Source organism: Rhodovulum sulfidophilum DSM 1374, assembly GCF_001633165.1.
Classification (GTDB): domain Bacteria; phylum Pseudomonadota; class Alphaproteobacteria; order Rhodobacterales; family Rhodobacteraceae; genus Rhodovulum; species Rhodovulum sulfidophilum.
The window spans coordinates 166067-216762 of the sequence record NZ_CP015418.1 but is presented as its reverse complement, the minus strand read 5'-3'; the positions used below and the strand labels follow the sequence as shown (position 1 = coordinate 216762).

Below are 50696 nucleotides of genomic sequence, written 5' to 3'. Positions count from 1 at the left end.
GACAAGGTCATGGAACAGCGTGCCGAAGTGGCCGAACTGATTGCCGCCTATGGCGAAAGCGACCTGCTTTGCCATCGCGCCGAGAGCCCTGCGGAACTGGTCCGCCGCCAGGCCGAGAGCTGGGACCCGCTGCTGGCCTGGGCCGCCTCGACGCTGGGAGCGCCGTTGGAGCCCACCCCGGGTGTGATCCCGAGGCCGCAGCCCCCCGAGAGCCTGTCGCGGTTGCGGAGCCGGGTTGCCGGGCTCGATGCGTTCGAACTGACCGCTCTGCACGATCTGGTCGGGCTGTCCGGCTCGCTGGTGATCGGGCTTGCCGCGGCCGAGGGGCTCGAGCCGCCCGAACGGCTCTGGGAGCTGTCGCGGATCGACGAGACCTGGCAGCAGGAGCAATGGGGCCTCGATGACGAGGCCGCCGAGGTCGCCGCGGCCCGGCAGCGCGACTTCCTGCAGGCACGCCATTTCCTCGATCTTGCGCGGGCAGCGCTCTGATCCCCGCACCGTGTTCCGCACTGCTTAAATCGTGAGCAGGCGGCGCCGGCCGCACCCCGATGGTTGTGCGAGAGGCGCGAAATCTCCTGTGCACTTGACCTGACGGCGGTATTTTGCCCAGACTTGAGGCGCTGAGGGGGTTGGGTTCTCTCATTGTCATGCCCCTGCCGTGCCGGGGGACCTTAAAGCCGTAAGAACGGACTGATATTCAGGAAGAGGTGAAAATGAAGAAATCCATTATTCCCGGCGCGCTGACCATGGTGGCCTGCGCCGCGGCGTCAGCGGGCGCGGCAACGCTTGACGATGTCAAGGCGCGCGGCAAGCTGAACTGCGGCACCAATACGGGCCTCGTCGGTTTCGCGGCGCCGGATGCGAATGGCGACTGGCAGGGCTTCGACGTGGCGGTCTGTCGCGCGGTGGCCGCCGCCGTGCTGGGGGATTCCTCGGCCGTCGAATTCGTCCCCACCACTGGCAAGACCCGGTTCACCGCCCTCGCCTCGGGCGAGATCGACATGCTGGTGCGCAACACCACCTGGACCTTTTCGCGCGATGTCGACCTCAAGTTCACCTTCGTCGGCGTCAATTATTACGACGGTCAGGGCTTCATGGTGCCGAAGGCGCTGGGCGTCAGCTCGGCCAAGGAACTCGACGGCGCGACCGTCTGCATACAGACCGGGACCACGACTGAACTGAACCTCGCGGATTTCTTCCGCGTCAACAATATCAGCTACGAGCCGGTCCCGATCGAGACTAACGAGCAGGCCCAGCAGCAATATCTGGCCGGGGCCTGCGACGTCTACACCACCGATGCCTCGGGTCTGGCCGCGACGCGCGCCACCTTCGAGGATCCCTCGGCGCATGTGGTCCTGCCCGAGATCATCTCGAAAGAGCCGCTGGGCCCGCTGGTGCGCCATGGCGACGATGAATGGGCCGATATCGTCCGCTGGACGCTGAACGCGCTGATCGCCGCCGAGGAATACGGCGTGACCTCGGCCAATATCGACGAGCTGACCGCGACGGTCACCACCAATCCCGAGGTCAACCGTCTGCTCGGCACCGAGGGCGCCCTCGGAGGGATGCTCGGCCTGTCGCCCGACTGGGCGGTCAAGGCGATCAAGGCCGGTGGAAATTACGGCGAGCTGTTCGAGAAATATATCGGCCAGAACACCCCCATCGGCCTGGCGCGGGGGCTGAACGCGCAATGGACCGATGGCGGGCTGATGTACGCACCGCCCTTCCGGTAAGGCAGTTTCGAAGGGCGCGGCAAACTCCGCGCCCTTCGCGTATCCGGACCAGATAAAACAGGAATCCCGGTAAGGATCCAGGGAGGAGGCGCGGCCATGTCGGTCGGCGCAGGGTCGCGCTTTGCCGGGAGGGAGCTACAGGGAGCGCCCGCATGACCAGCCATCCGGACCTACCGCGCGAGACGTTCCGTCTGCGCATGCTGATCTTCGATACCCGCTACAGGTCGCTGACGATCCAGATCGTCACGCTGGCCGGTTTCATGCTGCTGGTGAGCTGGATGATCAGCAATACCGTGCAGAACCTCGCCGAGCTTGGCAAGCCGATCGAGTTCGGCTTCCTCGGGAACCAGGCGCAATATGACATCAACCAGACGCTGATCGCCTATACCAGCCGCGACACCCATCTCAGGGCGGCCGTGGTGGGGCTTCTGAACACGCTGCTGGTGGCCTTTCTCGGCTGCGCCCTCGCCACCGTCATGGGCGTGACGATCGGGGTGCTGCGGCTGTCGCGCAACTGGCTCGTCGCGCGGCTGATGACCGTCTATGTCGAGATCTTCCGCAATGTGCCGGTCCTGCTCTGGATCCTGTTCTTCATGGCGATCCTGATCGAGAGCCTGCCGCCGCCCAATGCCTTTCGCGGCGAGGATGCCACCGCCTCGATGCTCTTGGGCGACAGCGTGGCGCTGACCAATCGCGGCTTCTATATCCCCGAGCCGCTGTTCTCGCGCAGCCTCGGCGACCTGTCGGTCTTCGGCGCCTTCGAGATCAGCCTGGATCTGGTGGCGTTCCTTGCGGTTCTGGCGGCCGGGCTCTGGGTCTCGGCGCGGATCCGGGCGCGGGCCGACCGGATCCAGAACCGGACCGGGCTTCGGCCCACGACCTGGTATCTGCGCCTTGGCGTGGTCGTGCTGCCGCTCTTGATCCTGCTGGCGGCGCTGGGCTTCCATCTGGGCTATCCCGAACTGAGGGGCTTCAACTTCCGCGGCGGGATCTACATGCGGAATTCGCTGATCGCGCTTTGGCTGGCTCTCAGCTTCTATACCGCGGCCTTCATTGCCGAGATCGTCCGTGGGGGGATCCTCGCGATCTCGAAGGGCCAGACCGAGGCTGCGGCGGCGCTGGGGCTTCGGCCGAACCGGATCATGTCGCTGGTGATCCTGCCGCAGGCGCTCAGGGTCATCATCCCGCCGCTGATCTCGCAATATCTGAACCTGACCAAGAACTCGTCGCTGGCGATCGCGGTGGGCTACATGGACATCACCGGCACGCTGGGCGGCATCACCATGGGTCAGACCGGGCGCGAGCTGGAATGCGTGCTGCTGATGATGCTGTTCTATCTGGCGATCTCGCTGGTCATCTCGACGGCGATGAACTGGTACGATGCCAGGGTCCGGCTGGTGGAGCGGTGAGATGAGCGACGCCCCGTCCCACGACACCGCCTTCGTCCGCGACGCGATGCTGCCGCCCGCGCCCGCGCCCGCCAGTTCGGTCGGCCCGCTCGGATGGCTGCGCCGGAACCTGTTCTCGTCCTGGCTGAACGCGGCGCTGACCCTGCTTTCGCTGGCTCTGGTTGCCTGGCTTCTGGCCGCGGTCCTGCCCTGGATCGTCCATTCCAGCTGGACCGCCAGTTCGCTTTCCGAATGCCGCGCGCAGATCAAGGAGGCCTACGGTCCCGAGGCCAGCGGCGCCTGCTGGGCGGTGATCCGCGAACGCTGGGCGCAACTGATCTTCGGCTTCTACCCGTCCGAGCTCTACTGGCGCCCGATCCTGGCCTTCGGCATCGCGCTGGGCGGGATGGCGCCGGTGCTGTTTCCCGGGTTTCCGCGCAAGGTGCTTTACCTGTCGGGGGCGGCGCCCTTTCTGGTGCCCTGGCTGCTCTGGGGCGGGACGGTCTGGCTGCCGGTAGCGGTCGCTCTGGGCTTCGTGCTGGGCTATGCCGCCTTCCGGCTGGTGACGCCGTTCGGCGGCGCGATCCTCGGCACCATCGCGGCCGCGCTTGTGCCGGTCATGTGGTGGTTCTGGCTGGCGGGCCCGGCCTCGGGGCAGCTGCAGGCCGTTCTGCCCTTGGGGATCGAGCCGGTCTCGAGCCGCAGTTTCGGCGGCTTCATGCTGTCGATCACCATCGGCGTGACGGCGATCACCCTGTCGCTGCCTTTCGGCATCCTGCTGGCGCTGGGCCGGCAATCGCGGATGCTCATCGTCAAGTCGATCTGCGTCGGGGTCATCGAGTTCGTCCGCGGCGTGCCGCTGATCACGCTGCTTTTCGTGGCCTGGCTTCTGCTGAACTATTTCATGCCGCCGGATACCAATTTCGACATCGTGCTGCGCGTCATCATCATGGTGACGCTGTTCGCCTCGGCCTATGTCGCCGAGGTGATCCGGGGCGGGCTGGCGGCCTTGCCCCGGGGCCAGTACGAGGCGGCCGACGCGCTCGGGCTCGATTACTGGAAGGCGCAGCGGCTGATCATCATGCCACAGGCGCTGAAGATCTCGATCCCCGGGATCGTCTCGACCTTCATCGGCGTCTTCAAGGATACCACGCTGGTCTCGATCATCGGTCTGCTCGATCCGGTCGGCTTCTCGAACTCGATCCGGGCCGATGTCAACTGGAACGGCATCGTCTGGGAGCTTTACGGCTTCATCGCGGCGCTGTTCTTCGTCTTCTGTTTCTCCATGTCCCGCTACTCGATGTATCTGGAGCGCAGGCTCCGGACCGAGCACCGCTGAGGAGGTCCCGCCATGTCCGACCCTGTCATCGACCCGTCCCGGCCGGCCGTTTCGGAGGAGGTCGCCATCGACATCCTTGGCATGAACAAGTGGTACGGGGCCTTCCATGTGCTGCGCGACATCAACCTGACGATCTACAAGGGCGAACGCATCGTCGTCTGCGGCCCCTCGGGCTCGGGCAAGTCGACCCTGATCCGCTGCATCAACCGGCTGGAGGACCACCAGGCGGGCAGGATCGTCGTCGAGGGGATCGAGCTGACCAGTGACCTGAAGCATATCGATCAGGTCCGCTCCGAGGTCGGGATGGTGTTCCAGCAGTTCAACCTGTTCCCGCATCTGACGATCCTGGAAAACTGCACGCTGGCGCCGATCTGGGTGCGCAAGGTGCCGAGAAGGGAAGCAGTGGACATCGCCATGTCCTATCTCGAAAAGGTCCGGATCCCCGAACAGGCCAATAAATATCCGGGCCAGCTGTCGGGCGGCCAGCAGCAGCGGGTCGCCATCGCGCGGGCGCTGTGCATGCGGCCCAACATCATGCTGTTCGACGAGCCGACCTCGGCACTCGACCCCGAGATGATCAAGGAGGTGCTCGACACCATGATAGCGCTTGCCGAAGAGGGCATGACGATGATCTGCGTCACTCATGAGATGGGATTTGCCCGGCAGGTGGCGAACCGGGTGATCTTCATGGATCAGGGCCAGATCGTCGAGCAGAACGCGCCCGAGGCCTTCTTCAACGCGCCGCGCTCCGAGCGAACCAGACTGTTTCTCAGCCAGATCCTCGGTCACTGAGACGAACGGGCAGGAACGGCGCGGGAGAGCGATCTCCCGCGCCGCGCTCCGTGTCAGGCTTCCCGCCGCAGCCGCAAGGTCTCGAAGGGCAGCCCCTCGTCGTCATCGGGCCGGCGCGAGACCTCGACGAAGCCGAGCCCGCGATAGAAGGCGCAGGCCCGGGCATTGGCGCTGTAGACCTCAAGTTCCAGCCGGCCCTTCAGCCCGGCCGCATGGGCGACAAGCGCACGGCCGATGCCCTGGCCCTGCTGTTCGGGGGCCACGAAAAGCCCGCCGATGAACGCCCCCAGAAGGCCGATGAAACCCACGGGCCGGTCCTGCCGACAGGCAAGCCAGAGCTCGGAGCCGGGCAGGTATTGCGTCTCGATGAGCTTGCGCTGGGCGCGCAGCCTGTCCTCGCCGAGAAAACCATGGGCCTCGCGCGAGGCGGCGTACCAGATTGCCGAAAGCCGGGCATGGTCGCCCGGCCGCGGCGCGCGGATGAGAATGTCGGATTGTGTCATCTGTTTTTCCGAAAGTTGGATATGCGTCTTGATCGGGCCCGCTTGCCGGGCGCCGGGGCGAACCGCGTCCTGCGGTGTCACGACTGATCGCTGCGCATATCTCTCCTTCTTCCGTCAGGGCCGATCATCGCCCCTTCGCCGTCCGGGCGCAAGGCCTGGCCCCGGGCCTGTCGGCTTTGCCCGACAGCCCTGTCGTCTTCCGCACATGCCGCCGGGGAATGACGCGGTTTCAACGGGCTGGCCGTGGCACGGAACCTGCTTCCCATCTGGTGGAGACGTGCGACCGGTTCGAACCGACATCCGCCTTCCGCCCTTTCGCGGGGCGGCGGGCCCAAGCCAAGGACGTATACGACATGGCGATCATCACCTTTACCTCTCCGCAGATGCACAAGGACAAGACGGTCTATGGCGTGGCGGGAGATACCAAGACGATCCTCGCGCTGGCCGAGGACAACAGGATCCCGATCCCCTTCGACTGCCGCGACGGGAATTGCGGTTCCTGCCTGATCGAGGTCAGCTATGACAATCCCGCCGACAAGAAGGCGATCATGCTGACCGAGAAGGAAAAGCAGAAGCTCAAGGAACTCGGCAAGCTGACCCAGCAGGAAATCGACGATGCCGAGGTGCGCGACATGCCGCCGCGCTATCGTCTGGCCTGCCAGTTCATCGCCCGCGACGAGGATGTCACCGTCAGCTTCTCGGGCATGCCGGGAGGGTCCGACTGATCCGGGCGGCCAAGGCCGCGGCGGCGCCTTGCCGTCGCCGCGGGATCAGCCGTCGAGCTGCTTGGGCGTGATGAAATCGACCAGCCGGCCGGTTCCGAAGTCGACCTCGGTCCAGTCGTCCAGGTCGAATTCCGCGACGAGCGTGGCGCAGGTGGGAAAGTTTGCAAAACGCGGCAGTTCGGGCGGGGCTTCCAGCAGGCGGGCCGCGAAATCGGCGATGCCGGGATTGTGGCCCAGCAACAAAACCGGCGATGCCGCGCAATTGTTCAGGGTCTCCAGCATCCGCTCGGCCGGTGCGTGGTAAAGCCCGGGATCGCGCCGCATGACGCTGGACTCGCCCAGCAAAGGCGCCATCCGGTCCCAGGTTTCCAGCGTGCGGCAGGAGGTCGAGCTGACCACTTCGGCCGGCACATGGTCGCGCTCGGCCAGCCAGCGACCGATTTTCGGCGCCGCCTCGCGGCCGCGCGCGTTCAGCGGACGGTCATGATCGTCCTGGCTCGGGTCGTCCCAACTCGATTTCGCATGTCGGACGAGGATCAGGCGCAAACTCATCGGCAGGCCGCTTTGCTTGTCGCGGGTCGGGGGCATCCTGTCACAGCCTGTCGCTCCGGGCCAGCAGGTTCGCTGCGTCAGGGACGCGGCGCGCGGATCAGCGAGCCCGCCCCGTGATCGGTGAAAAGCTCCAGAAGGCAGGCATTGGGCGCGCGACCGTCGAGGATGACCACCGCGCGCACGCCGCCCTCGATCGCCGACAGCGCGGTTTCGGTCTTCGGGATCATGCCGCCCGCGATCACGCCCGAGGCGGTCATCTCGCGGATATTGTCGGGGGTCAGCTCGGTCATGACGCGGCCCGAGGCATCCTTGACGCCGGAGACATCGGTCAGCAGCAGCAGCCGGTCGGCCTTCAGCGCCGCCGCGATGGCGCCCGCCGCGGTATCGCCGTTGATGTTGAAGGTCTCGCCCGCGCGCCCGGCGCCAAGCGGGGCCACGACCGGGATCATTCCCGCGGCAAAGAGCTGGTGCAGCACCTCGGGGTTCACCTCGGTGGGCGCCCCGACGAATCCCAGCGACGGATCGGCCTGGTCGCAGACGATCAGCCCCGCATCCTTGCCCGAGAGCCCGACCGCCTTGCCGCCCTGATCGTTGATCGCCTGGGCAATGCGCTTGTTGACCCGTCCCGAAAGCACCATCTCGACCACCTCGACGGTGGCGGCATCGGTCACCCGCTTGCCCTTGACGAATTCCGACACCACGCCGAGCTTGGCCAGCATCTCGTTGATCATCGGCCCGCCGCCATGGACGATCACCGGGTTCACGCCGACCTGCCGCATCAGCACGACATCGCGGGCGAAGCTCTCCATCTCGGCATCGTCGCCCATGGCATGGCCGCCGAACTTTATGACGACGATGGCGCCGGTATAGCGCTGAAGATAGGGCAGCGCCGCGGACAATGTCCGGGCGGTGGCGATCCAGTCGCGATTCATGGCGGTCTGTCTTCTCATTCTGCGGGTCCGTCCAATGACCGTCTGTTAGCGCCTGCGCGTCCTCAGGCCAAGGGTGATTGTCTTTTGGCGCGCCGGGCTTACGTTGATCAGGCCGCAGAACGGGAAAGGTGCGATGGAACAGAGGGTAATGTTGCTGACCGGAGCGAGCCGGGGTATCGGGCATGCGACGGTCAAGCGCTTTTCGGCCGAAGGCTGGCGGGTTCTGACCTGTTCGCGCCATCCCTTCGACTCGCGCTGTCCCTGGCCCGGCGGGGCCGAGAACCATGTCCAGATCGATCTGGCCGATCCGGCCATGACCAAACGCGCCATCGAGGTGGTGCGCGGCAAGCTGACCGGGGGCAAGCTGCATGCGCTGGTCAACAATGCCGGGATCTCGCCCAAGACCGAGGAGGGCGGGCGGCTCAATACGCTGGAAACCGACATGCGGACCTGGGGGCAGGTCTTCAACGTGAACTTCTTCGCCTCCATCGTGCTGGCACGCGGGCTGCAGGACGAACTGGCCGCGGCCCGGGGCGCCATCGTCAATGTCACCTCGATCGCGGGCAGCCGCGTGCATCCCTTCGCGGGCGCGGCCTATTCCACCTCGAAAGCCGCGTTGGCTGCGCTGACCCGCGAGATGGCGCATGATTTCGGCCCGCTGGGTGTCCGGGTGAACGCGATCGCGCCCGGAGAGGTCGAAACCTCGATCCTGAGCCCCGGCACCGAGAAGATCGTCGAAGGTCTGCCGCTGCGCCGTCTGGGCCAGCCCGAGGAAGTGGCCAGCGTGATCCATTTCCTCTGTTCGGAGGAGGCAAGCTACGTCACCGGCACCGAGATCGAGGTCAACGCGGGCCAGCACGTCTGAGCCGCCCGCGAGGCGGGCCTTACAAGACGGGGCGTTGTCCTAGGCGATGCCCTCGACGGTCGCGCGCAGGGTGGGGATCCCGTCGCCCTTCTCGGACGAGCTCAGAATGATCTCGGGGAAGGCGGCGGGGTGACGCGCCAGCGAGGCCCGGACCTGGTCCAGCACCTTGTCGCGCTCGGCGACCTTCACCTTGTCGGCCTTGGTCAGCACCGTCTGGAAGGTCACCGCGGCGCCGTCGAGCAGCTTCATGATCTCGTCATCGACCGGCTTCACCCCGTGGCGCGCATCGATCAGCACGAAGGCCCGGCGCAGCGTCTGACGCCCGGCCAGATAGGCCTTGAGCAGGCGCTGCCATTTCTCGACCACCTTCAGCGGCGCCTCGGCATAGCCATAGCCCGGCAGGTCGACGAGGTAATGGCTTTCGCCCAGGGTGAAATAGTTGATCTCCTGGGTCCGCCCGGGCGTGTTCGAGGCCCGCGCTAGCGCCTTGCGCCCGGTCAGCGCGTTGATCAGGCTCGACTTGCCCACGTTGGACCGCCCGGCAAAGCAGATCTCGGGCCGGTCGGCGGGCGGCAGCCCGTCCATCGCGACCACGCCTTTCAGGAATTCGACGGGGCCCGCGAACAGCTTGCGTCCGCGTTCGGCGGCCTCGGCATCGGGTTCGGGCGTCAGCGGGAAGGGAAGGGGGGTCATAGCGCCTCCAGAGCGTCGCCAAGGGCTACGCGGCCGCCCTCGATCACCTCGGCATAGACGCCGAATTGCTTGTGCCCCCAGCCGGCCTGCAGCGCGCCCAGCGTGTCGGCGTCGCGTTCGCCGGTTTCGGGGTTGGCGGCCGTCGCCATGCAGCGGGTGATGCGCTCGCGCACCTCGATCACCGCCCGGCCCAGTCGGATCTTGCGTCCGACCCAGTCGAATTCGGCGAAGGGGGTGAGCCCCTCGATCCAGAAATTGCCGCGGAAGCGCAGCGGCGACAGCGCCTGGCCGAGCTGTCCGGACAGGGCCTCGAGCGACGCCAGCCCCAGGAGGCTGACCGAGGGAAAGGCGCTGTCGGTCATGCCGCGCCCCGGGGCCCGGACGATCCGGGTCGAGGCGGCGCGGTCTGCGGGCATCAGCGGGGCGACCCAGTCGATCAGGGCGGCGGCCTCGCTGTCGGGAGAAAAGCTCAGCTCGGGCCGGTCGGGATGGGTCAGGGTCACTTGCCCCGCCGCCTCGTCCAGCTGCGCGCCGATGGCCATAAGCTGCGGCGCCTTCGCCCCGCGCGAGAAATTCGCACAGGGCGCCCAGCCGGTTCCGTCCGCCCGCGACGCCTCATGCGCCACGGCCCAGGTGCGGTCCCAGGGAAGGGTGCGGCCGGCCTGAAGATCCACCGCCTCCAGCGCCTCGGCGCCGTGGCCCTTGATCGGGTGGCGATAGATCCGGGCCAGCCGTGCCGTCATTTGTGCTCCGGTTCCGGCTTCTTCTTGCGGAAGCTCGACCTGATATTGCCCAGCACGTCGGGGTGGAAGCCGTGGATGCGCATGATCACATATTGCTGGATGAAGGTGATCGTGTTGTTGCAGATCCAGTACAGCACCAGCCCGCTGGCGAAGTTGCCCAGCATGAACATGAACACCCAGGGCAGCCAGGCGAAGACCATGGCCTGGGTCGCATCGGTGGGGGTCGGGTTCAGCTTCTGCTGCAGCCACATCGAGATCCCGAGCAGGATCGGTAGCACACCGAGCGACAGGATCGCGAAGAACGAGCCCGGTTCCGGCGGCGCATAGGGCAGCAGGCCGAACAGGTTAAGGATCGAGGACGGATCGGGCGCCGAGAGGTCATGGATCCAGCCGATCCACGGCGCATGGCGCAGCTCGATGGTGACGAAGATCACCTTGTAGAGCGAGAAGAAGATCGGGATCTGCACGAAGAGCGGCAGACAGCCCGCGGCGGGGTTCACCTTCTCTTTCTTGTAGAGCGTCATCATCTCCTGCTGCAGCTTCTGGCGGTCGTCGCCGCAGCGTTCCTTCAGCTCTTCCATCTTGGGCTGAAGTTCCTTCATCTTCGCCATCGAGCTGTAGGACTTGTAGGCCAGGGGCAGGACGATCGCCTTGATGATGACGGTCAGGAGGATGATCGACCAGCCCATCGAGCCCGGCACGCCAAGGCCCGACATCGCCCCGTTCAGCCAGTGCAGCACGCGGAAGATCGGTTTGGTGAAGAAGAAGAACCAGCCCCAGTCGATCGAGTCGATGAAGCGGAAGATGCCGTCATCCTTCTGGTAATGGTGGATCGTCTCCCATTCCTTGGCGCCCGCGAACAGCATGGTCGAAGTGCTCTCGGTGGCACCGGCGGCCACGTCCACGACCGGCAGCCGCGCCTCGACCTGATAGATGTCGGGCCCCTGGACGTATTTGGCGACCGAGGTGAAGGGCTGACCCGGCTCGGGGATCAGCGTGGTCATCCAGTATTTGTCGGTGAAGCCGATCCAGCCGTTCTCCTGAACGTCGGTGACCTCGGCATTGGCCCTTTCGCGCTCGACATAATCCATGTCGGGCATCTTCTTGTACTTGATCTCTTCCAGCTCGCTGTCGGTCTGCCGGACCACGCCCTCGTGCAGGATGTAGAAGCGGCTGCCCTCGGGCTGGCCATGGCGCGCGACGATGCCGTAGGGCGCAAGGCGCACGGTCTCGCCGGTGGCGTTCTCGACGCTTTGCTCGACCGTGAACATGTAGTTCTCGTCGATGCTGATGGTGCGATGGAAGGTCAGACCCTTGCCATTGTTCCAATGCATCGAGACGGGGCTGTCGACCGACAGCGCGTCGTTGCCGTCGAGGGTCCAGAGCGTGTTGGCCCCGGGGACGTCCTCATAGCCAAGGCTGCCCGCGGGCGCCCAGCCATAAAGCGCGTAATAGGGCCGCTCGGTCCCGACCGGCTCAAGCAGCGAGACAAGCGGCGAGTCCGGATCGAGCGTCTCGTGATAGTCTTTCAGCGACAGCCGGTCGATGCGTCCGCCCAGAAGCGAGATCGACCCGGTCAGGCGCGGCGTCTCGATCGAGAGCCGGGGCGCCTCGGCGGCCAGCGAGGGGGCGGCGGTTTCGGGCGTGCTGGCCGCGCCGCTGCCCTGAGGCGCCGGAGGGGCCACGGCCAGGTCGGGCGCGGTCGCGCCGCTGCCGGTCTGCTCGGTCGTCGTGACGGCGTCCTGTTCCTCGACCGGTGCCTGCTGTTCCGGCGGGAATAACAGGAACCACCCGAGGATCACCAGGAAGCTGAGCGCCGTTGCGAGTATGAGATTCTTGTTCTGATCGTCCATGGCAGACCGCCACCCCGTCCTTTGAAAGGTGTGGCTGCTTCAACAGATTGAGGCCGGTGAGGTCAAGTCGTTTTGCCGACGCACGGCATATGAGGGCAGTGCCCGCCTTTGGCATCTGTCCGCACTCGCCCCCGCCGATCGCCCTTTTTGGACGCTCCGTCGGGGTATTTGGACCAAGAAGAAGACACATGCCTGCTTCTTCTTGGAAAAATACCCAAATTCCCGGCCTCGCAACGGGCGAGCGGCCGGGGGATCGTCAGCCCTCTGGGGGCTCGCCGGGCGCGATGTCGGAGGGAGCGCCGGTTTCCCGCAGGAGTCCCGCGAAGTCGAAGAGCGTCGGGTCAAGCAGATGTGAGGGGCGCACATGCATCAGCGCGCGAAACATCTTCTGGCGGCGCCCGGGATGGTTGGTCTCCCACTGGTCGAGCATCGCCTTGACCTGCATGCGCTGCAGCCCGTCCTGGCTGCCGCAGAGATCGCAGGGTATGATCGGATAATCCATCGCCCGGGCGAAGCGCGCGCAATCGGCCTCGGCCACATGGGCGAGCGGGCGGTAGACGAAAAGATCGCCCTCCTCGTTCACAAGCTTCGGCGGCATCGTCGCCAGTCGTCCGCCGTGGAACAGGTTCAGCAGGAAGGTTTCCAGGATGTCGTCGCGGTGATGGCCCAGCACCACGGCCGAGCAGCCCTCCTCGCGGGCGATGCGGTAGAGATTGCCCCGCCGGAGCCGCGAGCAGAGCGCGCAATAGGTCCGGCCCTGGGGCACCTTGTCCATCACGATGGAATAGGTGTCCTGATACTCGATCCGGTGCGGGACCCCCATTCGCTCCAGGAATGCGGGCAGCACCGTGGCCGGAAAGCCGGGCTGCCCTTGGTCGAGATTGCAGGCCAGCAGCTCGACCGGCAGCAGCCCGCGCCATTTCAATTCGTAAAGCGCGGCAAGCAGCGTGTAGCTGTCCTTGCCGCCCGAGAGGCAGACCAGCCAGCGCGCGCCGCGCTCGATCATCCCGTATTGTTCGATGGCCTCGCGGGTGTCGCGGATGATCCGCTTGCGCAGCTTCTTGAACTCGGTTGTCGAGGGGGCGCCGTGGAACAGCGGGTGGATATCGTCGGTCTCGTCAGACATGGCCGGGCCTATGCCAGATTGCCCGCCGCCGGGGAAGCGGAAAGGCGCTTTGTCTTTCGCGGTCTAGCGCTTCGGGTCGGGCTTCGGCGGTACCGGGTCGTAGCCGCAGCCGCCCCAGGGATTGCAGCGCAGGATGCGCCAGAGCGCCAGGGCACCGCCGCGAAGGGCGCCATGCGTTTCAAGCGCTTCCAGCGCATAGGCCGAGCAGGTCGGCTGATAGCGGCAGTTGAACCCGATCCAGGGCGACAGCACGATACGGTAGGCGCGGATCGGCAGGGCAAGCAGGCGGGCGAGCGGGCTCATGACCGGTCCGCATGCAGGCGTTCGAGCGCCCGGCGCAGGTCGGCACGCAGGGCCGCGAAATCGCGGCTTGCCGTCGTGACCGGTCGTCCGATCAGCACATAATCCCAACCCGGGCGGCCATGGACAGGCAGCTCGGTCCGGGCGATCTCGCGCAGGCGGCGCTTGGCGCGGTTGCGCGCGACAGCATTGCCCACCTTCTTCGAGCAGGTGAAGCCGATCCGGATGCCGCCCTCGGGCGCCTCGGTCCGGCGCCGGGCCTGCAGCGTGAAGGCGGGGGCCGATTGCCGTCTTGCCCGCGCCGCGAGCAGGAAGTCTGCGCGGCGGGAGAGGACCGTCAGGCATGACGAAACCGCCGGAGAAGCTTTGACGCTCTCCGATGTTTCGGAGGCGCCGTTCATCCCCGGCGGCATCATGTCGTCATCGCCCTCAGGCGTGCTCTCAGGCGCAAAGGCTCTTGCGGCCACGGGCACGGCGGGCGTTCAGAATCTTGCGGCCAGCCTTGGTCGCCATGCGGGCACGGAAGCCGTGGCGCTTCTTGCGGACCAGATTCGAAGGTTGATAGGTGCGTTTCATCGCGCGTCGCTCCGTCGAGATGGACCCAAACCGCGTGCGGATTCGAAGGCCCTATGGTGTTCGAAGCCCGTCCTTTAGGGGCTTGACGCGGGCAAGTCAATTCTTCCCGCACGGGAAATGCCGCAATCGACGGTCTCCGGGCGGCGGCGGCCGTCCTTTCGGCCCGGAGGCGGGGCGTTTTTCTTCGTCACCGCCGATCAATGCGGCGTGAGCGGGCTGTCCAGGCCGGTCCGGGCCGTGCATGGTTCGCAAGGCGGAAATCCGGATCGGACCCGAAGATGGTGAGCGGCACAACAGACATGTCCCGGACAAGACAGCAGAAGCCAAGACGGCGGGGCCTTGCCCGCTACCTGCTTCTGGCAGCGATTGCCGCCGTGGCGCTGATCGGTGCCGTGACGCTGAACGACCGGCTGAGCTTCGAGGCGCTGGCGGCGCATCGCGAGGCGCTGATCGCGCTGCGCGACGCCAATTATGCCCTGGCGGTGCTGGGCTTCATGCTGGCCTATGTGCTGATCGTCGCCTTCTCGTTGCCGGGGGCGACGGTGGCGACGCTGACCGGCGGTTTCCTTTTCGGGCTCTTTCCGGGCGTGTTCTTCAATGTCACGGCCGCCACGCTGGGGGCACTTCTGATCTTTCTGGCGGCGCGCTGGGGGCTCGGCGACCGGCTCTCGGCCCGGCTCGATGCCGGCGAGGGACGTATCGCGGCCTGTCGCGACGGCCTCCGCGAGAACGAGATCCCGGTATTGTTCCTGATCCGGCTGGTCCCGGCCGTGCCGTTCTTCGTGGCCAACCTGCTGCCCGCGATGGTGGGGGTCCGGGCCGGGCGCTTCGTCTTCACCACCTTTTTCGGCATCATGCCGGGCGCGCTGGTCTATACATGGGTCGGCGCCGGGCTGGGCGAGGTCTTCGCGCGTGGCGCGCGGCCCGATCTCGGCATCATCTTCGCACCCTATGTTCTGGGGCCGCTCTTGGGGCTGGCCGCGCTGGCGGCCCTGCCGATCGCGATCCGGGTCGCGCGGCGGAAGGGCTGACCGATGGCGCCGATGAAAACCGATCTCTGCATCATCGGTGGCGGTGCCGCCGGGCTGTCGCTGGCGGCAGGCGCGGCGCAGATGGGCGCGCGGGTCGTGCTGGTCGAGGGTCACAGGATGGGGGGCGATTGCCTCAATTATGGTTGTGTGCCCTCGAAGGCGCTGCTGGCGGCCGCGGCCCGGGCGCAGGCGATGCGCGAGGGCGGCTGCGGCATTGCCGGTGTCGCGCCCAAGATCGACCATGCCGCGGTGATGGCCCATGTGCGGGGCGCGATTGCCGCCATCGCCCCGCATGACAGCGTCGAGCGGTTCGAGGGGCTCGGGGTGCGGGTGATCCGGGACTGGGCGCGCTTCGTCTCGCCGCGCGAGATCCAAGCGGGCGGAGAGACCATCCGGGCGCGCCGCTTCGTGATCGCGACCGGCTCGCGCCCGGCGGTGCCGCCCGTGCCGGGGCTCGATAGGGTGCCGTATCTCACCAACGAGACCCTGTTCGAGCTGGATGCGCGGCCCGACCGGCTTCTGATCCTTGGCGGCGGTCCGATCGGCATCGAGATGGCGCAGGCCCATCGCCGGCTCGGGGCAGAGGTCACCGTGATCGAGGCGAAGCGGGCGCTGGCCCGGGAGGACCCGGAGGCGGCGGCGCTGGTGCTCGACCGGCTGAGGGCCGAGGGCGTCGAGCTCTTCGAGCATGCCGAGGTGCGGCGGGTCGCCGGCCGGGCGGGCGCGATCACGGTCGAGACCGCGGATGGTGTGCTTGAGGGCAGCCATCTTCTGGTCGCGGCGGGCCGTCACCCGGCGCTCGAGAGGCTGGATCTGCCCGCGGCCGGGGTCGAGGCCGATGCCGCCGGGGTGCGGGTCGATGCCGGCCTGCGCAGCACGAATCGCCGGATCTATGCCATTGGCGATGCGGCGGGGCAGGGGCAGTTCACCCATCTGGCGGGCTATCATGCCGGGCTGGTGATCCGGCCGATCCTGCTGGGCCTGCCCGCCCGGGTTCGCCGCGATCACATGCCCCGCGTCACCTATTCAGACCCAGAACTTGCGCAGATCGGCCCGACCGAGGCCGAGGCCCGCGCCGCGCATGGTGATGCAATCGAGGTCGTGCGCGCCGATTATGCAGGAAACGACCGCGCCGTGATCGGCGGCAGGACCGCGGGATTCGTCAAGGTCGTGCTGCGCCGGGGGCGCCCTCTCGGGGCGACGCTGGTCGGTGCCGAGGCCGGCGAACTGGTCGGTCCCTGGGCCCTGGCTATCGCCAGCGGTCAGCGGATGACCGCCATGGCCGGGATGATTTTGCCCTATCCGACGCTGGGTGAACTTAACAAGCGGGTGGCGGGAGCCTATTTTTCACCCAAACTGTTCGAGAATCCCTGGCTCAAGCGGGGGGTGAAGGCGATTCAGCGCCTTTTGCCCTGACCGGTTCACCGGGGGCCGGGGGCGCCACGCATGTTCCTCAATTCCCTGTCGGGCCGCTTCCTGCTGCTGACGATCGTCTTTGTCATGCTGGCCGAGGTGCTGATCTTCGTGCCCTCGGTGGCGCGGTTCCGCGTCGATTTCCTGCTGGCCCGGCTGGAACGCTCGCAGATCGCCTCGCTTGCGCTGCTGGCCAGCGACGGCATGATCGGCGACGAGCTCGAACGCGAGCTGTTGCAGAATGCGGGCGTCTACAATGTCGTGCTCAGGCGCGATCAGGCCCGGGAACTCGCGCTGTCCTCGCCGATCCCCGAGCCGGTCTATCGCAGCTTCGACCTGCGTGACGCCAGCGTGCTCGCCCTCATCCCCGACGCACTGATCCGGCTGGTCGACCCGAAGACGCGCGTGATCCGGGTGATCGGCCAGCCGGTGCAGCGCGCGGGCCTCCTGATCGAGATCACCATGAGCACGGCCGAGCTGCGCAAGGCCATGATCGATTACGGCCTTCGGATCCTGGTGCTGTCGGCGGTGATCTCGGTGCTGTCGGCGCTGCTGCTTTTCCTTGCCGCGCGGCGCCTGCTGGTGGTGCCGATCCGGCACGTGGTGCGCGCGATCAAGCTTTATGCCGAGGCTCCCGAGGATAATCGCCGGATCATTACGCCCTCGGCCCGGGTGGGCGAGCTTTACGAGGCCGAGACCGCGCTGCGGGTGCTGCAGGAAGAGCTGACCGGCGCGCTGCGCCAGAAGGACCGCCTGGCCCAGCTTGGCGCGGCGGTCGCCAAGATCAGCCACGATCTGCGCAACATCCTGACGACGGCCCAGCTTTTCGCCGACCGGATGGAGGCGAGCGACGATCCGGCGGTCAAGCGCGCCGCGCCCAAGATCGTGGGCGCGATCAGCCGGGCCGTGCATCTGTGCGAATCGACTTTGGCCTTCGGCCGGGCGCAGGAGCCGCCGCCCCGGCTTGAACGGGTGGCGCTGGCGCCCATCGTCAACGAGGTCGTCGACGGCGAGCGGCTGGCGGCGGGCGACTACGATATCAGCTTTTCCGAGGACGTGCCGGCGGGGCTGACACTGCGCGCCGATGTCGAACAGCTGATGCGGGTTCTGACCAATCTGGTGCGCAACGCGCGCCAGGCCATCCTCGCCTCGGGCAAACCCGGCGAGATCGGCATTCGTGCCGACGAGACCGAGCAGGATTGGGTTATCCAGGTGACCGATACCGGCCCGGGCCTGCCGCCCAAGGCGCGCGAACATCTGTTCCAGCCCTTCCATGGCGGGACCCGCAAGGACGGGACCGGCCTCGGGCTTGCAATTTCGATGGAGCTGATCCGCGGTCATGGCGGCGCGCTGGAACTCAGTCGCAGCGATGCCGAGGGCACCGCTTTCGAGATCCGTCTGCCGAAGGCCGCCGCGGCGCTTCCGGGCGAGGACGGGATCCCGAACTGAGCCGGTTTCGCGGGGTGCGAAAAAACTGTGCCGAAATGCTCGGTTTGCCCCTTGCGTTGCCCTGCGGGGGGCGTTACATCCCCAACCCACGCGCTGGTAGCTCAGTTGGATAGAGTACTTGACTACGAATCAAGGGGTCGGGGGTTCGAATCCTCCCCAGCGCGCCACTTCCAAGATATCCAACTGAAAACTCAAGACTTTTTCGGAAATGTTGCAACTTGCGCGGCATGCGTTGCAACGTTCTGTTCTTGTTCTTCCCCCATGACAGCCCGTCGCCGACTCGCTTGCCGGGTATAATGCTCGGCTTCCTTGAGGGTCTGATGGCCCAGCCAGGACATGATCTGGTGCGCCGAAGCTCCGGCCTCGGCGAGAGCAACGCCTCGGGTCTTGCGAAGCCCGTGGGCGCTTTTCTCGATGCCCGCTTCCGCGGCTGCGGCCCGGATCATGTTGCCGAGGCCCTTTTCGGATCTCGGGGCGCCCGCGGCCGTCGCGAGGAAGGTCATGTGGCGTGAACCGAGCGCGGCCAGCGCGTCGTGCATCGCGTCCCGATCCCCGGCATAGCATTCCGCATAGGCGGGCAGCCTGGCCGTCCAGGGCACGAAGGCGGGCTGCTTCCCCTTGCTTTGCGTGTAGATCAGCACCCCGGCGCGATCCACATGGCCCGGGCCGATCATCACGGCATCGCCGATCCGAAATCCGGTCCAGTGCAGCAGCTCGAAGGCGGCGCGCTTGCTGGTGCCGATGGGCCACCGGGTCCGGAAGGCGTCGATATCGGCAGCAGTCCATGCCGGGTGCCCGATTGTCTTGGGGGCACGGGGCAGCGTCACGGTGAGCGACGGGTCGGCCTCCAGGAGGCCCGCATCCACGCCGAACGCACAGAGGAACCGCCAGGCCTTGCGCCTGTCGACCGGGCTCTCGGCCGTGGCGACATTGGCGCGGATATGGCGATCCCGGAGCCCCTTGGCCGGTGCCTCGCCCCCGTCTCGGCGGATGGCCTCGAAATGGCGGCGCAGGGTCGCCCGGTAGACGGCGCTCCGCGACAGGAACCGGTCAGAGTGCACCGTCGCCTCGATCAGCGCCCCCAAGGTGCCGGGCGGCAGGCGCAGGGGTCGCGTCGCGGCCTCGGCGGCCTTTCTCGCCGCGGCATAAGCGGCAAGAAAATCGGGATGGTCGTGCGGCAGGTCAGGGAGCCGAACCAGCTTCTGCCCCTTCTTTCGGAAATACCAATCGGTGCGGTTGCCGCGCCGAACCGGCATGAGGTTCGTCAGGGTCACCGTGGTCCCCCGAATGCCGCGTCGCATTGTGCCTCGTCCCCGTCGATCTCCTCGAAGGATACGGGCAGGCGGGACGGACCGGCAAGGATCCTGATCGTGCCCCGGGTGATCTCGATATCGGCCCCGGCGGCGCGCGCCACATTGACGGCCCGGCGCAACTCGGCCTCGGTGAAACGGGGCGCGCCCATCACTCTTTCTCCTTATCCCGGAAATCGCCGCAGCCTGCAGAAGACGCTGTCGGCTGCAATTGGCCTGTTCTCCCGCATCTCGGGCAGTTCGGACGGGCCGGTGCCTCGGCCGACCCGCCTTCCAGCTTGCTGGCGTGGGCTTGCAGCTCGGCTGTCAGCCCGGGCAGTTCGTCGCAATTATGCCGGGCGAGGCTCTCGATCTCTTCGATCCGGTCGGGCGTGGTCTTTGGCATCAGGCGGCCTCCTTTCTTGCGTTTTCGCCCCATTGGTCCGCAGCGGCGGCGGCGATGCCCTCGAAGGTGCGGGATCTGACCTTCCAGCGGTTGGGTCCGGGCGGGGCCCGGTGGACCGCGCTACAGCGCTTGTGCGCCTCGGTGCCGGGCGCGGGCGGGGTCAGGCGGTCGGTGGCGCTCAGCGGCGCGAGGCCGCGCAGATAGAGCCCCGTCGCCTTGAAGAAGGGCTCGCCGAACCACCATGGCTGGACGATCTGCGGTTTGGGCAGGTCGCCGGGCAGGCGGGCGCGGCCATGCGGGTGCATCACCGGGTTCTCGACCGCGACGCGCGGGATCGGAGCGCGCCAGCAGGCCGAGAACAGCGCAGCGCCCTCGTCAAGCAGGCGCCACATGATGGCGCGGCGGGTGTCCTCGGGCAGATCCGGCCAGGCGGCGCGTTCGTCCGGGCGTGCCTCGGCCGGGGCGTTGGTCGGCGGCACATGCAGCCAGCGCACGCCCGAATTGCACAGCCGGGTGCAAGGCGGGTGCATGACGGCGAGCAGGTCCCAGCCGAGGTGAAGCACCTCGCGGATATCGCAGATCATGTGCCGGTTGGTGGCGTCCTCGGCCGGAAGCAGGTCGCAGGACCAGACGTCATGGCCCCGCGCGGCGAAGGCCCGCCGCATGACACCCGAGGTCTCGCAGCCGATCAGGACGCGCATGGCTCAGCCTCCTGGGCTTTAATCGGGGTCGGTGTGATCTCTGCAAAAACAGGCATAGTCTTTCCTCGCGGTCGTCTGCCTTCCGTCGCTGGCCCCTCTTCCGAAGGGCCAGAAAGAGAGGTCAGGCCACGCGCATTTGCGGGATGGGATGGGCGGCGCCGAGGGCGTGTTCGCACCGCTCGAATGCCGTCCGTTCGACCTGTTGCTTGTCGTGGATCTCGAAGGAGAAGGTCAGGCGCGCTTCATCAATCCGGTATTTCAGCCGGACCGGGATGCGGTCGGGCTCCATTCCCTCGAAGACGGGCACCAGGAGCGTGACGCGCTCGGGAATGGCGACGGCCCCGCGCACTTCGTCCTCGGTCGTGTAGATGAATTGCACCGTACCGTTCTGCAGCTTCTGCGACTGCTTGAAGTTGACCTTCCGCAGCGCATCGAACTGCATCACCATGTCCATCAGCGTGGCCGGATCCGGCTCGGCCAGGTCGACGGCGCGCTCCTCGAGGAATTCGCCGGCCGCCTTCTGGCCGATCCACTGGCCGTGTTTCGCGGCCCATGCCTCGTACTGCGGCGACTTGATCGCCCGGAAAGCGGCGACGTGTTCGCCCCAGCGCGGCCGGATCGCGGCCGGTTCCCCGCCTTCGTGGTAGTCCAGAACGCACTTGATCGTCGCGGCATCCGGGTCCGAGAAGGCGAGCGAGTGATCGTCGGCAAAGCGATCCAGATAGGCGGCCAGCGAAGCCACATCGCGGAACGTGGTGCTGCGCCGGATGCGGGCCGGGTTCTCGCGATAGGCATCGAGGCTTTCGATATGCTGCCCGTTCGGGATGGCCATGAAGGGCTCGAAGCCGTCGATCTTGTTCGGGACGGCCGCCGCAGCCTCTGCGAGGTGTTTCAGGGCTTCGATTTCGGTGAGATCAGCCATTGAAGGCCTCCGCTTTCAGCAGCGATTGCTGGACATAGTTGGGGGCCTCGCGGGTCAGATCGCCGTCGCGGCCCATGAAGAAGAAGGATTGCCCGAACTGCAGTTGCGGCGCGGTGGCCTTCACCCTGGCGGTCACGGCAAAGCCGGTTTCGCCGTTCGGGTTGACCTCAAGGGTCACGGTTACGGTGCCCTTTTTGCCGGTCCGGTTGACTGCCGAGATCACCTCGCGCAGCTGCTCGTCGGCAACCTCGATGGCGTGCCCGCCGTCGACCCTGCCGAGTGCCATCAGGAAATGGCTGTTTCCGTCGCTCAAATCGTGTTCTCCTCTTCCTTGTGGAGCCGGTCCTCGGCCCACGAAATCCAGTCGGTGTCGTTGCCATAGAGCCGCCGCCAGCGGCTCGGGGCCTGGTGCAGGGCGAGCTTCGAGCCATCGAGCAGGCCCTGGTGGTGCCCCTCGCAGAGCGGGATCGCCATGCAGTCGGGAGCGCGGCGCGCGCTGAACCGGCCATGGATGCAGTGATGCGCCTGCGTGGGTGAAAGCTGCGGCAGGCCCCATTCGGCGCAGATGCAGCAGGGCAGTGCGCGGATGCGGTCGAGGTGGCCCGGGTCATCCGGCACGCGCGGCGCCTTGAGCCCGAGCGGGCCGCGTGCGGACAGATCGGTCATGCGTCAGCCCTTTCCGGCTCCGTCCAGCGCACACCGTGCCGGTCCCCGTATTCGGCAATGAAGGTGATAAGGTCGGCCATCTGGCGGACGGTCAGCCGCGAGGACCGGAACCCGATCGGGAATGGCTCTCCGCTCAGCCCCATTTCGAAGCGTGTCTCGTGGCCGAGCGCGTGCATGAAGAGCGCTTTCCAGACTTCCGGCGTATGGCGCCGACCCTCGGGCTTGGCGCGCGAGACATCCGACAGCATCGCCCACATGCGCGCGTTTTGGTCGTTGTTTCGAGCCGCTTCGCTGATCCGCACCACCCCATCTTGCGGAGCGGCGTCGATCATCTGCTTGGCAAACTGGCGTTGGCCCGGCCCGCGGAGGATGACGGTTTGGGTCATCAGCACGCCCCCAGCCCGACCCAGGAGGCCCGCACGACTTCCGCGATCTCGGCCGCGGAAAGCGCATGGTCCTCGGCCATTTCCGCGAAGATCATTTCGGGATCGGCGCCCCCGGCAAGCCCGCCCGCAGCGCGCTCGCGGCGTTCATACTCTCGGGCCAGCTCGGCCAGCGTGTTGCGGGTCATTGGCGGTATTCCTCGGCTCGGCGGATCAGGCGCTCGACATCGGTGAGCGCCTGGTGGACGGGGCGCATGTCGAGCAGTCGGCGCATCTCGGACCCCTCGCCCGCGTCCAGCGTGGAGAGGATCGAGGCGCGCAGGTCTTCCAGGGCGGCGGGGAGAGGATCAGCGGCGGCCATTAGTATGCCTCCTTCTCTTCCCAGACGCGGACGCCTGCGATCACCCGGTCCTTGTGGTGGCGGCGCACATAGCCCTCGACGAAATCCGTGAGGGCGTCGCGGTCGTTCTTGGCGATGTCGTGCAGGGCGGCCTTGTGGCTCTCGATCTCGTACCGGGTGACGGTGCGGACCCCTTTCACCCGATCCTTGCCGGCCGCGCTGGCGGCCTTCCGGGCGGCCTTCGCCTCGGCCTGCGCCTGGGCGGCGGCGCGCTGCGCCTCGATGTCGCCCGCTGCGGCCGTCCGGGTCGCTTCCTCGGCCTCCCGGCGCTTGCGGTCGGCTTCGGCCCGGGCCTTCCGGGCGGCCTCGTCCTGCTCGGCCTTGAGCCTGACCTTGAAGGCGCTCACCAGAGCGGCGAGCCCTTTCTTGATCCGGTCGAGGTCTTCCAGCGTCGGTTTCCAGCGCGCGATTTCGGCCTGCCATGCCGCATGGAGCGGCTTCGTCGCCGCGTCCCGGGCCGTGCTGACGGCCTTTTCGGCCGCCTTGATCTCCTTCGCCAGATCGTCGACCGCCTTCATCTGGGCCGCGGTCGTGACCTGCGTTCCGTCAAGCCAGCCCTCGGCCTCGGTGATGAAATCGCCATAGGGGGCCAGCGCCTCGTCCAGCGGATCGGGCGGAGCGTTCCCGCCGATCACGGCGCGCGGGTTCGCGCCCTCCTTCGAGGAGGTCGGGGTCATGTCGTTCATGGGATCTGCCTCAATACGGGATTTCGTCGTCGCCAATGTCGGAGGCGGCGCGCGTCAGGGTCAGCTTCCGGGCGTCCTTGCTGCGCTCGAGCTCGGAATAGAGGCCGGGCTCGGCCGCCTTGATGTCCTTGAGAACGGGGGTTTCGTGCATCCAGACCGCGCCGAGGTCGTCCAGCGAGGCCGCCCGTTCCAGCGATCTGCGGATCCGTCCGGCTGCGGCCCGCGGGTCAAACCGTGGGGGCTCGCGATCCTCGGCCGCCCGCCCGGCGCCCTGGGCGTCGTCGTCCTTCGCGGCCGAGAGCCCCAGCGCGAGCTTGAGCGTGTATCGCTGCAGGTAGGTCGCGGCGCTGCCGATGGCCTGATAGGCGTTCTTGTTGCCGCTCTGGTCGGGCGGGCCGCTGAGGGTCGTTTCCTCGCTGTAGCCGTCGCAATGGGCAACGATGCAGGTCACGGCCAGCCCGCCGCGGTCGCTCTGCCGGGAGCGGAAGCGATAGGAAAGGCCGTGCTGGGCGAGGATCGGGTCGACCTCGCGCGCAATCGCGTCGAGGGTCTCATAGGAGTAATTGGTCCGGTCGCCCGACTTCTTGCTCTCGTAATCGACCGTCGAGCCCTTCACGATGGGCTTGATTTCAGCCCGGGCCGCCGAGATCGCGGCGTCGAATGCCTTCCGGGCGCGCCCGGATTCCCAGCGTTCATGCAGGGCGATCAGCCGCTCGACAGTCTCGATGCTCGCGCCGTTCGCGACGGCCTGCGAAATCATCCCCATGGGGGTGATCGCGCCGAAGCTGGCCGGGGTCGCGGCGTCCTCCTGCGGGATCTTCGTCAGTTCGCCCATTGGCTTACCTCGCGTCCGTGCATGTCGTGGATCACCTGCCCGATGGCCTTGTCGGCGACGTGGCCGATCAGACCGATCACAAGCAGGCCAAGGGAGGTCCAGGCCAGCCAGCGCGCGGCCCGGGCCGCTTCGCGCAGGATCGCCCGGCGGCGGTCGCGGGCCTCGGCCCGGCCCTGCGGCGTGCTGATCGGGTCCAGCGCCTCGGCGGTGCGGAGAGGGCCGATCATGCCGCCATCCCCGCGAGGCGGCCCTCGAGCCCGCGCCACGCTTCGTCCGTGACCTCGGTCATGGCCGGGGTGTTGAAGTCGAGGCGGAAGACCCGGGCGAGCCGGTCCTCGTCAGCAGCGGCAGCGAGCTGGTCCAGCGCGTCGTCCCATGTCGCAGCGGGATCGGGTGCACCGACGCCAAGGGGGCCGAAATCGGTCATCACCAGCCAGTGGGGTCCATTCAGCGCCAGCATCACAGTGCCCCCCGCAGGGTTGCGAGGAAATGGAAGGCCGCGGCGATCAACCCGAGCTGGGTCCCGGCGATGAACAGCGCGAGGGCGAAGCCGCGCCAGATGGGGGTGGTGGATGTGTCGTGCATGGGGTGTCCCCTTGCTGTGGTTGCAAGGAGGCAATATACGGTAAAATTACCGCAGTCAAGATTAATGCGGTAATAAAACCGTACTTAGCCTAGCGCTTGACCCCGCCTAGCACTATCCCCTCACCATCAGCCCCGGGCTGACGGCATGAAAACCCCCGCACAGGCGGTCCCGCGTTACTAGCCGCGCTCTGCCGATAGCGGACTTTCGGAGTTGCCTGCATCACCCGTCGGCACCCGCGCAAAGCGGACATTGACTTGGCCGATGCACCTGATCTCAACCAAAGCAGCAGATGGCGCTGCTCAGCCTTTCGTCTTAGGCGCAACAGACGGCGGCTTGCGGCCCATGCTTAAACAAGCGATCTTCTTGCTACAGCCAAACCTTCAGGTTTGGCTGTATGACTTCATCACAGAACCGCCGGAAGGTCAGAACGTTCGCGCGTCCGGCGTATTCGGTCTCTTTGGCGTCCATAAGGCTTTCGGGGATCACCAGTTGCACGCCGATGCCTTCCATATCCTGAATGGCATTGCCTGCGATATTTTCGTCGACCGTTGTCAGATAGAGCCTGCGCTCGCCCTTCTCCCGCTCAACCTGTTTCCAGCGTTCGCGCAGGGTGGTTTTGGCGCTCAAGATCAGGCCCTTCGCGGCTGTGGCTTCGCCACTGCTGATGAAAGCTAGTGAGGGAAGGATGAAGTCGGGACGCTTTTTCGCCTCGATGACCACCTGTTTTTCGAACGGGATCTTCCCGCCGCTCAGCATGGCTTCGATATGGTGTTCGTAGGAATAGCCCGCCCGAGATTTCCGTTGCTGGCTCGCTGAGAGCATCAGCGCGTCAATCCGGGGCAGCTCATTGATAAGCTGACGGATGAATTCTGCGACGGTCATGTCGCGTGGTGCGTCACCCAAGACGATGCGTACCAGTTCGACGGCCCGCTCACGGCGCTGGAAGTCACGGAACATATCCCATTCGATGCTGCGGCTTATCTCACGAAGCGCATCACCGGGGCGCTCGATAGCGAAAGGATCGAGGCAGTCCAGGCCGTGGGTTTCGAGGTAACGGGTACGCGCCAGCCCGGCCAGTTCCTCAGTTTTCGGCATGGCCGCACGGAAGCGGCCGAATTCGACGATCGTGCCTGCCTTCCAGGCTGCGATCAGCTCTTCTGCAAAATCCAGAACCCGGTTTTGTTCCTTCGCCCGGACCTCAGCGGGCTCAAACTCACCGATCAGAAAATCCGGCGTGATATCGAGTTGCGTCAGAAGCAGGTCGGCTTCATCGCTGGCGGAATCGATAGTCAGGCATTCGTAGACAGTGTTTTCGCCCTGCCTATACCGCCCCATCATTAGGAAAGAGGCCGGTGAGAGCTGCTCAAAGCACTCTTTCGGCAGGCGCGTCATATGCGTCTCGGGGCCCTTACTCGTGTAATGTACGATCCGGCTGCGTTTGGATCGCGCGCCGCCCGAAGCCTCCGGCCAGAGTGTATCGAACCAGGCTTCCCGGATCGGGGCGGCATCCGGGTCTTTGCGCACCTTGACCTCCAGCGGCGGAAAGAACCCGCCCTCGCGCTGTTCGGCGGGAATATAGACCCCGGCCTGGTGCTTGTTGTCGTAGCGTGCCCAGTCCCGGTCATTGTTCGAAAGCTTTTTGACCAGAACCCGCTCGGCCCGGCTCAGAAGGTCCGTCAGAAGCCCGGCATGACCGCCGCCTTCACCTGCAAAATCGAAAATACCCTGCTCGTTCAAATCAGGCCGCCTGTTTCTGTGTGCAGGCCTTCGAGATTCAGCCTTTGGTCACCAGAACATATCCATCGGGAGAGGGAGTCAATCACCGCCTCCGGCGATAACCTGCCGCGCCCTTTCAACGCACATTCCCAGACCGTCGCAACACGCCAGCCGGAGGCGAGCAGCATACCGATATTCCGGGCATCTCTCTCCATGTTGCCGGTGATCTTTGCGCGCCAGAACTCCTGCCGTGTTGCAGGCCATCGAAAGAGGGGACAGTCGTGACCATGCCAGAAGCAGCCATTGACGAAAATCACAGAACAGTGCTTTGGTAGCACGATGTCCGGCTTCCCCGGTAGTTTCCGGTCATGGAGGCGATAGCGGAAGCCACTGGCATGAAGCCCGCGCCGGATCAGCATTTCCGGTTTGGTGTCAGCGCCCCGGATCGCCGCCATGTTGCGGCTGCGGGTCTTGTTGTCGTGAACGTCAGCCAACTTTCTTGAGCGGTTCAGCTTTTGTCAGTGACAGGATGTGCGGCGCCATGACTTTTGCCACCTCGGCGAAGACAGGCACGGCCACCGAATTGCCGAACTGTTTGTAGGCCTGGGTATCAGACACCGGGATCCGGAAGTCATCCGGGTAGCCCATCAGCCGTGCGCATTCGCGCGGCGTCAGGCGGCGTGGGTTGTTCCCTTCGCCCCGACTGACCAGAATTTCAGAGCCGTCCTTGTAATAGCGGGCCGACAACGTGCGTGAGATACTGTCACCGTCCACCATACCAAAGCCGAAACCATTCCCCTTGGCCTTATGCTTCGCGGCATAGCCTTGCAGATAAGCCCAGAGCTTGTCGGTCAAGGTGTATTTGTCGCTGACCGCGGCGTCCGGCCCAACGGTGAAATGGCCCTCGGGCTGTTCCGTGCCATTTTCGGGGTGCAGAATATGGCGCATCCGTTTGGTGCCGTAAGCAGGGAGATGCACATCATCGAAGCTGAACCCGGTCGCCACGCGGAAGCCGACCATCACAATCCGCTCACGGTGCTGTGGTACGAAATGCCCCGCGTCGATGATCCGGGTTTCCAGCGTGTAGCCCAGCTCCTCCGTCAGCTTACGGCGGATCACCTCGAAGGTCCGGCCTTTATCGTGGCTTTTCAGGTTCTTGACGTTCTCCAGCATGAAACCCGCAGGGCGGTGATGCATCAGGATGCGCAGCACATCGAAGAACAGCGTTCCCTGGGTTTCATCCTCAAAACCATGCGCGCGGCCGAGCGCGTTCTTCTTGGATACCCCGGCGATTGAGAAGGGTTGGCAGGGAAAGCCCGCGACCAGCACGTCATGTGCGGGGATATCCTCGGCCTCGACCTCCCGGATATCGCCTACCGGAAGCCGGTTGTCGGGAAAGTTCGCCATATAGGTCTGCTGGGCGTATTTGTCCCTCTCCGAAGTGAAGATGCAGCGTCCGCCCGCGCTCTCCATTGCCCGCCGCAGCCCACCGATCCCGGCGAAGAGGTCAATGAAGGTAAAGGCCTTTTCCGCATCGCCAGCATCGCGACGCCGCTCGATCTCCATGTTCAGCAGGCGAATCACGCTTTCACGAGGGATTTCTTCGCCGCGCTTCCAGCGATAGATATGGCCTTCAGAATAGCCAAGCAGGCGCGCTGCCTCTGGCACAGTGTATCCGGCCTGCGCCAGGAGCGTCGAAAAGTCAGCCTGCATGTGTCAGCCCCACTCTGGGAATTTTTCTGACATAATGTCTATCTGAATCACTTTAATCAAGAACAAACGACGAAGTCAGACGACTTCACCATGCGTCCGGTGGGGCACGCCGTTCCTCTGAGGAATGTGCCCCGCCAGACGGGTTAGCGCTGCGAAAGACAGCGGTTTCATGTCCTTCCATTGAAGATATAGGCTGCCGCCTCCCACCTTTCCCTGCCCTGTTGGGGGGTGTGCAACAGCAGCCGGAAAACCTACTTGATCGAGACGTCAAGTATCGAGCGATTGTAAGTGCGCCAGTGGATCAACGCGCTTAGGTCCGCTTTTGCGCAATCGCCGCGGTTCGCCCAAGGCGCAGCGAACGTCCGGTTCCCGCCCATCGGCACCAACGCCTAGACCCTGCGCGCCAGCTCCGCCGGCCAATGGAGCTTGATCGGTGCCGCCCATTTGAGCCGGACCCCGTACATCACTGGCGTTTGGTCGTTGAAGCTGTGCAGGTCGAACAGCCCAGGCTCGCGGCCCTGGCGAACAACCTTCACCCAGCCTAGCCCCTCTTCGCACTCGCAAACGCATCGCTTGCCTACGGCCTCGCTGGGCACGCTTCCGTCCGACCAGCGCGTGTAGAACAGCAGATCGCCGGCTGAATAGACCGGCTCCATGCTGTCGCCCTCGATTTCGACAGCAACGATATTGTGCGGCGACAGGCCGGGTGGGCACTCCACCTGTGGGCCGTCACCCTTCTCGTAGGCGTCGAAGACCGGCACACGTGCCCCGGCGCCGACTGCGCCTGCTATTGCGATGGTCGGAGTGTCTGGGCCGTCTCCGATTCCATGAATTAGCCACGTCTCGGAGACGCTAAGGGCGCGTGCCACTCCGGCGAGCGCGGATATGGTGGCTCCTGCTGCGTCTTCCCCTTTTTCAAGGCGGCGCCGCCAGTTGCGGATTCCGTCACGAGACAAGCCTGCCTGAAGGGACAGCGCCCCCTCGGATATGCCGAGTTTCTCGCGTTGCTGCGTGATGCGGTCGAGGATGTCTTGCAGTGCCATGCGGTTATTCTGCCGCACGCTTTGGTGTTGAGTTAGCGGTAAGATAACCGTTGACGGTGCGGTAATAAAACCGCATACGTCAGGCATGCAAACCATCGAACATCTTCTTCGGCTGGCCGATGCCTATAAGCTGGCCGCGGGTGTCGCGGAAGACACCACGGTATCTTACCGGGTCTTTGGCGACACCAAGAAACTCGCCGCGCTGAGGGCGGGGGGCGACATCACTACGCGCCGCTTCAACGCAGCGATTGCTTGGTTCGGGGAAAATTGGCCGAACGTAGCCGATGCGCACCCCACGCCGCAAATTTCCGGGGACGCCGCCTGATGCCGCGCCCCCGGTCCCCCATTCCTCAAATGAACGATGAAAATGGCTTTGCTCCATGCGCCGAGAGTGCGTGCGGGGCGGCTGAACAGCAATCGAAATAGACCCGAGGTTTTTCGGCATGGCCCGCAACAACCCCCACGACAGTATCCAAGATGCGGTCTACCGTGCCTACGAGGCGGCGGGCGGCCTGAAAACGTCGTCGAGCATTCTCAACCTGGCCATGTCGACGCTTTCCTCTTTCAGCGAGTTGCCCCGCAGCGGAAAGCGGTCTGGCGGTCTCGGGCTCAACTACGCCCACGCGCTTTCGGAGGCCCGCCCCGAGGCCGCCGCCGTCTTCGCGCACCATTTCGCGGCGCTGGCGGGCGGAGTGTTCCAGCCGATCCATGCCGATCCGAAGGTCACCAGCTTGCTTTCCCATTGCAGCATCGTCGCGAAGGAATGCGGCGAGGCACCCCGAGGTGCGCAGCTTCCAGAGCGGCGGCAAGATCTGCAACCTGCGGATCGCCACTTCCGAGACCTGGAAGGACCGCAACACCGGCGAGCGTCGCGAGCGCACCGAATGGCATTCGGTCTCGATCTGGGCCGAGGGCTTGGTCCGGGTCGCGGAGCAATACCTGCGCAAGGGCTCCAAGGTCTACGTCGAGGGCAAGCTCGAAACACGCAAGTGGCAGGATCAGACCGGGCAGGATCGCTACACGACCGAAATCGCCGTGCGCCCGTTCGCCGGGGAAATCGCGTTCCTGGATCGCCGGGAGAGTGGCGGAGGCGACGGGGGCGGCTCGGGGGCAGGGGGCCATGGCTACGGCCAAGGTCCGTCAGGCGGCCCCGCGGGCGGATATGGCGGCCCCGATCTCGACGACGAAATCCCCTTCTGAGCGCGGCCCGATGAGCATTCATGAGATCAAGGGCAAAGGCGTGAACCGGGCGCGGGTGGTCTGTGATGGCTGCGGGCGCGAGGAGGTCGTGACCTGCAACTACCTGCATCGACCCGGCCGGGTCTGGGTGCCGGATGCGGGGCAGATAAACCGGAAGATGACCGGGCAAGGCTGGGCCGAGGTGAAGGGCAAGCTCCACTGCCCGGCCTGCGAAGCGAAACGAAAGGCGACAGGCATGACGAAGACGACGACGGCTCCGGCCGCGAAACCCGCCGAGGCGTTGCGCCAGCCCTCCCGGGAACAGCGCCGGGAGATCGTGGATATGCTGCGGGAGGTCTATGACCCCGAGGCGGAACGCTACCGGCGGAACGACACCGATGCGACGGTTGCCGATGTGCTGGGTGTGATGCCCGGCTGGGTGGCCGAGATCCGGGAGGCCTTCTTCGGCCCCGATGGGGGCAACGAAGGCATCGAGGCCGCGACCGAGAAGCTGGCCGCTCTCGAGCACGAGATCCGCGCGATCTCGGATCTGGCCGGAAAGCAGCAGGAGGCCGCATCGAAAAAGCTGGCCGAGGTCTCGGCGATGCGCGCGGAGCTGGGGCGGATCAAGGGCGCCGTCGGGCCCCGCGCCCTGCGGGCCGCCGGTGTGAAATAAGGGACAGGACATGGGCAAGGGCAGCAAGACCCGCGCGCGGGCAGTGAAACTGGCGAAGAAGGCCGAGCTGGCGGGCGTGCCGGGACTGGCGCCGGTCGAGAGGCGCGAGAAGGACGGGCGGATCCGGCGATCGACAAAGCCGGGCTACGAGCGCACCGAGGCCGATGTCGCGTTGCGGGCGCGGTGCCGCCAGATGGGATGGAAGGCGAGGCCGGAGGACATGGCCAAGGCGCGGGCGCAGAGCCTCGAATGCGATGCGGGCCGGGTACTGCACCTGTTGTGCGACAGGCCCGACGAGGTCGCCCGCCTCTGGTCCGCGTTCGCCGGGCTCTGCGGGGCACATGCGGCCTATGCGAGGCGCTACCTCGGCGTCCGGCTCCACCCGAAGACGGCCAAGATCGAGATGCTGATCGAGCGTTTCGAGATCAGCGGCGACGATGACCTGGACCTGCGGAGCGAGGAGGAAAAGGCCCACGCTGCGGTCACCAACTGGATGCGCTGGCAAGGCTACCTCGGCCACCTCGACCGCTGGCAGCAGGCGGAGATCTGGGGCGCCGTGCGCGAGCAGACCGCCCTGATCCGGGACCGCCTGGCAACGGACGAAGGGCGGGGCTACGTGCAGGCTTTGCGCAAGCTGGCCGATGTGGTGGAGCGCCGATAGCGGGCGGCATCACCTCGGGCGGCAGTATCCCGGCATGGCTCCCCGATAGCGCCCGGCATGCCTCTGGGCTTTGACATAGGTCCGCTGGGGGTCGTACCGGGCGCAGCGGCCGCAATATCCTTCGGAGATCAGGATCTCGGCAATGTCGCGCCCATCCGGAAGATAGCAGCGCCCGACCTGCCGGTCGTAGGTGGTTTCCCCGTTCAAGACGCAGGTCAGGTGTTGCCTTCCGATGATATCCCAAAGGCGCGCCGTGGCCCGATCTCCCATCTGGGAGCCGCGTTCGTCGCAGGTCAGCCCGCTGAGGCGGACCGGGACGCCACCAACCACCGGCGTGTCGCCGTCGCGGAGGCGCACTGAGCCCGAGATTTGGGTCTGCATAGCAGATGCAGGCTCAGCCAAAGTGGCCGCGAGCAAGGCGGCGATCAGAATGCGGCGGGGGAGTCTTCGGCTCATGCGGGGACCTTCTCGTTGCTGACGTCTCAAGGCGTGAAGTTGCCAGAACGTACCCGCTATGTTCTAAACGGGACGTTGCTCAACGTGCTTCGGATTTTTTGGGGAAGTCGAGACAAGCACGCAGAAGCGGCCAGCGGCCGAGGGTCGCAGAACGCGTGAATATTGGGGCCTGTAGAGAGGTCGGTGGCAGGCACTGTTGCCGCCGAATGCATCCTAGCCATGGCCGCATCGCTCTTCCGCGATAGCAGGGCTTGGTGGTGTTTCAGTTAGAAATTCGGGGGGATTGGCGACGCGGCGGAAACGAACCATCCACCTAGCGTTAACCTGCGACGCAGCAGGATGTGATGGTACGATCCCTACTTTTGCAGCGATAGTAACCCATGTAAAGGCTATGGTCAAATCACCCGAGGCCGTGCCATCCTCTTGGCAAGCTTGGGACACGGCGGGCGGAGACAGGAGAGCCAACATGCCGCAAGGACCACAGGGGGAGAAGAGCCCTGCGGACGTGAGCGGCAACGCGTTGTATATCGTGAAGATCGCGATTGGCGAAATCGAAGAGACGACCTTGAAGCAACCGGCGAAGCGCCCGAACTGCTTGGCTGATGCGAAGGTTTACGCCGACAGGCTTTCAAAAGTTGACCGCCGTGAAGTCGTGAAACTGGTAACAGAGGCCCGCTGGAAGAAATGAGCCTTGATCTTTTTGACCGATCCATATTCGATCTTGTAAACAAGAGAGCCGAAGCTCTTGAGGATCGCTTGAAAGCAGATGTGCTCTTCTACAGCGGCGGAATACAGCCAAACTTCTTCCGCAACTTCCGCGATTATGTGGAGGAGATGAAGTTAAAAAGCTCGCGAACCGACGATGCTGTGGCTGTTTTCATACGGACTGGTGGCGGATCGGCGGAAACAGCGGAGCGCATGGTCGCTGTGCTTAGAAAACATTACGGGCTCGTCTATTTCGTTGTACCTGATATATCAATGTCAGCTGGCACTATACTTTGCATGGCAGGTGACAAGATATACATGGATTATTCGTCGAGCCTTGGTCCAATTGACCCGCAGGTTCCAGCCCCAGATACTGGAGAGTATGTGCCTGCCATGGGGTACTTAGATAAGGTTAAAGAAATCACCGAGAAGGGTGATTTGGCCCCCGCTGATGTAGTGTTGCTGAGAAGTATGGATCTGGGGAAGCTTGCGCTCTTTGAGCAGGCGAGGGACTTGTCCAAAGACCTTCTGAAAAAATGGCTCGTAGAGTTCAAATTCAAAGATTGGACGCACCACCGTACTAACAATCCCGGCACTCCAGTCACGCATGAGGAAAAGGAGAATCGGGCCGAGGAGATCGCGACCGCTCTTGGCAATCATACGCTTTGGCGGTCGCATGGACGTAGCATAGATTTGCCAAAATTAGAGGCAATGCGCATCCAGATCGACGATTACTCGGACGACATAGAATTCCGAACGCTAATTCGAGAATACAACGATCCACTCACTGGCTTCATCGACCGCATGGGGTTGGGCTTCTTCATGCACAACCACCGAGTCGGTCTCTAATGGGGAAAAGCAAATGACACTTGTAGCGCAAGTCGAAAAAAGACTCTCTGATCTGGAGGAACTAGACGCTCAGAAGGCTGATGCAATCCGCCGGGCCGAAGAACTTGATGATCGGTTCGCATATATCAGGCCTAAGACTGACGTTCCTACCCCGGAGCGATACTTTGGTCTTCCTGTGTTTTCAAAGTGAGTCACTACCCAATGCCTTGACTGAAGACCGTCGGCGTGCCAGATTGGCATCATCGTCAGGGGTTTGCGGAAACGCGAGCCCCTGTTTTCGTTTCGGGGCCTCGACTCGTTCCGCTATCACGTCCTCTTGCGGCGGACCTTCTCCCTCTCAGGTATGATGCACGTGCGCGGCCCGGCCCGCGCCCATCCCATAGCTCGCCCACCGTCCCCCTCATTCCGAAGGGCGAACGGGCCAGTCCCGCGCAGGGGCTGGCCACCAGATCAAGCTCCCGGCACATCCATTTTCAACGGAGCGCGCTGGAAGATCGGAGGACGTGACCCAAGGCGAAGGCGGCTCGACATGGCAAACACGCTCGATGTGCGGATCACGCTGCCTTGGTGGCGGATGGCAATGGCTTACGGGGCTGCCCACATGGTCGGGACGGTGTCCTCGCAGGTGCCACCCCGTTGGGTCGAGGCGATGATCGCCGCTCTGGCGCGTTGGGGCTCGCGCGGGGCGACAGTGCGCATGGTGCAGTGATGGCCCTTTTTCGCGACCGGGTGCTGGAAGTCGGGTCGCAATGCCCGTGCGGGGATTGGGCCCGCTGGTATGGCTACGGGCTGTTCCGCAAGCGGTTTCGCCTCGAATGCATCTGCGGTCACTGTGGTCCTTGGCGATCCAGCACCAGCGACGATCCTCGCATGCTCGTGGGCGACTGGTCGCCCTCTGGGGACAGCAGGTCGCCACGCTCTCTCAGCCCGATGGATACCACGCCTCCAGCGAAGAAATGACAGGAGAGACGACATGGCCGATCCGTTCCAGGGAATGATCGCGGGATCGACCAGCCCCGCCGGGGCCCCGTATCCCGTGCGGCCGGTTCGCGTGAAGGCCACCGGCGCCAGGACCCGACTCCGACGTAGTTGTCGTAGTTCGTGTACGCCTTGAACCGAGGCAGCCGTGGCTGGTCGACGATGCCGGTAGCGTTGTCGACGCTCAGCCCGTCGAAGAAGGTGCTGCCGTCGGTGGAGACCGCGAGGCGGAATCGGTCGGAGCCAAAGAGGCCCACCAGCGCCTTGGTCACGAAGCCGGTCTGCAGCGTCAGCCCGAGATCGTCGCCCGCAGCCTCCTTGTTCATAGTGTAGAAAAGATCGCCGGTGCCGCCCTCGGCCACCGTCTTCGCGGTCCAGAGCGCGGCGTTGAGCTTGGCCGAGAACGGGTTCGACGCATCCGCCGTCGTCCCCAGCCCGAGCAGCGCGAGGTTCTGCAGCGCCGCCGGTGTGGTCCCGACCCAGCCTGCGCCATCGTAGACCAGAAGCAGGCCCGCGTCCTCGACCCACGCCCGCCAGCCGGTCCGGGGCGGCAGGCGCAGCCAGGTGCCATCGGTCCACAGGGCGACGTTGAGATCCCAGCCCGCCCAGTCGCCGGTCGCGCCCGAGCGGCCACAGCGCGCCCACGGGCGCCGACGAGGCGCAGAGCGCAGAGCCCCCGCAAGACACCCCCGCCGAGGCCGACCCCGCGCCCAAGGCGCGCACACCGCGCACGGGCACGAAGCAGGCGAAGCTGATCGAGATGCTCCGCGCCGAGGGCGGCGCGACCATCGACGAGATCGTCGCCGAAACGGGATGGCAGCCGCACACGGTCCGCGGGGCATTCGCCGGCGCGCTCAGCGCCCAGATCCGCTGCGCCTTGCGCCGGACGGCCAGCTCGTCGGGATCCTTTTCCCAATGGGTGCCGGTCCAGACGAACCAGCCGACCCGGGGCACGAAGGTCAGATCCTGCCCGAAATGGATGCAGAAGCGCTGGCCGTTGCCATAGTCGTTCAGCGGCTGTCCGGCCGCCGCCCGGATCGGCCCGAGCGGATCTTCGGAGGCGGTTCCGTCAGGGGGGTGCGGGGGCTCCGCGCCGCCGTCCGGGGCGTCGCCCGGATCGTCCGGGACGTCGTCGGGGGCCGGGATGTCCCCCATATCCACGTCCTCGGCCGCCGCGAATGTGGCGCGGACGCGGTCCAGCGGGTCGTCAGTCATTCTTCGCCTTCCCCCATCAGTACATCGTTGAGATCGCGGCCCTCGCCTGCATGGACGATGGAGATCCGCGTGACGGACGGCACCCGGGCGCGCGCCCGGCGCAGCCCCGAGAGGAGCTGGGCGCGGGTGCTGCGCGGCTCGGAATCGCCGTCCTGGATAAAGACCAGGTGCTCGACGCCCGCAGGCGGCAGCCAGGCCTGGAGATCGTCGAGATCGGGCACGCCCGCGAAGCGCATGCCCTTGCCGCGGGTGATCCGGCGGCCCGCCATGTTGCCAAGCGAGATCCCGGCCCAATAGGCGGCGCCGGGCAGGGCGCGGGCGGCCAGCGCCGAGAAGGTGGTCTCGATGCCTTCGCCCATCACCATGGCGCGGGTGCCGCTGGACCGGGCCAGCCGGATCGCGCCGCCCTTGACCGAGCCCAGCGTCTTCTTGGCGGCGAGGGTCTCGCCCTCATGGGCGATCACCGCCTTGCCCTTGGGCTGGCCGAGGTCGAGCCAGGTGCGGTGGATGCCGCTGCCCCGGCCGCCCGGCGCCTGCACCAGGGCGACCATGGCCGGGCCGCGATGGATCTCGCGCCAGCGGCCCCGGTTGCCCTCGGCGGGCACCATGTAGGGCAGGTCCGGATGGAAGCGGAGGCAGGCGGGCAGCTCGGGCAGCCGCGCGCGGGTGAGGCCGCGCCGGGCGAGATAATCGCGCACCGGGCTGTCCTCGGCCGGGCGGGAGTCGTGCCAGATGGCGCGGGCCTGGGCGATGGCGTTGCGCCGCGCGGCCTCGGCCTGCCGGATGCGCTGGCGCGCCTCTTTCTCGCGGGCGGCCTTGCGCCGGGCCAGCTCGGCGGGGTCGGTTTCCAGCTCGCGCGTGCCCATCAGCCAGTCGAGCGCGGCGCGGAAATCGCAGCCCTTGACCAGCCCGACCAGCGCGATGGCATCGCCGCCGCCGCAATGGCGGCAGTTATAGACGTTGCGGGCGGAGTTGATGCCGAAGCGGTCACGGCCGCCGCAGACGGGGCAGGGGCCGACGCGCTCGATGGCCTGCGGCGGTTTCAGCCCGGCGATGCCGAGCCGCTCGGCCACTTCGCCGATGGGCAGCGCGCGGGCCTCGGCCAGTCGGGGATCCTCGCGCGGGGGCATGGCGCTCACGCCTTGCCGGTTTCCCGGCGCCAGCGCTCATGGGCATGGGCCGCGCGGGTCTCGAAGAAGCGGGCGACGGCGCTGCGCAGCCGCCAGTGGCAGTCGGAAAAGGTCGGGCCATCCCCGGCCCGCCGCGCGCGATCCATCGCCTCGATCTCGAAGGCGAGCCCGCAAGTCGGGCCGTCCGGAGCGACATGCGGGATGACGTCGAGCGCCATCGCCATCCGCCGCGCGGTCAGGTCGCGATCCATCACCGGCGGCACCGCCAGCGCGGCGGCGGCCGCGATCAGCACCTGATCGGCGCGGGTGAGCGGGGCCTCAGCCATCGAGATCGGCCCTGTCCTGCCAGGCGTGGCGGGTAGGGGCGGCCGTGCAGCGCCGCAGGATCGTCTCCTGCAGGGCGGCTCCGGCGGCGGCGGGGGCCGTATCGTGATCGGCCAGAAAGCGTGCGATGGCCGCGCGCAATTCCTCGTCGCCCGAGCCGAGCCCTGCCAGCGCGAGGCGCAGGCGGTCCCGGATCGACACCGGGCGCTGCCGGGACTGCATGGCAAGCGCTGTCGCCTGGAACTCGGCCGCGACCTCGGCCCGGACAGTCATGCCCGGCCCCCCTTGAAACGTGCCAAAAACTTTTCGGCCCGCGCCTCGAAGACGCGGGCGGCGGCGCGGGCTCTGCCCGCGCGCACCTGGTTGAAGCGTCCGGCGATACGCCAGTAGATCCGAGTTGCCAGTGTCATGCCGTTTGCTCCGGGTCGAAGAGTTCGAAGACTGTCTCGGCGCCCGCGAGCGCCAGCACCGCCACGACGTAATGCAGCCCCGGCGCGTTCTCGGAACGCAGCCAGTTCCGCACCGTGCGCGGGTTCACAGGCCGATGCGCCGTGTTCAGCGCCTCGGCCACAAGATCCGCCAGCTGGGCCTCGCTGGTCGCTTCGGGGAATGACCGCCAAAGCAGCGAGGCGAACCATTTCCGCTCCCGCTCCTGCGGGTCGCGGAACTTCTGGAAGGACTTTTGCATGACGGCCCCCGTATGGTTGATCCGTGCGAAAGGGTTTGGGTTTGAAATCGGAGGGGTGGACGTCGTCAGCATCGGGCGGCGTCCTCGGGGATCGCGGGGGCGGGATTGGTCCGCATGTGATCGCGCAGCTTGTCGGCGACGCGCATCGTCGGGCTGGCCTGGCCGGACTTCCATGCCTCCCACTGCCCCCAGCTCGCGCCTATGGCGTCGCGCAGGACCTTCTGCGGGGATTTCGACCAAGCAGCCGCGTAGGCTTCAATTTCTGCGATGAGCTGTTCCATGGCATCGCATGATGGGTATTTATACCTACGTTGGCAAGGGAATTTTTGCCCATCGCGAATGCGGCCCGCACATGGGAATATATCCCCATGACAGAGGATCCATTCATTGCAGGGCTCAGGAAGGTCTTCGAGGCTGACCCGCAGCTGCGGCCCGCAACCATAAGCGCGAAGGCTGGCCTCGATAAGTCGACGATCCGCAGAATGTTCGAAGGGGCAATCCAATCGCCACGGCGAACAACCACTGCGAAGATCGCGAATGCGCTCGGAATGTCTGTGGAAGAGATCGAGAATGGAGCCCCCAGAACGGCGGACGCACCCACCATCGCCATCGCTGGCAAGGTGGGCGCCGGGGCTCGTGTGCCGGTCTTCGATGTCTACGAAAAGGGCGATGGACCGCAGGTCGAGTGCCCGCCCGGCCTCTCCCCGCACAACATCGTTGCAGTCGAGATCGAGGGCGACAGCATGGAGCCGGTCTATTCGGCCGGGGACCTGCTGTTCTATACTCGCTGGTCAGCCGAGGGCGTCCCGAGCGAAGCCATCGGCAAGCGATGTGTTTGCGAGTGCGAAGATGGCTTCGGCTGGGTCAAGCTGATCCGCCAGGGGCGGGAGCCCGGGCTTTTCGATCTGCACAGCTTCAACGATCAAACGCCGCCGATGTACGGCGTCAAGCTCAAATGGGCCGCCCCCATCAAGCTGCACTGGCCTGCAGAGCTGGCGCGACGGGTCTGATCCTGGGGGCAACGAAATAAGGCCTCTAGAGGCCCGCCGCCTTCCTCAAAGCCTCATCAATTCGGCTCTGCCAGCCCGGCCCACCCGCCTTGAAATACTCGATGACCTCGGGGCTCAGGCGGATCGTGGTGCTGATCTTCGTCTTTTCGGCCTTCGGGCGCCCCCGCCGGACCTTGGCAGCAGCGAACTTCTGCTGCCATTCCGGAGCGGACAGATCGGGAGCGTCGTCACTCAAATCGGGGGCCGTATGCTTTTTGCTCTCTGCCATTGGCTTTCCTCATGCTGATGATGCGGCGCGCTCTGCCGCGTTCGGTCCAGACCAACACGACCATTCGGCCCGACATGAACCCGATGGTGATGAACCGGGCCTCGCCGTAGGCGATGCGGTCGTCCTCGACCGTCATGTGCGGCCCGTCGAACACTTCCGCAGCATCGGCCATATCGAGGCCTCGGGCTTCCAGGGTGCTGTCGCGCTTGGACTGGTCGAACTCGATACGCATGAATTAACGTTACTACATAAAATCGCGATTGTGCAATAACGTAGTAACAAAAAATCTCCGCCTCACCCACCTTTTTGTGCGGTTGTTTTAGGGTCTCACAGATCAGGGGGCGATACTAAGGACAAGAGCGGCACGTGTGGGGTGGGAATTTACTCCCACAATGTTCTTGACGTGGGCATAAATTCCCACAATGATCCCGTCGCACACCAAGCAAAGGGGATCACCATGAAGACCATCCTAACCGCCAGCGCACTGGCCCTGCTGGCCGCGCCCGTGCTTGCCGCGACCGGCACCACGGAAGACCAGGCGACCGCCGTGTCGCCTGCCTCCGCCCCGGATTGCTTCGCCCCGATCCAGGGCACCAACGCCTTCCAGCGCAGCAACGCGCCGGGCTGCGTCTATTACACCGCCCCCACCGGCAATGACCGCGACCCCGCCGCGACCGGTGAGGGAGATGGCTCCGGCGAAGGCGAGGGCGGCGAAAGCTCCGACGCCTGAGCATCGGTGCCCCGCCCCGCGCGGGCGGGCATCCCATGCCCAGACCCGGAGGACACCATGCCCCGCATCCCCAAAATCCCAGACCTTCCTGCAACTTACGGCTTCGGCACCTGGCGCGATGCGCTGCTCGGCCTGTTCATCGGCCTTGCCTTCATCGGCTCGGCCGGGGGCGGGCTCATGCTGGCCCGGATCGCGAAGGCCAGCCTCTGATGGCCGCGATCCTCACCATCGCCCCGCAGATCGCCGACCGGCTCGCGGCCGAGGCTGCCGCCGCCCGCGCGCAAGCCAATACCGCCCGCGTCGCCGCGAAATCGAGCGCGCGGGACGGCAAGCCGCTGCTGGCCCGCGCCGCCTTCGCCCGGGCCGAGCGGCTGCAGGGCCGTGCCGTCACCCTCGGCGCCCTGGCCGCGCAGGCCCGGGCAGGGGGTGACGCATGAGCATCATGGACGCCATCGCCCCGCCGCCCGACGCACTGGCCGAGTTCGTTGTCGAATGGCGTGGCGCATCGCCCGAGGTCCGCCTCGCCGCGATCCGCGGTGCGCTCCGCCGTCACGGGATCGAGATCCCGGCGCTGCCGGGCCGGGTGGCGTTCTACGAGATCCAGCTGTTCGGACTGGTCGCCACCGGCCGCGACGAGGCCGAGGCCGCGCAAAACTGGATGGAGGCGGCCATCCGCCTCTGTCCCTTCGACTGATGCATCCCCTCCGGATCCTGATCGGCTGCGAAACCTCGGGCGTGATGCGCCGGGCCTTCGCCGCGCGTGGCCATGATGTCTGGTCCTGCGACCTGCTTCCGGCCGAGGATGCCACCAACCGGCACATGATCTGCGATATCCGCGAGGTGCTTCACCTCGGCTGGGATCTGCTCGCGGTGATGCATCCGCCCTGCACCCGGCTCTGCAATTCGGGCGTGCGCTGGCTGCATGTGCCGCCGACCAACGCCCCGGCCGAGGCGCGCCCGGACGAACGCTCCGCCTGGCCGGATCTGCCCGAGGACACCCGCCGCGCGATCATGTGGCGGCTGCTCGACGAGGGCGCCGCGCTGTTCTCGGCCTGCTGGCGCGCCCCGATCCCGCGCGTCGCGGTCGAGAACCCGGTGATGCACCGGCACGGGCGCGCGCGGCTGCCGGCCGATCTGCCGAAGCCGCAGATCGTGCAGCCCTGGTGGTTCGGCGAGCCGGTTTTCAAGGCGACCGGGCTCTATCTGCGCGGCCTCGCGCCGCTGAACGCTACCAACCGCCTGACCCCGCCCGCGCCCGGCACCGAGGCGCACAAGCGCTGGAGCGCGGTCCACCGGGCCCCGCTCGGACCCGACCGCTGGAAGATCAGATCCCGCACCTTCGAAGGCCTCGCCGCTGCTGCGGCGGACCAATGGGGCGAAAACGCAAGAAAGGAGGCCGCATGATGGCCGAGACCTTCACCCGCAGCTTCGGCCGGTTCAATGCCGAGGTGACCCCGGCCGAGGCCCGGCTGATCATTCGCGATGACTGCAAGGACATGATCCGGCTCTTCGGTCGCGACCTGGTCCGCAGCTCGCTTCTGGGCGGCAGCTGGACGCCCGACATCGAGCGCGCGCTGCGCTGGGGGCTCGACCGGATCGAGGCCGAGCTCGGCGAGGATCTGCGCTACCGCGCGGGCGTGATGGCCGCTGTCAATCTCTGCTGGCGCCTGCGCCTGGCCAACGATCCGCGCCGCGCGGAGCGGCTTCTGCTGGGCGATCCGGAGGCCGGGCAACCGCCAGTCGAGCCCCGGATCTGCTCCGCCTGCGGCGAGCTGGTGACTGACAGCCTGGGATGCGGCGGCGGTATCTGCTGGGCCTCAGCCGCCTTTCCGAAGCCGGTCGAAGAGCCCGCCGACAAGGCTTTCCGCGAAGCCGTCGCCGAGCTGGTCGATTGCGCCATGAAGGAAGGAAAGGTCGATGGCGAGGCGTGGGGCGGGATGCCAGATGCGCACGCGTGATATTCAGTTCGCCCCGCGACTGCTTCCCGCACCTGAAGCAGCGCACTATCTCGGGGTCAGCACCAGCACACTGCGCAGCCTGAACATCCCGCGTCGCCAGCTTGGCGCGAAGCGCCTATATGACAGGCTTGACCTTGACGCATTTGCTTCCGGGCTCCCAACTGAAGGGAACCTTTCAGGAGATTCGGAATGCGACAGCCTGTTTGGGGTGTCCAGTTGAAGGGGGTCAGGCGTCAAAGACGTGGTGATCGCGTCGTGAAATACCATCGCGCGACAGGAATTCGCCTTCCCGACCTGCCGGAAACACATCCGGATTTCGTTGCTGCGTGGGCCGCTGCGGAAGCCGGAGGCGCCGACCCTCTGGCTAAGGCTGCCCGCGTCGCGCCGGTGGCCATTGGCTCCCTGTCCGCATCCATCCGCGCCGAACAAGCGGGCAGGGACTGGAAGTCCCTTTCCGCAGTATATCGCAGCGCGATGAAGCGCGAATTCGATGCGATGTCGGAAGCCTATGGAAAAGCGCAAACCAAGGCGATCAGACCGAAGCACATTGAGGCCGATCTGGCCAAACTGTCAGACGGAAAGGCAAACACGCGGCTGAAAGCGTGGCGGCGCGTGATGGCCGGGGCCAAGAGGCGCGGCGAAATCGAAGTCGACCCATCCATTCAGGTCAAGCGGCGGATCGTGAAGTCAGAAGGCTTTCCCGCGTGGAGCGCGGCCGAAATTGCCTTTTACCGCGAGCGTTGGCCGATTGGAACGACCGCCCGCGCAGCCTTTGAGCTGGTGTTCTGGACGGCCGCCAGGACGATTGACGCGGTGACGCTTGGGCCGCGCAACATCGACCATGATGGCGTTCTGATCTATCGGCAAAGCAAGGTGGGCAAGCCCGCACATGTGCCATGGAATAGCGCGCTTCCGGCGTTTGCAAGTGGATGGGCTGTGGAACTGAGCCAGGTGAAAGATGCCCTGCAGGTCACATCTGGCGGGTTCACCTTCCTGGAGGCAAACGGCAAGGTCCGGTCGGTGAAGGGGCTTGGCAACCTTATCGCAGAATCAGCCCGGACCGCAGGCATCAGCAAGTCTGCACACGGCCTTCGAAAATCGCGACTGACAGCCATCGCTGAAGCGGGCGGAACTGCGCATGCGATTATGGCATGGGGTGGTCACCAGACCCTTCAGGAGGCCGAGCGTTACACGCGCGCGGCGCAGCTGAAAAAGCTGGTCATGGGTGATGAACATATAGAGAACAGTGTATCACTTGAAATTCGTGATACAAAAACAGCGAAAACATAAATAATTTCAGAGCTGTTTCGCACGAGTGGCAGCCCGTAGGGGAGTCGAACCCCTCTTTCCAGGTTGAAAACCTGGCGTCCTAACCGATAGACGAACGGGCCAGCTCGGTGCGTGGCGCGGTAATTAGGCAAATCACCGGAGCGGCGCAAGAGGTTTTTGCGTCTTCCCGCAAAGTTTCTTCGCCACGCGGCCCGAGGCGGTTCAGATCGCCCGCGCGGCATCCTCCAGACGCAGCTGGACCGACTGCCGTCCGTTCCAGGAATTGATCTCGAGCCGCCCCGCGAGGTGGAAGCGGGCGCCGCCATGGGCCTCGATCAGCGGGCCGAGCGGGCCGTCGAAGGCGCCGAAGGCGATGGCATCGATGCGCGCGCCGAGACCGTCGCCGAAGCTCAGCTTGAGATGGGCGTCGCCGACCCGGCGGACATGCAGGATGGTGCAGTCGGGGAAGGCGAAGCGGGGGGCAGGAGCGCCGGCACCGAAAGGACCCGCGCGCTCGATCTCGTCGATCAGCTCGACCGTGGCCGCGCCCGGCATCAACAGCGCGTCGAGCCGCAGATCGGCCGGACCCATCGTTCCCGCGCCCTGCCGCGCCAGCAGCTCGCCCAGCCGCGCCATGGCGGGCTCCAGCCGGTCGCGGGCAACGGTCAGCCCGGCAGCCATGCGGTGGCCGCCGCCCTTCAGCAGCAGCCCCTCGGAGGCCAGCCGCTGGATCGCGGCGCCCAGATCGACCCCCGAGACAGACCGGCCCGAGCCCTTGCCCTCGTCGCCGTCGAAGCCGATCACCACCGCGGGGCGGTTGGTGGCCTCCTTCAGGCGGCTCGCGACGATGCCGACGACGCCCGGATGCCAGCCCTCGCCGGCGGCCCAGACCAGCGGCCCGTCAGTGCCGCGCTCTTCGGCCTGGGCAAGGGCCGCGGCGCGCACGGCGGCCTCGATCTCGCGGCGTTCGGTGTTGAGCTGGTCGAGCCGTTCGGCCAGCGAGGCGGCCTCGTCCGGGTCGGCCGTGGACAGCAGCCGCGCGCCCAGATCGGCCTTGCCGATCCGGCCTCCGGCATTGACCCGGGGCCCCAGCAGGAAGCCCAGATGATAGGGGGTGGGGGCGCTGTCCATGCGCGCCACGTCGGAAAGCGCCACCAGCCCGGGGCGCTGGCGCCGGGCCATGATCTTCAGCCCTTGGCGCACCAGCGCGCGGTTGACCCCGATCAGCGGCGCCACATCGGCCACGGTGGCCAGCGCCACCAGATCCAGCGATTGCAGAAGGTCCGGGCCGCGCATCCCGGCATCGCGCATCTGCCGGTTGATCTCGACCAGCAGCAGGAACACGACGCCCGCCGCGCAGAGATGGCCGAGGCTGCCATCCTCGTCCTGCCGGTTGGGGTTCACCACGGCCAGCGCGGGCGGCAGGGTCTCGGCGCCCAGGTGGTGGTCCAGCACCACGACATCGGCGCCCGTCGCGGCGGCGATCGCGTCATGGCTGAGGGTGCCGCAATCGACGCAGACGATCAGGTCGTGGTCGCGGGCCAGGGCCTGCATCGCGGGGATGTTGGGCCCGTAGCCCTCGTCGATGCGGTCGGGGATATAAAGCGTGGCGCGGTGGCCCATGGCCCGCAGCCAGTCCAGCAGCAGCGCCGCCGAGGCGCCGCCATCGACATCGTAATCGGCAAAGACCGCGATCCGCTGGCGCCCGGTCAGCGCCTTGAGGATGCGTTCGCCCGCCCGCCCCATGTCGCGCAGCGCGCGCGGGTCGGGCAGGAGGTCCTTGAGGGTCGGGTCCAGGAAACCGGCGGCCGTTTCGGCCGTCACTTCCCGGCGGGCCAGCACGGCGGCGACGGCGGCGGGCAACAGGGTGGATTGCGCCAGAGCCTCGGCCTGGCGCATCTCTTCCTCTGAGGGTCCGACCCAGCGCCGCCCGGTTGCCGAAGTCTCGACCCCGAGATACGCGCGCGTCATGCCTTACTTGGTGGGGTTGCGGTAGAACATCCGCCGCACCGACCCGGTCTTCGAGCGCATCAGAAGCGTTTCCGAGGTCAGGTAGCCCACCTCGCGCTTGATCCCCGGCAGAAGCGAGCCGTCGGTCACCCCGGTCGCGGCGAAGATCACGTCGGCCCGAACCAGGTCGTCGCGGGCATAGACCCGGTCCAGATCGGTGATCCCGGCCTTGGCCGCGCGGCCGCGCTCGTCGTCGTTGCGGAACAGGAGCTTGCCCCACATCTGCCCGCCCATGCATTTCAGCGCGGCGGCGGCCAGAACGCCTTCGGGGGCGCCGCCCGAGCCCATGTACATGTCGATGCCGGTGCGGCCGCGATCGGCGCAATGCATGATGCCCGCGACGTCGCCATCGGTGATCAGCCGGATCGCGGCGCCGGTCGCGCGGACCTCGTCGATCAGGTCTTCATGGCGCGGCCGCTCGAGGATGCAGACGGTGATGTCGTCGGCGCCGCCGCCCTTGGCTTCGGCCAGAACCCTGACCCGTTCCGTGGGCGACATGTCCAGCGTGACCAGATTCTCGGGATAGCCCGGCCCGATCGCCAGCTTTTCCATGTAGACATCGGGGGCGTGCAGCATGGTGCCGCGCGGGCCCATCGCGACCACGGCCAGCGCGTTCGGCATGTCCTTGGCGGTCAGCGTGGTGCCTTCCAGCGGATCGAGCGCGATGTCGACCGCCGGGCCCTCGCCCGAGCCGACCTCCTCGCCGATGAACAGCATCGGTGCCTCGTCGCGCTCGCCCTCGCCGATGACCACGACGCCCTTGATGTCGAGTTCGTTCAGCCGCCGCCGCATCGCGTCCACTGCCGCCTGGTCGGCGGCCTTCTCGTCGCCATGGCCGATCAGTTTGGCCGAGGCCATGGCGGCGGCTTCCGACACCCGGGCAAGCCCGAGAGAGAGCATCCGGTCGTTGAAATCGACAGGGGGGTTCTTGGTCATGGCAAAGCCTTTTGGGACAGGAAAAACGGTCGCGCCCATCTAGCCCCCGGTGCTTTGCAAGGGCAAGGGGGGGCACCGACGCGGTCGGCTGGGTTGCGCCCAGCGCGCGGCTGTTGACAGCCTGCGCCTACCGCGCCTTCCATGGCGCATGTGCGGACGGTTCGCGATCACGATGCCGGCAGAGGCGATGGCCGAGCCTTTCGAAGCGGTGCCCGGCAATGATCTGCCGGGCGGCCCCGACTTCAACATCTGTCCGACCGACATGGTGGCGGCCGTGACCTCGGCCGGAGGGCTGCGCCGGCTGCGTCCGATGCGCTGGGGCTTCCTGCCGCATTGGTACAAGACCCCGAGTGACGGGCCGCTTCTGATCAATGCCCGGGCAGATACGCTGGCGCACAAACCCGCCTTCGCCGCCGCCGCGCGCCAGCGGCGCTGCCTGATCCCGGCCTCGGGCTTCTACGAATGGCAGAGGGGTCCGCAGGGCGCGCGGCTGCCCTGGTACATATCCCGCAGCGACGGCGCGCCCCTGGCCTTCGCCGCGATCTGGCAGGACTGGGAACGCGACGGCCACAGCCTGACGACCTGCGCCATCGTCACCACCGGGGCCAATGCGCGGATGGCAGAGATCCATACCCGGATGCCGGTGATCCTGGAGCCCGCCGACTGGCCGCTTTGGCTTGGCGAGGCGGGGCATGGCGCGGCACTGCTGATGCGCCCGGCCGATGAGGGGGTAGTGCAGCTGCACCGTGTCGGAACGGCGGTCAATTCGACTCGCGCCGACGGCCCCGAGCTGATCGAGCCGATCTAGGCCCGGACGTTTGTCCCGCCGTTTCATGCCCTGCACCGGTCCATCTCGTCGAAACGCCCCCTGATGCTGTGCCTCTCGGGGCGGGTCTCGTCGCTGATCCCGGCGGCAAGACCGGCGACCGTCCGGAACAGGGCCGCGCCCGGTTAGCCATCGCCATCGCTCTGCGGTATCGCGGCGGCGAGGTCCCTCCGGTCGCGCTGGGCCCCGGCGGGCAACGGGTCGAGCCGGTTCCCGGTGTCGGTCACCTGCATGGCGCGCGCCGACTGCGTCGGGGGCCGTCTCGAAGACGTCGCGCGAGCCCCGGGGCCGCGGGCAAGTTGCGCGATTGCCCCGGGCCTCGCGCGCTAAAGCCAGGTCGCCCCGGGGATCGGCCCGAACCGGCTCCGGTCGACCTGGCCCAGCGCATGGGCCTTGTTGGCGGTCAGCGGCGCGCCGCTGAAATGCAGCCCCGCCACCGCGGGCGTCGCGGTGAACTGCACCAGGACCGAGCCGGAATTGCCGCCGAGCGTGGTGCAGTCATGGCTGGCGGCCCAGCCTTCGCTGTCGCCCGGAAGCCGGCCCGGCCCCTGCATGACGTGGCCCGGCGCCACGTATTTGCGGCCGTAATCGGTGCCGAAGATCTCGCGCAGCCGGGTGCCGATTTCGCGGCTGATCGCCCCGGTCGCCGGATCGACAAAGGCCGATGTCCCGGGCCGGGCCGGGTAGCCGATCACCACCATCTCGGCCGCATCGTCAAGCTGCCGGGCCAAGGGCAGCGCGCGCGGCAGGCCGGGCGCGGCCGCATCGAGGCTCAGGAGCGCCATGTCGAGATGGCCGAGCCGCTCGACGCCGCCGATCGGGTCGGGCCCGGCCATGACCACGCCGGTCAGCGCATGGCACTGGCTGCCATCGGCGGTCTCGGAAAAGTCGATGGTGACGGCGCCGCGGCCGAACCGCCAGAGCGTCCCGCCCGGCCCCGTCAGCTCGTCGGCACAGGCCTCCAGCACATGGCGGTTGGTCATCACCTGGCCGCCCCCGATCAGGAAGCCGCTGCCGATATGGATACCGTCGAGGTCGATCCGGCCGACCGAGCGGGTCCAGTCCGGCAAATTGGCCACCAGCCCGAGAAAAGGCGCCCAGTCGCCTGCCAGCGGATCGTCGATATCGACGCTGTCGCCCGTGACCCGAAAGGCCGGACGGTCCTGGATCCGGACCAGCGCCTCGAGCGCGATCCGGCCGGGCAGGTCGAGCTGGTGCAGCCGGTCCTCGGCGGCCATGCGGATTACGCCCTCGGCGCCCTCCAGTACCCGGGCCTGGGCGTTGCGATCGCCGAGCCCGCAAGCCTGAAGCCGGTCGAAACAGGTGCGGGTCTTGGCCATCAGCCGTCCGGCGCCCTCGCCGGAAAGCCGCGCCCGCGCCTCGGGTTCGCTGAGCTTCGCGCTCGATTCCGCGGTGCCGGGCTGGCCCGCCGCCAGCAGCCTGGCATATTGCGCCGAGGGGCCCGTGGCCGAGATCAGCGGCGGGGTGAAGGCGCCCGCATCCCGCCGCGCCGCCAGGCCGCGCATCACCGGCTCGGGCATCGCGCGGACCAGCCCCGGGCTCGGGCGCGGGCAGGCGGTGGTCTCGACCGGCACCCCGGCGGCGCGGTTCTCGCGCAGCCAGGCATCGCCCAGCAGATAGATCACCTCGGCCCCGATCCGGGGCCAGTCGTCCGCGCCGGTCTCGATCTGCTCATAGCTTTCGTCAAGCGCGGCAAGGATCGCGTCTTCCGGTGGCGGTGCGGCGCTTTCGGGGGCCGACAGCGGCTGGATGCGCGACAGCTCGAGCCGCAACAGCGCATCGGCATCGACGATGCCCGCTCCCATGCCCGATGGCCAGTCCGCGGGCCGCCGCGCCGAGGCTTTCAGCGCGGTGCGGAACAGGTCGTTGACGGTGATGCCGATCCGCGCCGCCTCGTCGCGCAGATGCTGGCGGCCATGATGCTCGATCCAGAGCGCCGCGACCCCTGCGGTCAGCGCCGCGGCGAAAGACGTGCCCTGGCTGGGCCCGGTCGTGCCCTGGCCCTGGTCGTCGGGCCGGCGCCGCGCGACCCGCACATTCTCGGCCGGGGCGGCGGCGGCGATCCGGCTGCCGCGACTGGTGCCCTTCCAGGGCTGGTCCAGATGGTTGGTTCCGGCCATCCCGACCGCGTTCGGGTCGCGGGCCGGATAGACCGTGATCGGCTGCAGGCAATTGCCCGCCGCCGAGACGATCACGATCCCGGCCGCGGCCGCGCGTTCCAGCGCCGCCGCCATCGCCCGCGAATAAAGCACCCCGCCCAGCGACATCGAGATCACGTCGGCGCCGATATGCACCGCATGCAGGATCGCCCGCGCGACCGGGGTCGGATCGAGCCTCAGCACCACCGCGTCGATGCAGCGGATCGGCACCACCTCGGCCCCCGGGGCGGCGCCGAACACCCGGCCCGGCGCCCGGCTGGCCAGGGTCGAGGAGGTCGCGGTGCCATGGCCCGGGCTGCTCATGTCGGCCGAAAGCGGGTCGGTCGGGTCGGCCGTGGCCGTCAGCGTGTTCCAGGCCTGGCCGAGATCGAGCATGCCCGCCAGTTCGGGATGATCCGCCACGCCGGTATCGGGCTGGGCCACCAGCACGCCCCGCCCGGTGATGCCGCGCGCCCAGACCGGTTTGACGTTGATGGCGTCGATCGCCCAGTCATCGGCCAGCGTCTCGTCGGGCGCGACCAGGCAGGTCAGGTCCAGAAAGGCATCGGCCACGCTTTCGCTGCGCCCGGAGGCGTCGGGGGCGTCGGGGGCGACGACGAAGCTTGCGCCTATATCTGGCACCGCCGAGACCAGCCCCATCTCCTCGGCCAGCGCACCGGCCGCCGCGAACAGGCTCTCGGGCGCCATCCGTCGCCGGACACCGGGAAATTGCAGGACCAGGAAGCAGGGCAGCAGATCGTCGAGCGGCTCGAGGCTGAAGCGCTCGCCCTTCAGAAGCTTGGCCATGCGCCCGCGCTCGACCGTGCAATCGGGCGGGGACCGGTATTCGAGGGTCAGTCTCAGGCGATCCGGCGGCAGGCCGGGGTCTGGTTCGGCGGCGGCAATGGAAGCGGCCGCGACAAGCAGGTCCAATGACATGAAAAACGCCTCGCTGGAAAAATTCTCCCGAAAAATGCCTTCCTGTTAAACTCTGCCTGAGGACGGTCCGAAAACCAAGCTTTGCTGCCGGGCGGAAGCGTGTCCCCTTGCGGGGCGGCGCGGCTTTTGATACCGCGCCGGGCTTCGCCCCAGGAAGGATCCCCGCCATGTCCAGCCCCTCCGCCATGCTTGCCGTCGATTTCGGAACCTCCAATTCGGCCGCGGCGGTGCTGGACGGGGGACAGGTGCGCAGGCTGGCCATCGAGCCCGGCGCCCAGACCCTGCCCACCGCCGTGTTCTTTCCCGACGAGCGGGGGGCGCCGCTCCGGATCGGCTCGGCCGCGGCCGAGGCGCTGATCGCGGGCGAGGAG

General features: G+C 66.6%; 70 protein-coding genes and 2 tRNA genes (2 of these 72 running past the window's edge). 29 read left to right on the top strand and 43 right to left on the bottom strand.

The features are described 5' to 3' along the window. The 5 genes from A6W98_RS01075 to A6W98_RS01055 form a co-directional block, all read left to right on the top strand. On the top strand, positions 1–489 hold the 3' portion of the coding sequence (locus A6W98_RS01075) for an ATP12 family chaperone protein (protein WP_042456751.1). 228 nt of this gene lie to the left of the window's left edge; only the last 489 of its 717 coding nucleotides appear in the window; its start codon lies off the left edge, out of view; the stop codon is at positions 487–489. Positions 490–713: 224 nt separating this feature from the next. Beyond that, a complete protein-coding gene (locus tag A6W98_RS01070) occupies positions 714–1733 on the top strand; it encodes an amino acid ABC transporter substrate-binding protein (protein ID WP_042456748.1) in 1020 nt (339 codons plus the stop codon). Positions 1734–1885: 152 nt separating this feature from the next. Next, positions 1886–3142 (top strand): amino acid ABC transporter permease, encoded by a 1257-nt coding sequence (locus tag A6W98_RS01065; protein ID WP_042456745.1) that lies wholly within the window; start codon positions 1886–1888, stop codon positions 3140–3142. A 1-nt stretch (position 3143) separates the two neighbouring features. Then, on the top strand, positions 3144–4460 hold the full coding sequence (locus A6W98_RS01060) for an amino acid ABC transporter permease (protein WP_042456742.1): 1317 nt from the start codon (positions 3144–3146) through the stop codon (positions 4458–4460). A 12-nt stretch (positions 4461–4472) separates the two neighbouring features. Continuing rightward, positions 4473–5252 carry an amino acid ABC transporter ATP-binding protein gene (locus A6W98_RS01055; RefSeq protein WP_042456739.1) on the top strand — a complete coding sequence of 260 codons (780 nt, stop codon included), beginning with the start codon at positions 4473–4475 and terminating at the stop codon, positions 5250–5252. 53 nt (positions 5253–5305) lie between these two features. On the opposite strand, the gene A6W98_RS01050 is transcribed toward A6W98_RS01055, so the two are convergent. After that, a complete protein-coding gene (locus A6W98_RS01050; RefSeq protein ID WP_042464375.1) occupies positions 5306–5755 on the bottom strand; it encodes a GNAT family N-acetyltransferase in 450 nt (149 codons plus the stop codon). Between the two features lie 353 nt (positions 5756–6108). Between A6W98_RS01050 and A6W98_RS01045 the strand changes: the two genes are divergently transcribed. Continuing rightward, positions 6109–6480, top strand: coding sequence for a 2Fe-2S iron-sulfur cluster-binding protein (locus A6W98_RS01045; RefSeq protein ID WP_042456736.1), 372 nt, complete (start codon positions 6109–6111; stop codon positions 6478–6480). A gap of 45 nt (positions 6481–6525) precedes the next feature. Here A6W98_RS01045 and A6W98_RS01040 read toward each other — a convergent pair whose 3' ends face one another. Both A6W98_RS01040 and argB read right to left on the bottom strand, forming a co-directional pair. Continuing rightward, a complete protein-coding gene (locus A6W98_RS01040) occupies positions 6526–7032 on the bottom strand; it encodes a SixA phosphatase family protein (protein ID WP_042464372.1) in 507 nt (168 codons plus the stop codon). A gap of 77 nt (positions 7033–7109) precedes the next feature. Then, complete coding sequence (gene argB, locus A6W98_RS01035; RefSeq protein WP_231098337.1) at positions 7110–7982, bottom strand: acetylglutamate kinase; 873 nt, start codon at positions 7980–7982, stop codon at positions 7110–7112. A 115-nt stretch (positions 7983–8097) separates the two neighbouring features. Here argB and A6W98_RS01030 point away from each other — a divergent pair, with 115 nt between their 5' ends. Beyond that, positions 8098–8829, top strand: a complete 732-nt coding sequence (locus A6W98_RS01030) for an SDR family NAD(P)-dependent oxidoreductase (protein WP_042456730.1) — start codon at positions 8098–8100, stop codon at positions 8827–8829. A 39-nt stretch (positions 8830–8868) separates the two neighbouring features. On the opposite strand, the gene yihA is transcribed toward A6W98_RS01030, so the two are convergent. The 7 genes from yihA to rpmH all read right to left on the bottom strand — a co-directional run bounded on the left by yihA (position 8869) and on the right by rpmH (position 14120). After that, positions 8869–9522: a ribosome biogenesis GTP-binding protein YihA/YsxC gene (yihA, locus tag A6W98_RS01025; protein ID WP_042456726.1), complete on the bottom strand. Its 654-nt coding sequence runs from the start codon at positions 9520–9522 to the stop codon at positions 8869–8871. Next, entirely contained in the window at positions 9519–10265 is a 747-nt protein-coding gene (locus A6W98_RS01020) for an MOSC domain-containing protein (protein ID WP_042456723.1), read from the bottom strand. Before A6W98_RS01020 ends, yihA begins: the two co-directional genes overlap by 4 nt. Next, positions 10262–12118: a membrane protein insertase YidC gene (gene yidC, locus A6W98_RS01015; RefSeq protein WP_042456720.1), complete on the bottom strand. Its 1857-nt coding sequence runs from the start codon at positions 12116–12118 to the stop codon at positions 10262–10264. Before yidC ends, A6W98_RS01020 begins: the two co-directional genes overlap by 4 nt. 256 nt (positions 12119–12374) lie before the next feature. Then, positions 12375–13244, bottom strand: a complete 870-nt coding sequence (gene ttcA, locus A6W98_RS01010) for a tRNA 2-thiocytidine(32) synthetase TtcA (protein WP_042456717.1) — start codon at positions 13242–13244, stop codon at positions 12375–12377. 63 nt (positions 13245–13307) lie between these two features. Next, complete coding sequence (gene yidD / locus A6W98_RS01005) at positions 13308–13547, bottom strand: membrane protein insertion efficiency factor YidD (protein ID WP_042456714.1); 240 nt, start codon at positions 13545–13547, stop codon at positions 13308–13310. Further along, on the bottom strand, positions 13544–13957 hold the full coding sequence (gene rnpA, locus A6W98_RS01000; RefSeq protein WP_042464369.1) for a ribonuclease P protein component: 414 nt from the start codon (positions 13955–13957) through the stop codon (positions 13544–13546). Before rnpA ends, yidD begins: the two co-directional genes overlap by 4 nt. Before the next feature lie 28 nt (positions 13958–13985). Further along, entirely contained in the window at positions 13986–14120 is a 135-nt protein-coding gene (gene rpmH / locus A6W98_RS00995; RefSeq protein WP_042456712.1) for a 50S ribosomal protein L34, read from the bottom strand. 299 nt (positions 14121–14419) lie between these two features. On the opposite strand from rpmH, the gene A6W98_RS00990 reads away from it, so the two are divergent. The 4 genes from A6W98_RS00990 (at position 14420) to A6W98_RS00975 (ending at position 18180) form a co-directional block, all read left to right on the top strand. Further along, on the top strand, positions 14420–15151 hold the full coding sequence (locus tag A6W98_RS00990; RefSeq protein WP_042456709.1) for a TVP38/TMEM64 family protein: 732 nt from the start codon (positions 14420–14422) through the stop codon (positions 15149–15151). Between the two features lie 3 nt (positions 15152–15154). Then, positions 15155–16567 (top strand): dihydrolipoyl dehydrogenase family protein, encoded by a 1413-nt coding sequence (locus A6W98_RS00985; protein ID WP_042456706.1) that lies wholly within the window; start codon positions 15155–15157, stop codon positions 16565–16567. Between the two features lie 30 nt (positions 16568–16597). Next, positions 16598–18013, top strand: a complete 1416-nt coding sequence (locus A6W98_RS00980) for a sensor histidine kinase (RefSeq protein ID WP_042456703.1) — start codon at positions 16598–16600, stop codon at positions 18011–18013. 90 nt (positions 18014–18103) lie between these two features. Next, positions 18104–18180 (top strand) — tRNA-Arg (locus A6W98_RS00975). Between the two features lie 24 nt (positions 18181–18204). Here the strand turns inward: A6W98_RS00975 and A6W98_RS00970 are convergent. The 19 genes from A6W98_RS00970 to A6W98_RS00895 form a co-directional block, all read right to left on the bottom strand. Beyond that, positions 18205–19098, bottom strand: a complete 894-nt coding sequence (locus A6W98_RS00970; RefSeq protein ID WP_247904413.1) for a tyrosine-type recombinase/integrase — start codon at positions 19096–19098, stop codon at positions 18205–18207. A 185-nt stretch (positions 19099–19283) separates the two neighbouring features. Beyond that, a complete protein-coding gene (locus tag A6W98_RS00965; protein WP_042456697.1) occupies positions 19284–19475 on the bottom strand; it encodes a hypothetical protein in 192 nt (63 codons plus the stop codon). Continuing rightward, positions 19475–19708: a hypothetical protein gene (locus tag A6W98_RS00960; RefSeq protein WP_042456694.1), complete on the bottom strand. Its 234-nt coding sequence runs from the start codon at positions 19706–19708 to the stop codon at positions 19475–19477. Before A6W98_RS00960 ends, A6W98_RS00965 begins: the two co-directional genes overlap by 1 nt. Further along, on the bottom strand, positions 19708–20409 hold the full coding sequence (locus tag A6W98_RS00955; protein WP_042456691.1) for a hypothetical protein: 702 nt from the start codon (positions 20407–20409) through the stop codon (positions 19708–19710). The genes A6W98_RS00960 and A6W98_RS00955 overlap by 1 nt, the downstream gene beginning before the upstream one ends. A 121-nt stretch (positions 20410–20530) precedes the next feature. After that, positions 20531–21331 (bottom strand): DUF2303 family protein, encoded by an 801-nt coding sequence (locus A6W98_RS00950; protein WP_042456688.1) that lies wholly within the window; start codon positions 21329–21331, stop codon positions 20531–20533. Next, entirely contained in the window at positions 21324–21644 is a 321-nt protein-coding gene (locus tag A6W98_RS00945; protein ID WP_042456685.1) for a hypothetical protein, read from the bottom strand. Before A6W98_RS00945 ends, A6W98_RS00950 begins: the two co-directional genes overlap by 8 nt. Further along, positions 21641–21997 (bottom strand): hypothetical protein, encoded by a 357-nt coding sequence (locus tag A6W98_RS00940; RefSeq protein ID WP_052677882.1) that lies wholly within the window; start codon positions 21995–21997, stop codon positions 21641–21643. The genes A6W98_RS00945 and A6W98_RS00940 overlap by 4 nt, the downstream gene beginning before the upstream one ends. Next, positions 21994–22383, bottom strand: coding sequence for a recombination protein NinB (locus A6W98_RS00935; protein ID WP_081252014.1), 390 nt, complete (start codon positions 22381–22383; stop codon positions 21994–21996). The genes A6W98_RS00940 and A6W98_RS00935 overlap by 4 nt, the downstream gene beginning before the upstream one ends. Beyond that, entirely contained in the window at positions 22383–22568 is a 186-nt protein-coding gene (locus tag A6W98_RS00930; protein ID WP_042456682.1) for a hypothetical protein, read from the bottom strand. The genes A6W98_RS00935 and A6W98_RS00930 overlap by 1 nt, the downstream gene beginning before the upstream one ends. Continuing rightward, a complete protein-coding gene (locus tag A6W98_RS20740; protein WP_155734693.1) occupies positions 22565–22741 on the bottom strand; it encodes a hypothetical protein in 177 nt (58 codons plus the stop codon). Before A6W98_RS20740 ends, A6W98_RS00930 begins: the two co-directional genes overlap by 4 nt. Then, complete coding sequence (locus A6W98_RS00925) at positions 22741–23466, bottom strand: hypothetical protein (RefSeq protein WP_042456678.1); 726 nt, start codon at positions 23464–23466, stop codon at positions 22741–22743. The genes A6W98_RS20740 and A6W98_RS00925 overlap by 1 nt, the downstream gene beginning before the upstream one ends. A gap of 10 nt (positions 23467–23476) precedes the next feature. Next, positions 23477–24301 carry an ERF family protein gene (locus tag A6W98_RS00920; RefSeq protein ID WP_052677880.1) on the bottom strand — a complete coding sequence of 275 codons (825 nt, stop codon included), beginning with the start codon at positions 24299–24301 and terminating at the stop codon, positions 23477–23479. Continuing rightward, on the bottom strand, positions 24289–24528 hold the full coding sequence (locus tag A6W98_RS00915; protein WP_042456677.1) for a hypothetical protein: 240 nt from the start codon (positions 24526–24528) through the stop codon (positions 24289–24291). The genes A6W98_RS00920 and A6W98_RS00915 overlap by 13 nt, the downstream gene beginning before the upstream one ends. Then, positions 24525–24761 carry a hypothetical protein gene (locus tag A6W98_RS00910; protein ID WP_042456675.1) on the bottom strand — a complete coding sequence of 79 codons (237 nt, stop codon included), beginning with the start codon at positions 24759–24761 and terminating at the stop codon, positions 24525–24527. Before A6W98_RS00910 ends, A6W98_RS00915 begins: the two co-directional genes overlap by 4 nt. After that, positions 24761–24886 carry a hypothetical protein gene (locus A6W98_RS22085; protein ID WP_264580087.1) on the bottom strand — a complete coding sequence of 42 codons (126 nt, stop codon included), beginning with the start codon at positions 24884–24886 and terminating at the stop codon, positions 24761–24763. The genes A6W98_RS00910 and A6W98_RS22085 overlap by 1 nt, the downstream gene beginning before the upstream one ends. Before the next feature lie 367 nt (positions 24887–25253). Continuing rightward, entirely contained in the window at positions 25254–26624 is a 1371-nt protein-coding gene (locus A6W98_RS00905) for a type II restriction endonuclease (protein ID WP_042456672.1), read from the bottom strand. After that, positions 26621–27097 (bottom strand): very short patch repair endonuclease, encoded by a 477-nt coding sequence (locus A6W98_RS20080; protein WP_072071632.1) that lies wholly within the window; start codon positions 27095–27097, stop codon positions 26621–26623. Before A6W98_RS20080 ends, A6W98_RS00905 begins: the two co-directional genes overlap by 4 nt. Further along, positions 27090–28316 carry a DNA (cytosine-5-)-methyltransferase gene (gene dcm / locus A6W98_RS00900; RefSeq protein ID WP_042456669.1) on the bottom strand — a complete coding sequence of 409 codons (1227 nt, stop codon included), beginning with the start codon at positions 28314–28316 and terminating at the stop codon, positions 27090–27092. The genes A6W98_RS20080 and dcm overlap by 8 nt, the downstream gene beginning before the upstream one ends. Before the next feature lie 389 nt (positions 28317–28705). Continuing rightward, a complete protein-coding gene (locus A6W98_RS00895) occupies positions 28706–29359 on the bottom strand; it encodes an XRE family transcriptional regulator (protein ID WP_042456666.1) in 654 nt (217 codons plus the stop codon). An 85-nt stretch (positions 29360–29444) separates the two neighbouring features. On the opposite strand from A6W98_RS00895, the gene A6W98_RS00890 reads away from it, so the two are divergent. From A6W98_RS00890 to A6W98_RS00875, 4 genes are all read left to right on the top strand, one after another. Further along, positions 29445–29684, top strand: a complete 240-nt coding sequence (locus A6W98_RS00890; protein ID WP_042456663.1) for a hypothetical protein — start codon at positions 29445–29447, stop codon at positions 29682–29684. Positions 29685–30067: 383 nt separating this feature from the next. Then, positions 30068–30559, top strand: a complete 492-nt coding sequence (ssb, locus tag A6W98_RS00885; protein ID WP_081251721.1) for a single-stranded DNA-binding protein — start codon at positions 30068–30070, stop codon at positions 30557–30559. 10 nt (positions 30560–30569) lie between these two features. Then, the gene (locus tag A6W98_RS00880) at positions 30570–31214 is read left to right on the top strand and encodes a hypothetical protein (protein WP_042456659.1); all 645 of its coding nucleotides are present in this window, start codon (positions 30570–30572) and stop codon (positions 31212–31214) included. Positions 31215–31224: 10 nt separating this feature from the next. Next, complete coding sequence (locus A6W98_RS00875) at positions 31225–31875, top strand: hypothetical protein (protein WP_042456657.1); 651 nt, start codon at positions 31225–31227, stop codon at positions 31873–31875. A 9-nt stretch (positions 31876–31884) separates the two neighbouring features. Here A6W98_RS00875 and A6W98_RS00870 read toward each other — a convergent pair whose 3' ends face one another. Further along, the gene (locus A6W98_RS00870) at positions 31885–32331 is read right to left on the bottom strand and encodes a thermonuclease family protein (RefSeq protein WP_052677879.1); all 447 of its coding nucleotides are present in this window, start codon (positions 32329–32331) and stop codon (positions 31885–31887) included. 466 nt (positions 32332–32797) lie between these two features. On the opposite strand from A6W98_RS00870, the gene A6W98_RS00865 reads away from it, so the two are divergent. From A6W98_RS00865 to A6W98_RS00855, 3 genes are all read left to right on the top strand, one after another. Then, positions 32798–33019: a hypothetical protein gene (locus A6W98_RS00865; RefSeq protein ID WP_042456654.1), complete on the top strand. Its 222-nt coding sequence runs from the start codon at positions 32798–32800 to the stop codon at positions 33017–33019. Continuing rightward, positions 33016–33885: an SDH family Clp fold serine proteinase gene (locus tag A6W98_RS00860; protein WP_042456651.1), complete on the top strand. Its 870-nt coding sequence runs from the start codon at positions 33016–33018 to the stop codon at positions 33883–33885. The genes A6W98_RS00865 and A6W98_RS00860 overlap by 4 nt, the downstream gene beginning before the upstream one ends. Positions 33886–34414: 529 nt before the next feature. Further along, positions 34415–34594 carry a hypothetical protein gene (locus tag A6W98_RS00855; protein WP_042456648.1) on the top strand — a complete coding sequence of 60 codons (180 nt, stop codon included), beginning with the start codon at positions 34415–34417 and terminating at the stop codon, positions 34592–34594. 118 nt (positions 34595–34712) lie between these two features. On the opposite strand, the gene A6W98_RS21760 is transcribed toward A6W98_RS00855, so the two are convergent. Beyond that, complete coding sequence (locus A6W98_RS21760; RefSeq protein ID WP_406678834.1) at positions 34713–35534, bottom strand: DUF2793 domain-containing protein; 822 nt, start codon at positions 35532–35534, stop codon at positions 34713–34715. Between the two features lie 89 nt (positions 35535–35623). Between A6W98_RS21760 and A6W98_RS20075 the strand changes: the two genes are divergently transcribed. Next, positions 35624–35869, top strand: coding sequence for a DUF3489 domain-containing protein (locus A6W98_RS20075; protein ID WP_231098332.1), 246 nt, complete (start codon positions 35624–35626; stop codon positions 35867–35869). Between the two features lie 205 nt (positions 35870–36074). Here A6W98_RS20075 and A6W98_RS00840 read toward each other — a convergent pair whose 3' ends face one another. From A6W98_RS00840 to A6W98_RS00820, 6 genes are all read right to left on the bottom strand, one after another. Further along, the gene (locus A6W98_RS00840) at positions 36075–37208 is read right to left on the bottom strand and encodes a DUF7146 domain-containing protein (protein ID WP_081251720.1); all 1134 of its coding nucleotides are present in this window, start codon (positions 37206–37208) and stop codon (positions 36075–36077) included. A 5-nt stretch (positions 37209–37213) separates the two neighbouring features. Continuing rightward, positions 37214–37534 carry a hypothetical protein gene (locus tag A6W98_RS00835; protein WP_042456642.1) on the bottom strand — a complete coding sequence of 107 codons (321 nt, stop codon included), beginning with the start codon at positions 37532–37534 and terminating at the stop codon, positions 37214–37216. After that, positions 37527–37805: a hypothetical protein gene (locus tag A6W98_RS00830; protein ID WP_042456639.1), complete on the bottom strand. Its 279-nt coding sequence runs from the start codon at positions 37803–37805 to the stop codon at positions 37527–37529. The genes A6W98_RS00835 and A6W98_RS00830 overlap by 8 nt, the downstream gene beginning before the upstream one ends. After that, the gene (locus A6W98_RS20735) at positions 37802–37942 is read right to left on the bottom strand and encodes a hypothetical protein (RefSeq protein WP_155734692.1); all 141 of its coding nucleotides are present in this window, start codon (positions 37940–37942) and stop codon (positions 37802–37804) included. Before A6W98_RS20735 ends, A6W98_RS00830 begins: the two co-directional genes overlap by 4 nt. Continuing rightward, on the bottom strand, positions 37939–38220 hold the full coding sequence (locus tag A6W98_RS00825; protein ID WP_042456636.1) for a hypothetical protein: 282 nt from the start codon (positions 38218–38220) through the stop codon (positions 37939–37941). The genes A6W98_RS20735 and A6W98_RS00825 overlap by 4 nt, the downstream gene beginning before the upstream one ends. Positions 38221–38285: 65 nt before the next feature. Next, complete coding sequence (locus A6W98_RS00820) at positions 38286–38501, bottom strand: hypothetical protein (RefSeq protein WP_042456633.1); 216 nt, start codon at positions 38499–38501, stop codon at positions 38286–38288. Positions 38502–38546: 45 nt separating this feature from the next. Between A6W98_RS00820 and A6W98_RS00815 the strand changes: the two genes are divergently transcribed. Next, entirely contained in the window at positions 38547–39230 is a 684-nt protein-coding gene (locus A6W98_RS00815) for a S24 family peptidase (RefSeq protein ID WP_155735147.1), read from the top strand. A gap of 25 nt (positions 39231–39255) precedes the next feature. Here the strand turns inward: A6W98_RS00815 and A6W98_RS00810 are convergent, their stop codons facing one another. Then, entirely contained in the window at positions 39256–39498 is a 243-nt protein-coding gene (locus A6W98_RS00810; RefSeq protein ID WP_042464351.1) for a BrnA antitoxin family protein, read from the bottom strand. Beyond that, positions 39458–39730, bottom strand: coding sequence for a BrnT family toxin (locus tag A6W98_RS00805; RefSeq protein WP_042456628.1), 273 nt, complete (start codon positions 39728–39730; stop codon positions 39458–39460). Before A6W98_RS00805 ends, A6W98_RS00810 begins: the two co-directional genes overlap by 41 nt. 225 nt (positions 39731–39955) lie before the next feature. Between A6W98_RS00805 and A6W98_RS00800 the strand changes: the two genes are divergently transcribed. The 7 genes from A6W98_RS00800 to A6W98_RS00775 all read left to right on the top strand — a co-directional run bounded on the left by A6W98_RS00800 (position 39956) and on the right by A6W98_RS00775 (position 43476). Next, positions 39956–40228 (top strand): hypothetical protein, encoded by a 273-nt coding sequence (locus A6W98_RS00800; protein WP_042456625.1) that lies wholly within the window; start codon positions 39956–39958, stop codon positions 40226–40228. A gap of 57 nt (positions 40229–40285) precedes the next feature. Next, positions 40286–40438 carry a hypothetical protein gene (locus A6W98_RS20730; protein ID WP_155734691.1) on the top strand — a complete coding sequence of 51 codons (153 nt, stop codon included), beginning with the start codon at positions 40286–40288 and terminating at the stop codon, positions 40436–40438. Further along, positions 40438–40665 carry a hypothetical protein gene (locus A6W98_RS00795; RefSeq protein WP_042456623.1) on the top strand — a complete coding sequence of 76 codons (228 nt, stop codon included), beginning with the start codon at positions 40438–40440 and terminating at the stop codon, positions 40663–40665. The genes A6W98_RS20730 and A6W98_RS00795 overlap by 1 nt, the downstream gene beginning before the upstream one ends. Continuing rightward, positions 40662–40922: a hypothetical protein gene (locus tag A6W98_RS21415; RefSeq protein ID WP_042456620.1), complete on the top strand. Its 261-nt coding sequence runs from the start codon at positions 40662–40664 to the stop codon at positions 40920–40922. Before A6W98_RS00795 ends, A6W98_RS21415 begins: the two co-directional genes overlap by 4 nt. Next, positions 40919–41632: a hypothetical protein gene (locus A6W98_RS00785; RefSeq protein WP_155734873.1), complete on the top strand. Its 714-nt coding sequence runs from the start codon at positions 40919–40921 to the stop codon at positions 41630–41632. Before A6W98_RS21415 ends, A6W98_RS00785 begins: the two co-directional genes overlap by 4 nt. Next, positions 41629–42186 carry a hypothetical protein gene (locus tag A6W98_RS00780; RefSeq protein WP_042456614.1) on the top strand — a complete coding sequence of 186 codons (558 nt, stop codon included), beginning with the start codon at positions 41629–41631 and terminating at the stop codon, positions 42184–42186. The genes A6W98_RS00785 and A6W98_RS00780 overlap by 4 nt, the downstream gene beginning before the upstream one ends. A 189-nt stretch (positions 42187–42375) precedes the next feature. Continuing rightward, the gene (locus A6W98_RS00775) at positions 42376–43476 is read left to right on the top strand and encodes a site-specific integrase (RefSeq protein ID WP_042456610.1); all 1101 of its coding nucleotides are present in this window, start codon (positions 42376–42378) and stop codon (positions 43474–43476) included. Positions 43477–43502: 26 nt separating this feature from the next. On the opposite strand, the gene A6W98_RS00770 is transcribed toward A6W98_RS00775, so the two are convergent. The 3 genes from A6W98_RS00770 to glpX form a co-directional block, all read right to left on the bottom strand. Next, positions 43503–43577, bottom strand: a tRNA-Glu gene (locus A6W98_RS00770). Between the two features lie 100 nt (positions 43578–43677). Continuing rightward, positions 43678–45426 (bottom strand): single-stranded-DNA-specific exonuclease RecJ, encoded by a 1749-nt coding sequence (gene recJ, locus A6W98_RS00765; RefSeq protein ID WP_045291827.1) that lies wholly within the window; start codon positions 45424–45426, stop codon positions 43678–43680. 3 nt (positions 45427–45429) lie between these two features. Then, complete coding sequence (gene glpX / locus A6W98_RS00760; protein WP_042456604.1) at positions 45430–46401, bottom strand: class II fructose-bisphosphatase; 972 nt, start codon at positions 46399–46401, stop codon at positions 45430–45432. 148 nt (positions 46402–46549) lie between these two features. Here glpX and A6W98_RS00755 point away from each other — a divergent pair, with 148 nt between their 5' ends. Beyond that, positions 46550–47209: an SOS response-associated peptidase gene (locus A6W98_RS00755; RefSeq protein ID WP_042456601.1), complete on the top strand. Its 660-nt coding sequence runs from the start codon at positions 46550–46552 to the stop codon at positions 47207–47209. Positions 47210–47553: 344 nt separating this feature from the next. Here the strand turns inward: A6W98_RS00755 and A6W98_RS00750 are convergent, their stop codons facing one another. Further along, a complete protein-coding gene (locus tag A6W98_RS00750; RefSeq protein ID WP_081251719.1) occupies positions 47554–50325 on the bottom strand; it encodes a S8 family serine peptidase in 2772 nt (923 codons plus the stop codon). Positions 50326–50492: 167 nt separating this feature from the next. On the opposite strand from A6W98_RS00750, the gene A6W98_RS00745 reads away from it, so the two are divergent. Continuing rightward, positions 50493–50696 carry the start of an Hsp70 family protein gene (locus A6W98_RS00745; RefSeq protein WP_042456595.1) on the top strand. 1050 nt of this gene lie beyond the right edge of the window, so 204 of the gene's 1254 nt are visible here — the first part of the coding sequence; the start codon lies at positions 50493–50495; the stop codon falls past the right edge of the window.

Bases quoted from the DNA above. Each gene is read 5' to 3' on its own strand.
- A6W98_RS01070 (WP_042456748.1), top strand. From the start codon at position 714: ATGAAGAAATCCATTATTCCCGGCGCGCTGACCATGGTGGCCTGCGCC.
- A6W98_RS01065 (WP_042456745.1), top strand. From the start codon at position 1,886: ATGACCAGCCATCCGGACCTACCGCGCGAGACGTTCCGTCTGCGCATG.
- A6W98_RS01060 (WP_042456742.1), top strand. From the start codon at position 3,144: ATGAGCGACGCCCCGTCCCACGACACCGCCTTCGTCCGCGACGCGATG.
- A6W98_RS01055 (WP_042456739.1), top strand. From the start codon at position 4,473: ATGTCCGACCCTGTCATCGACCCGTCCCGGCCGGCCGTTTCGGAGGAG.
- A6W98_RS01050 (WP_042464375.1), bottom strand. From the start codon at position 5,755: ATGACACAATCCGACATTCTCATCCGCGCGCCGCGGCCGGGCGACCAT.
- A6W98_RS01045 (WP_042456736.1), top strand. From the start codon at position 6,109: ATGGCGATCATCACCTTTACCTCTCCGCAGATGCACAAGGACAAGACG.
- A6W98_RS01040 (WP_042464372.1), bottom strand. From the start codon at position 7,032: ATGAGTTTGCGCCTGATCCTCGTCCGACATGCGAAATCGAGTTGGGAC.
- argB (WP_231098337.1), bottom strand. From the start codon at position 7,982: ATGAGAAGACAGACCGCCATGAATCGCGACTGGATCGCCACCGCCCGG.
- A6W98_RS01030 (WP_042456730.1), top strand. From the start codon at position 8,098: ATGGAACAGAGGGTAATGTTGCTGACCGGAGCGAGCCGGGGTATCGGG.
- yihA (WP_042456726.1), bottom strand. From the start codon at position 9,522: ATGACCCCCCTTCCCTTCCCGCTGACGCCCGAACCCGATGCCGAGGCC.
- A6W98_RS01020 (WP_042456723.1), bottom strand. From the start codon at position 10,265: ATGACGGCACGGCTGGCCCGGATCTATCGCCACCCGATCAAGGGCCAC.
- yidC (WP_042456720.1), bottom strand. From the start codon at position 12,118: ATGGACGATCAGAACAAGAATCTCATACTCGCAACGGCGCTCAGCTTC.
- ttcA (WP_042456717.1), bottom strand. From the start codon at position 13,244: ATGTCTGACGAGACCGACGATATCCACCCGCTGTTCCACGGCGCCCCC.
- yidD (WP_042456714.1), bottom strand. From the start codon at position 13,547: ATGAGCCCGCTCGCCCGCCTGCTTGCCCTGCCGATCCGCGCCTACCGT.
- rnpA (WP_042464369.1), bottom strand. From the start codon at position 13,957: ATGCCGCCGGGGATGAACGGCGCCTCCGAAACATCGGAGAGCGTCAAA.
- rpmH (WP_042456712.1), bottom strand. From the start codon at position 14,120: ATGAAACGCACCTATCAACCTTCGAATCTGGTCCGCAAGAAGCGCCAC.
- A6W98_RS00990 (WP_042456709.1), top strand. From the start codon at position 14,420: ATGTCCCGGACAAGACAGCAGAAGCCAAGACGGCGGGGCCTTGCCCGC.
- A6W98_RS00985 (WP_042456706.1), top strand. From the start codon at position 15,155: ATGGCGCCGATGAAAACCGATCTCTGCATCATCGGTGGCGGTGCCGCC.
- A6W98_RS00980 (WP_042456703.1), top strand. From the start codon at position 16,598: ATGTTCCTCAATTCCCTGTCGGGCCGCTTCCTGCTGCTGACGATCGTC.
- A6W98_RS00965 (WP_042456697.1), bottom strand. From the start codon at position 19,475: ATGGGCGCGCCCCGTTTCACCGAGGCCGAGTTGCGCCGGGCCGTCAAT.
- A6W98_RS00960 (WP_042456694.1), bottom strand. From the start codon at position 19,708: ATGCCAAAGACCACGCCCGACCGGATCGAAGAGATCGAGAGCCTCGCC.
- A6W98_RS00955 (WP_042456691.1), bottom strand. From the start codon at position 20,409: ATGCGCGTCCTGATCGGCTGCGAGACCTCGGGTGTCATGCGGCGGGCC.
- A6W98_RS00950 (WP_042456688.1), bottom strand. From the start codon at position 21,331: ATGGCTGATCTCACCGAAATCGAAGCCCTGAAACACCTCGCAGAGGCT.
- A6W98_RS00940 (WP_052677882.1), bottom strand. From the start codon at position 21,997: ATGACCGATCTGTCCGCACGCGGCCCGCTCGGGCTCAAGGCGCCGCGC.
- A6W98_RS00935 (WP_081252014.1), bottom strand. From the start codon at position 22,383: ATGACCCAAACCGTCATCCTCCGCGGGCCGGGCCAACGCCAGTTTGCC.
- A6W98_RS00930 (WP_042456682.1), bottom strand. From the start codon at position 22,568: ATGACCCGCAACACGCTGGCCGAGCTGGCCCGAGAGTATGAACGCCGC.
- A6W98_RS20740 (WP_155734693.1), bottom strand. From the start codon at position 22,741: ATGGCCGCCGCTGATCCTCTCCCCGCCGCCCTGGAAGACCTGCGCGCC.
- A6W98_RS00925 (WP_042456678.1), bottom strand. From the start codon at position 23,466: ATGAACGACATGACCCCGACCTCCTCGAAGGAGGGCGCGAACCCGCGC.
- A6W98_RS00920 (WP_052677880.1), bottom strand. From the start codon at position 24,301: ATGGGCGAACTGACGAAGATCCCGCAGGAGGACGCCGCGACCCCGGCC.
- A6W98_RS00915 (WP_042456677.1), bottom strand. From the start codon at position 24,528: ATGATCGGCCCTCTCCGCACCGCCGAGGCGCTGGACCCGATCAGCACG.
- A6W98_RS00910 (WP_042456675.1), bottom strand. From the start codon at position 24,761: ATGCTGGCGCTGAATGGACCCCACTGGCTGGTGATGACCGATTTCGGC.
- A6W98_RS22085 (WP_264580087.1), bottom strand. From the start codon at position 24,886: ATGCACGACACATCCACCACCCCCATCTGGCGCGGCTTCGCCCTCGCG.
- dcm (WP_042456669.1), bottom strand. From the start codon at position 28,316: ATGCAGGCTGACTTTTCGACGCTCCTGGCGCAGGCCGGATACACTGTG.
- A6W98_RS00895 (WP_042456666.1), bottom strand. From the start codon at position 29,359: ATGGCACTGCAAGACATCCTCGACCGCATCACGCAGCAACGCGAGAAA.
- A6W98_RS00890 (WP_042456663.1), top strand. From the start codon at position 29,445: ATGCAAACCATCGAACATCTTCTTCGGCTGGCCGATGCCTATAAGCTG.
- ssb (WP_081251721.1), top strand. From the start codon at position 30,068: ATGCCGATCCGAAGGTCACCAGCTTGCTTTCCCATTGCAGCATCGTCG.
- A6W98_RS00880 (WP_042456659.1), top strand. From the start codon at position 30,570: ATGAGCATTCATGAGATCAAGGGCAAAGGCGTGAACCGGGCGCGGGTG.
- A6W98_RS00875 (WP_042456657.1), top strand. From the start codon at position 31,225: ATGGGCAAGGGCAGCAAGACCCGCGCGCGGGCAGTGAAACTGGCGAAG.
- A6W98_RS00870 (WP_052677879.1), bottom strand. From the start codon at position 32,331: ATGAGCCGAAGACTCCCCCGCCGCATTCTGATCGCCGCCTTGCTCGCG.
- A6W98_RS00865 (WP_042456654.1), top strand. From the start codon at position 32,798: ATGCCGCAAGGACCACAGGGGGAGAAGAGCCCTGCGGACGTGAGCGGC.
- A6W98_RS00860 (WP_042456651.1), top strand. From the start codon at position 33,016: ATGAGCCTTGATCTTTTTGACCGATCCATATTCGATCTTGTAAACAAG.
- A6W98_RS00855 (WP_042456648.1), top strand. From the start codon at position 34,415: ATGGCAAACACGCTCGATGTGCGGATCACGCTGCCTTGGTGGCGGATG.
- A6W98_RS20075 (WP_231098332.1), top strand. From the start codon at position 35,624: ATGCTCCGCGCCGAGGGCGGCGCGACCATCGACGAGATCGTCGCCGAA.
- A6W98_RS00840 (WP_081251720.1), bottom strand. From the start codon at position 37,208: ATGCCCCCGCGCGAGGATCCCCGACTGGCCGAGGCCCGCGCGCTGCCC.
- A6W98_RS00835 (WP_042456642.1), bottom strand. From the start codon at position 37,534: ATGGCTGAGGCCCCGCTCACCCGCGCCGATCAGGTGCTGATCGCGGCC.
- A6W98_RS00830 (WP_042456639.1), bottom strand. From the start codon at position 37,805: ATGACTGTCCGGGCCGAGGTCGCGGCCGAGTTCCAGGCGACAGCGCTT.
- A6W98_RS20735 (WP_155734692.1), bottom strand. From the start codon at position 37,942: ATGACACTGGCAACTCGGATCTACTGGCGTATCGCCGGACGCTTCAAC.
- A6W98_RS00825 (WP_042456636.1), bottom strand. From the start codon at position 38,220: ATGCAAAAGTCCTTCCAGAAGTTCCGCGACCCGCAGGAGCGGGAGCGG.
- A6W98_RS00820 (WP_042456633.1), bottom strand. From the start codon at position 38,501: ATGGAACAGCTCATCGCAGAAATTGAAGCCTACGCGGCTGCTTGGTCG.
- A6W98_RS00810 (WP_042464351.1), bottom strand. From the start codon at position 39,498: ATGGCAGAGAGCAAAAAGCATACGGCCCCCGATTTGAGTGACGACGCT.
- A6W98_RS00805 (WP_042456628.1), bottom strand. From the start codon at position 39,730: ATGCGTATCGAGTTCGACCAGTCCAAGCGCGACAGCACCCTGGAAGCC.
- A6W98_RS00800 (WP_042456625.1), top strand. From the start codon at position 39,956: ATGAAGACCATCCTAACCGCCAGCGCACTGGCCCTGCTGGCCGCGCCC.
- A6W98_RS20730 (WP_155734691.1), top strand. From the start codon at position 40,286: ATGCCCCGCATCCCCAAAATCCCAGACCTTCCTGCAACTTACGGCTTC.
- A6W98_RS00795 (WP_042456623.1), top strand. From the start codon at position 40,438: ATGGCCGCGATCCTCACCATCGCCCCGCAGATCGCCGACCGGCTCGCG.
- A6W98_RS21415 (WP_042456620.1), top strand. From the start codon at position 40,662: ATGAGCATCATGGACGCCATCGCCCCGCCGCCCGACGCACTGGCCGAG.
- A6W98_RS00780 (WP_042456614.1), top strand. From the start codon at position 41,629: ATGATGGCCGAGACCTTCACCCGCAGCTTCGGCCGGTTCAATGCCGAG.
- A6W98_RS00775 (WP_042456610.1), top strand. From the start codon at position 42,376: ATGCGACAGCCTGTTTGGGGTGTCCAGTTGAAGGGGGTCAGGCGTCAA.
- recJ (WP_045291827.1), bottom strand. From the start codon at position 45,426: ATGACGCGCGCGTATCTCGGGGTCGAGACTTCGGCAACCGGGCGGCGC.
- glpX (WP_042456604.1), bottom strand. From the start codon at position 46,401: ATGACCAAGAACCCCCCTGTCGATTTCAACGACCGGATGCTCTCTCTC.
- A6W98_RS00755 (WP_042456601.1), top strand. From the start codon at position 46,550: ATGTGCGGACGGTTCGCGATCACGATGCCGGCAGAGGCGATGGCCGAG.
- A6W98_RS00750 (WP_081251719.1), bottom strand. From the start codon at position 50,325: ATGTCATTGGACCTGCTTGTCGCGGCCGCTTCCATTGCCGCCGCCGAA.